Here is a 45,038-nt window from a genome sequence, read left to right as displayed (position 1 = left end):
GGTACGCCGAGGGCCGGCCCGCCCGGACGCCGGGGGCGAGCCGTCGCAGGTCGTCCAGGGCATGACGGCGTTCAGGCCGCTTCGGCGGGCATCGCGTAGGTCGCGCCGGCCCGTTTCCGGACCTCGTCCACCACCGGTGAGCTGGTGAACGCCGCCGACACCGCGCTCAGCCAGGCCGTCTCCGCGCCGATGCTGGGTACCGAGGAGGTGCGCACGGCGGGCGCCTGCGGCCAACTGTGCCCGGACCTCCGGGCCACCAGCGCGGCGGCGACCTCGGCGGCCGCCATGGTCGGCCCGTCCTCGGCGGCGGCGTGCCGGCAGGCCGACTCGCGCACCCAGTCCGCCAGTTCGGGTGGCACATGCTGGCGCAGGGCCAGCAGTCCGTCCCGGATCTCGATCAGCTTGCGGTACAGCGCGAACTCCGCGCCGCACCGGGCAGTCGGCGGCAGCGCGATCCTGGGTAGCGCGGCCACCAACGCCGACCACAGCGGCGTCACCGCGCGGACGTCGCGCCGGGCCGTCAGCCACCGCAGCGGCCGCTCCACCATGCCCTGCCAGGTGGTCACCACCGCGCCCGCGACCCACAACACCATTGCCACCAGCCCGATCATCCGGCTGGCCGGCAGGAAGTTGTCGCCGGGCAGGCCGGTCACCGACACCCAGAGCGTGGGAAGGCCGGAGTACAGGCCCCACACCACGGTCACCGCCGAGGCCGTCACGATCACCTGCAGTCCGGTGCGGAAGCTGCCGCGCGGGCACTGCCGGGCATGCCGGGTGAGCACCCGCATGAACATCATGAGGCAGCCGACCGCGTATCCGACCAGCACCACCTGGTACCCGACGGTGCCGAACCGCCAGTCGAACCCGGGAGTGTCCGACTGATCGACATGCAGCACCATGTCGACGAAGCACACCGCCATCAGCACCCAGCACAGCACCAGCGGCCACGACCGGGTGCGCGGTACGGGGGTCTGGGTGGCGCGGGCCAGCCGCATCAGGAAGTGCACGGCCAGCACCTGCAACGCGTTGCTCACCAGCCGGCACACCAGGGTCGCCGTAGGCGCCCCATGGGCGGACAGCAATCGCACGGTCGGTTCGGCCGAGACCGTCAGCGCTGCCGCCATGCTCAGGAAGAACCCCAGCAGGTATCGCATCCCGGGGCTCAACGGGACGCGCCGCGCGGCGGCCAGCTTGCCTGCGCTGATCAGCACCAGCATCCCGGCCGCGAAATAGCTGATCACCTCAGTCACCGGGGCCGAACGCCGAGTGCAGGCGTTCCAGCTCACTGCTCACCGGTTCGGCGGGCACCCCGCGGCGGGCCTTGTGCATGATCAGCGAAGCGACCATCTCCGCCTCCTGCTCCTGCCGTTCGGCGTAGGTCGTGCGGCCCAGCACCCGCCGTACGAGTTCGACCGGAAGGTTCGGCATGAGCACCGAGGAGACCGTCTCGTCCAGCCCGCCGGAGCCCGCGTGGCCGCACAGGAGATGGCCCAGCTCGTGCATCAGGATGTGCTCCTGGTGCAGGGGGCTGGTGTCGGCGGTGTAGAAGACGTAGTCGGTCCGGTCGGTTGCCGCGAGCACGCCGCACGGCCTGCCGGGCTGTGCCGCCAGCGGGATCAGCTCGATGGGCCGACCTCTTCTGGCGGCGAGTCCGGCGACGAGCGTGGCGACGTCAAAGGGATCCGGTATATCCACAGTGGACACGATCTGTGCGCAGTGTCGCCAGAGCGCATTTCGCCGGTACCGCAACCTCACTCCCCCGGTTTGCGACCGGGCGCCTCCCGGGCGCCGCCCCGCTGCGCCTCGCGGCGCTCAATGGCATCGATGATGTCGGCGACCGTGCCGAGGCCCTCCTCGGAGAGGTTGACCGCACGCAGCGCCACATCACGCACCGCGCTGTTGCGCAACGCACCGAGCAGCTCCAACTCCTTGGCGATCACCGCGCCCTGTTCGTCGTCGAAGAAGTAGGCGGGTGGCACCTGGAAGAAGGCGGCGAGGGCTTCCAGGTGCCGCTTGGTCGGGTTGTCCCTGCGGCCGGTGCGGAGCTGCCAGAGGTAGGTCGCGGAGAAGGTCTCACCGGTGCTCTCCCGGCAGGCCTTGGCCACCTCCTCGTGGCTGTGCTGCTCGCCGTTGGGGCGACGGACCACCTGGAACAGGTGGTCGATCCGGTCGCTGAGCGTGCCGGCCACCGGTGCGCGGTCCTGCTCGTCGGTCATCTGCGCCTCTGGAGGATAGGCGGCGACATCAACTGATATGAATGATAAATAGGAGATCATTCATATCAGTTGACATCGCCGTGGTGCGTGACTAGCTTGTGTCTTGATCATATTAGCTGAGATGAATGAGAAGGGGGGGGTGGATGAAGAAGATGCTGGGTGCCGCCGTACTGGCCGCCGCCGCGATCGCCCCCGCGGCGGGACCGGCGTCGGCGGAGACCGGCTCGTTCACCGCGACCGCCATGGACACGAGCCAGGCCAGCGCGGTGAGCAGAGCGGTGAACTATGCCTACGGCAAGGCGGCCGTGGCCGGATTCCTGAGCTCGCAGTGCTACGTGAGCGGCTTCAGTGCGAGGGCCAGCGACATTCCGGGCAGCTGGTTCGGCACCGCGACGGTGTACTGCCGGCGCTGAACCCTGGTACCGCAACCACACGACAAGAGGGGTCTACAGGAATGCGTTCGATCGTTGCTCGCGGTTTCGTCGCCGCGATGATCACCGGCTTCACCGTCCTCGCTCCGGTCGCGGCGTTCGCCGCTCCGGCCGCGACGGGACAGGCGAGCGTGCTCGAGGAGCGCGGCTTCAACGGCATGGCCCTCGAGAACAGCCCCAAGGAGGCCAAGCGCGAGGCGGAGAAGGACGCCCGCCGTCAGGCGCTGATCTCGGGCTTCAGCAATGAGCAGTGCGTGCTGCTGTTCGCCGACTCGTCCCGGCTCGGGCCGGGCTACTACTGGGGCAGTGCCTCCATTCGCTGTACCCGCTGATACCGGCGGTCACGGTTGATACCGGCGGTCGCGCCCGTGCCGCGCCGCTGACCACCGTCAATCGCCCGGAGGAGGTCCCCGGCCTGCCTCCGGGCGATTGCCCTGTCCGCTGACGGACGGACCGGCGCTTTCAGAACGCGGTGTCGAAGGCCGAGGTCAGGGCCTGGCGCATGAGGGTGGGGAGGTCCTGTCGTCCGTCACCTTCAGCCCAGCGGAGAAGGGCGACATGGGTGGCGGCCAGGCACGCGGCGGCCGTGCTGCGGACACGGAATTCCAGGTCGGGATCGGTGCCGCCGGCGCAGAGGGTGTCGACGACGGCGATCTCGGTGGCGTACTGGCTGTCCAGGTGGCGGGCTTGCAGGGCGGGCGTGGAGATCATCAGGCGGAGGCGGGCGAGCAGGAGGTCCCGGTCGGAGTCGACGGCCGCCGCGGCGGTCTGCACCAGTGCCCGGCCGATCCGCTGACGCAGTGGCTCCTCCTGCTGCTGTGCCGCGAGCGTCGCCGCGGTCTCCCGGTCGTACTCGTCGTAGAGCACCAGGTCTTCTTTTGTCGCGAAGTGCCGGTAGAGGGTCATCACGGACACCCCGGCCACCTGTGCGACGTCGTTGATCGTGGTCGCGTCGTAGCCCCGGGCCATGAACAGGCGGACCGCGTGTGCCTGTAGCGCGCGCCGGGTCTCTGCCCGGCGCCGCTCCCGCAGGCTTGTTGATTCCTCTGCCATCCGGTACAAACTATCACGATGGTAGTTATTAACATGTTTGCGAGGCGCGCAATGGGATTGCTGGCAGACAAGACGGCACTGGTGACCGGGGCCTCACGCGGTATCGGGCGGGCGGTCGCCGAACGTCTCGCCGCCGACGGGGCCCTGGTCGCCGTCCACTACGGAAAGGACGCGGCGGCGGCGCAGGAGACGGTCGAGCGGATCGAGCGGGCCGACGGGCGCGCATTCCCGATCGGCGCGGACCTGGAGGCCGAGGGGGCCGTCGACGCGCTGTTCGCCGAGCTGGAGGCCGGCCTGGCCGGACGGCGCCTGGACATCCTGGTCAACAACGCCGCGGCCGCCCCGGCCGGTCCGATCGAGACCGACACGGCCGAGCGGTTCGACCGGCTCTTCGCGGTGAACGTCAAGGCGCCCTACTTCATCATCCAGCGCGCGCTCCCGCTGCTGGCCGACGGCGGACGCATCGTCAGCGTGTCCTCGGCCGTCACCCGGATCGCCAACCCCGCGCAGACCTCCTTCGCCATGACCAAGGGCGCGGTGGAGACCATGAGCCGCACCCTCGCCCTGGCGCTGGGCGAGCGCGGCATCACCGTGAACGTCGTCGCACCGGGCGCGACCATGACCGAGGCGAACACGTCGCTGTTCCCCCCGGAGGCGGCGGCGTTCCTCGCCGGGCAGGCGGCGCTGGGTCGAGTCGGCCGGGCCGAGGACGTGGCCGACGTGGTGGCCCTCCTCGCCTCCGACGATGCCCGCTGGGTGACCGGGCAGGTGCTGGACGCCAGCGGCGGGCTCCACCTCGGGGCTCGGGTGGCGCTCGCCGCGCCGCCGGCGTAGCGGCCGCCCTTGACGTCGCCGGACACCACCGGGCGTGGTCCCTCCCTGTCGAGCTTGGAGCCGTCCCGGGCGGCGGCGGTATGTTCCGCGCGGCGGGCCGGTCCCGGAGACCGCCAGATGTAGCGCTTTGACACCTCCCATGGCTAACCGCTATCTATTGGCTAACCGTTAGGGGGTGACATGCAGGACGCGGTGCTGGCGATGCTCGCCAAGGAGCCGTCGCACGGGTACCACTTGCACGCCCGGCTGCGGCGCAGCCTTGGCCCGCTGGGCGAGTCGATGAACCGCGGTCAGATCTATGTGACGTTGGCCCGATTGGAGCGAGCGGGGCTCGTTGTCTGTGAGCGGGCCGACGGCCTGCCCGAGCGGCCGGAGCGCAAGGTCTATGCGCTGACGCCGGCCGGGCAGCAGCGGGTGGCCGCCTGGCTGGCCGAGGTGGGCTGGCCGAAACCGGACCTGGCGGAGTTTCATCTCAAGCTCGCCGCTGCCGCCGCGGCCCGGCTGGCCGACCCGGTGGAGCTGGTGGCGGCGCAGCGCCGTGAGTTGCTGCGCCGCTTGCGTGAGGTGCAGCAGGCGGCGCTGGCCGAGCCGGCGGGGTCGGGCGCCGGCCTGCTGCTGGAAGGGGTGGCGCTGCGGTTGCAGGCGGACCTGCGCTGGCTGGACGCCTGTGAGCGGGCCTGGTCCAAGGTCGATGACGAAGTCGAGGGTGGATGAACGTGTCAAGTGCCGCGGTCCGGGCCTGCGGCCTGATGAAGACGCATGGTCAGGGGCAGAGCCGGGTCCGCGCGGTGGACGAGGTCGACCTGGAGGTGCCGCAGGGACAGATGCTGGCGGTGATGGGACCCAGCGGCTGCGGGAAATCCACTCTGCTGCACCTGCTGGGCGGCCTGGAGCGGCCTACCGATGGAGAGGTGTGGGTGGCCGGGCGGCGCATCGACACGCTGAGCGAGCGGGCTCTGGCGCGCATGCGGCGCCGGTCGGTGGGGTTCGTCTTCCAGGCCTTCCATCTGGTGGAGGAGCTGTCGGCGGCCGAGAACGTGGAGCTTCCCGCGCTGCTGGCCGGACGCTCGCGCCGCCAGGCCAGGCGCCGCGCGAGTCTGCTGCTGGACCAGGTCGGGCTCACCGACCGCGCCCGGCACCTGCCGTCGCGACTGTCGGGCGGTCAACGTCAGCGGGTCGCCATCGCCCGCGCGCTGGCCAACGACCCGCTGGTCGTCCTGGCCGACGAACCGACCGGCAACCTCGACACCGCGGCGACCCTCGATGTGCTGAGGATCTTCGAGGAGCTGCGTTCGGCGGGGCAGACCTTCGTGATCGTCACGCATGACGAGCGGGTGGCGGCCACGGCGGATCGGCTGGTCTCGATGCGCGACGGGATGTTCGTCGACGACACCCGGCTGGCCGGCTCCCGCGCGGGCGGGCTCGGCGGGCTGATCGGGCTGGAGGGCTGAACGTCATGGGCTCCATCGTGCTCGTCGTGCGCCTGGTGCTGGCTGACGTGCGCCGGCACAAGGTCCAGGCCGCGATGCTCCTGCTCGCGGTGACCGTGGCCACCGCCACCCTGGCGCTGGGCCTGTCCCTGCGCGGCGTGAGCGACGCGCTGTACGAGCAGACCCGCGCGGCCACCGCCGGGCCGGACGTGGTGGCACTGTCCGGCAACACGGGCCCCGCCGTGACCTCGACCCTGGCCTCGCTGGTGGACGCTCCCGAAGTGGTCGCCCATCATGGCCCCTATCGCGTCGTCTACGCCGACCTCACCAGTCGCGATTCCACCTCGTCCCCAGTGGTGGTGCACGGCTTCCCCGAGACGCCCGGCGCGGTCAACCGGCCGCTCGTGACCTCGGGTCATTGGGTACGCTCCGGCGGCACGGTCCTCGAACGCGGCTTCGCCGCCGCGCTGGGCGTCGGCTTCGGCGACCACGTCACCATCGCCGGCCGGTCGTACTCCGTCGTCGGGATCGCCGTCACCGCGGCCACCTCCATCTACCCCTGGGCGGCGCAGATCGGCCCGTACGGTGGCCCCAGCGACTACAGCGGCCTGGCCTGGATGACCCGGTCAGATGCCCGGGCCCTGGCGTCGTCCCACGATCTCCCGGTGACCATGGCCCTGGACCTCAAGCTGCGCGACCCCGCCGGGGCCGAGGCCTTCCTGGACGCCCACCGCATCGCCACCCTCAGGGCGAACTTCCATACCTGGCGGTTCACCGCCCAACAGGACATGGTCATCCTCAGGAACAGTCAGCCGATCCTGGTCGTCGGTAGCTGGCTGCTCAGCTTCCTGGCCATCACCGGAGTGGCGGCGCTGGCCGCGGGACGCGCCGTCGAGCAGACACGCCGGGCCGGGCTGCTCAAGGCCGTCGGCGCCACCCCGGGTCTGATCGCCGCCGTCCTGCTCACCGAATACCTGGCGCTGGCGCTGGTCGGCGACGCGCTGGGGCTGGTGATCGCCCGCCTGACCGTGCCCGCCGTCGCCAGCCCCACCGCCAGCCGGATCGGTGCCGCCGGGCTGGCCGGCGGCACCGTTGCCACGGCGACCGTCCTCGCCGTGGCGGTGGCGGTGCTGTCCACGCTGAGTCCCACGCTGCGGGCCATGCGTACGGCGACCGTCACGGCGCTGACCGTCACCGCGCATCAGCCCCGTCACCGCCCCTGGCTCACCGCGCTGTCCGCGCTGCTGCCCACGCCGCTGCTGCTCGGGCTGCGGCTGACCGCCCGCAGGCCGGGCCGTGCCGTGCTGCAGGCGTGCTCCACCGCCACCACGGTGATCGCGATCGTCGCCTTGCTGACTCTCCACGCCCAGCCGGAGAGGGGCTACGGCCTGGACGGCTCCTCCGTCCTGCCCAACCTGCGGGGCGTTCACGACCGTCGGCTGATGGTGGCGGTCACCGTCCTGGTGATCGCACTCGCCGTCGTGAACATCCTCACGTTCACCTGGACCACTGCCATAGAGGCCCGGGCGAGCATGGCCATCGCACGCACCCTTGGCGCCACCCCGGGACAGATCTCCGCGGGGCTGTCCGTTGCCCAGCTCCTGCCCGCGCTGCCCGGCGCCGTCATCGGCGTCCCTCTGGGCGCCGGCCTGCTCTCGCTCTTCGCCGCCAGGAATTCGGTGGAACCTCCCTCCTCCTGGCTGCTCGGCGCCGCGCTCGCGACTCTCCTGGCGACGGCGGCACTCACCGCCCTGCCCGCACGCCTGGCGGCCCGCCGGCCCGTGGCACAGACCCTCAGCGCCGAAACAGCGTGATCGGCCTTCTCCGACGTCAACGCCCCCGCCGCTGGAACAGCAGGGATGGCGTGCCGTTCGCGGAGGGTTTCCGAGATCTCGTGGATGCCATGGCGGGACAGCAGAAACTGCTGATGTTGCGATGGGAGGTGGGTATTAAGGCTGGAATGTGCGAGGGGTATGGTGAGGGTCTGTCGGGGATGGTGGCGGTCGCTGTGATCAAGTCCACCAACGTCGTCGTGGAGATATCCGGTCACGAACGTGTGGCCGGTCACTTGTGAGGAGCCCTCTTTGGTGTTCAGACGTCTTTCCCGGTGGACGATCGCCCTGCCCGTCGCACTCGCGCTGGCGGGTCTGTCCGGGTGCGGGGCCGGCGGATCAGCCACGACCTCGGCGTCGGCTTCCGCGGCCGGTGGCGGGGCCAAGGAGGTGACGGTGTTCGCGGCGGCGTCGCTGACCGGCACGTTCACCGAATTCGGCAAGACCTTCGAAGCCGCGCATCCAGGCACGACGGTGAAGTTCAACTTCGGCTCCAGTGCCACGCTGGCCCAGCAGATCACCCAGGGCGCGCCGGCGGACGTGTTCGCCGCCGCCAGCCCGGCCACCATGAAGACCGTGACGGACGCGTCGCTGGCGAGCGCGCCGACCACGTTCGTGCGCAACAAGCTGCAGATCGCCGTGCCCGCCGACAACCCGGCCAAGGTGGACGAGATCAGAGACCTCACCGATCCGAAGGTGAAGGTGGCGCTCTGCGCCGAGCAGGTGCCGTGCGGCGCCGCGGCGGTCAAGGCGCTGGACGCGGCCGGGTTGAAGATCACCCCCGTCACGCTGGAGCAGGACGTCAAGGCCACCCTCACCAAGGTCGAGCTGGGCGAGGTGGACGCGGCGCTGGTCTACCGGACCGACGTGATCGCCTCGGCCGGCAAGGTGCAGGGCATCGCGTTCCCCGAGGCGGACAAGGCCATCAACGACTACCCGATCGCCACGCTGACCAAGGCACCCGCTGGTGACCTGGCCAGGCAGTTCGTCGACCTGGTGCTGTCACAGCAGGGCAAGGACGCGCTGACCAAGGCCGGCTTCGAGGCTCCCTGACCCGTATGGTCACTCCCGCGCGCCGATCCGGCGGCCCCGCCCGGCGGAGCCGCCGGACGCGCGACGTCCTTCGGGAAGCGTCCGGGCCGTCTGCCGTGGCGCCGTACCGCTCGCGGCCGGACGGCCGCCCCCGAGAGACCCACGCCTCCCCCGCATGAACGAGCTCTCGCCGGCCGGCCACCACGACCGCAACGCCATCTGTCTCGGCGGCCCCTGCCACGGCCTGCTCACCCACGTCGACCAGGACATCGGCATCCTTACCGTCCCCGTCCCGCGCCACTCGCCCGACCAGCCTGAGATGCACGCCCGCTATCGCATCACCCGGGAGCGGGTCCGCTACTGCGGCCAGGCCGAGCCGTACGTCGCCCTGCACTGGGTCGACCCGCCATGAGGCGGCTCGGCGGCGCGCGCCGTGATCTCGTCTGAGAGCCCGCGGCCGACCAGGGCCCTCCATCCGTCCGGAAACCTACGTCCAGGGAGTAGGGGCGGCTGTCGTGCCACGGCCTTTCGGGCAAGCCCACTTCCGGGACTACTGGTTGCGGATCAGGTCCAGCAGCGCCGCGTGGGTCTCCTGGTCGGCCGCCACGACGAGCCCGCCTGTGCCGGCGTGCGGCGGCCGGCCGTCGAGGCCGGTCACCACGCATCCGGCAGCCCGGCACAACGCGATCCCGGCGGCGAAGTGCACGCTGTCATGCTGTCGGCCGTCGGTGACGTAGGCGGCTCGCCGACCGGCGGCGACCCAGGCCACGGCCAGGGTGGTGGAGACGACGCGCGGGCGGAACCGCTCGGCGAACCCCGGCTCGGCGAGCAGGGCGGCAGCGCGGAAAGCGGGCGAGTTCGGGAACGGCGGGTCGAGGTTGACGTCCACCAGCCGTGAATCGGGCGACGGTCGGAGCGGCCCGTCCAGGCCGTCGCGGCGGACGTAGGCGTGGACGCCGTCGGTCCAGAACACCTCCTCGGTGAACGGGTCGGCCGAGGCCGCCACCATGATGTCCGATCCCACACGCAGGGCGACGTTCACCGCGACCAGCATGCTGTGCGCGGCGTAGTTCAGCGTTCCGCACAGAGGGTCGACCAGCCACACGCGCTCCGCCCCCGCCGGACCCGTACGCCCGCTCTCCTCGCCGATCACGGCATCGCCGGGCCGGGCGGCGCCGATCGCGTCAAGGATGGCCTTCTCCGCTTCCACGTCGGCGACCGTGGCGAAGTCACCACCGGATTTCTCCAGGCGCGCCAACGATGTGCCGAACATGGTGCGCACGACGGCTGCTCCCGCCTGCGCTGCCGTACAGGCCAGCTCGACATCTGTGATCAGCATGGGTCGCAGGATAGACCAGGCGAGATCGGCCGCCACATGACGCCGGACCGGTTGCCGGCCATGAGGGCCCGGCGGCGGATCCGCGCAGCGCTGTCAGCCGGGCAGCGCTGTCAGCCGGTCGGTGGCCTCGTGGGGTGTCAGGTCGGCGCCCCGTCGGTAGGCGGTGTCGTAGTCGGTACGGCCGAGCCGCTCCGCGATCATCTCCGCGAGGGAGCGCAGTTCGGTGTCGCCGTGGTCGAAGGTGCCGCGGATGGCCCGGCTCAGGCCGAGCGCGGTGGCCGCGCCGGCCGGGTCGTCCTCCAGGAACAGCAGCCGGGCCAGGAGCTGGGCGGCCCAAGGAGTGTCCATGCGTGCCTGCGCCGCCTGCACGGCACGGGGCAGCAGCTCGCGCGCGGGTGCGGCGTCCCCGGCGGTGAGGAGGTTCGCCGCCCTGGCGGGTACCAGCAGGTCCTCAATCATCTCCGCCGTAAGGCACAGCCGGCGGGCGAGTTTCTCCATCCGGTCGAGCTCCTGGTCGGCCCGTTCGATCTCGCCGGAGCGGCGGTACAGCTCGGCCAGGCTGCCCAGGACCTCGATCTCCAGCACGGGCTGACCGCGCTCCCAGGCCACTCGTCCGGCGGTTTCGATGTCGTGCCGGGCGCCGGTCAGGTCGCCGGCGCGCATGCGTTCGGTGGCGAGCCCGAGCCGGGTCGAGACCTCGTCCTGCGAGCCGAGGTCGGTGGCGATCGCGATGCTGTGCTCGTAGGCGGCGATCGCCTCGTCGTGCTCGCCGCCGATGGCGTGGATCTGCGCCAGGCCGTACAGCGTCTTCGCCGTCCACCAGCGGTCGCCCGCCTCCTCGAACACGTGCAGCGCCGCTGCCATCGCGGTCGCGGAGCTTTCCCGGTCGCCCCGTCCGCGGTACCGCATGGCCTCGATCATGAAGGTGCAGGCGATCGCCCAGCGGTCCGAGCCGCTGCGTACCCGGGTGATCTCCTGGTCGACCAGTTCGTCCAGTCCGACTGCCGCCGCCACCATCAGCGCTGTCGTCAGCAGCATCGGATAACGCCGCAGCGCGCCCGTGTGCGCGCAGTCGTCGATGAGCGCGCGCAGCCGCTCGGGGTCGGTGACCGGCCCGCCCTCGCCGGCTACCAGGTGGATCGCGGTGAAGGCGGCCCGGGCGTCGGCGGGCAGCGCGTCGCCGAACTCGGCGACCTTGGCGACGTAGGCATCGGCCCGAGCGTCGTAGCGGAGCATGACCCAGTACCAGTACAGCGGGCCGAGGAGGCGGGCCGCCGCATCGGCGTCGCCGGTGTCGACGGCCGTTTGCAGGGCGAACATCAGGTTGTCGTACTCGGCCTGGAACAGCCGCAGCGACTCCACCTGCCTGTCCGAGCGCAGCAGCGGCTCGTGTTCCTCGGCCAGGTCGGCGAAGTGCCGCACGAGCCTGCGCAGGACGGCTCCGGCCTCCCCCGCGAGGCGGAGCTTGTCCGCCGAATGGGCTCGGATGGTCTCCAGCATCCGGTAGCCGTCGCCGGCCCGCTCCACGATGGACTTGTCGACCAGGGAGTCCAGCAGATAGACGACCTCGCCAGCGGGGAGCGCCTCGTCCGAACAGACCGCCTCGATCGCGGCGATCCCGGTTCTCGCCAGAAAGATCGACATTCGGCGGGCCAGCGTCCGTTCTTGGTCGGTGAGGAGGTCCCAGCTCCATTCGATGACCGCACGGAGTGTCCGCTGTCGCGGCTGGGCGGCCCGGTTACCGGTGCTGAGCAGCCGGAAGCGGTCATCCAGCCGCCGGGCGAGCTGGTCGGCGCTCATGGTCCGCAGCCGCGCCGCGGCCAGCTCCAGGGCCAGCGGCAGTCCGTCCAGCCGGCGCACGATGTCCACGGTCGTGGCCGCGGTCGGCGCGTCCAGCGTGAAGCCGGGCTGTACGGCTGCCGCGCGATCGAGGAACAGCCGCACCGCGGCCGACTCGCCGGCCCGAGCGGGATCCGCGTGCGCCGGCGGCAGTCCGAGCGGGCCCAGACGGCACAGCGTCTCACCCATGACTTCCAGCGGTTCCCGGCTCGTGGCCAGGATGGTCAGGTACGGCTGGCGCTCCAGCAGCTGCCCGGCGAACTCCGCGACGGGGCCGGAGATCTGTTCGCAGTTGTCAAGCACCAGCAGACCTTCGTCACCGGCGAGCAGATTGGCCACCCGCTCCAGCGGGGTGCCGGACGGCCGGGCATCGGCGACACCGAGCGTGCCCAGCACCGCTTCGGGCAGCCCGTCCGCCGTGGTCACCCCGGCCAGGGGGACGAACCAGACCCGGCCACGCCGATGGGCTCGATGCCGGCTCACCGCCTCCACGGCCAGCCGGGTCTTCCCCACGCCCCCAGGGCCGACAACGGTGACCAGCCGAGAGGTCTCCAGCGACCCGGCCAGCGATCCCAGCTCCACAGCCCGGCCGACGAAGCTGGTCAACTGGGCCGGCAGGCGTCCCGGCACCGCCTCCGGCCGGGCCTGTTCCGCCCCGGGGATCTCCAGCTCGCCCCGCAGCACGGCCAGGTGCGTTCTGCGCAGTTCCTCGGACGGGTCGACGCCCAGTTCCTCGGCGAGCGTGCCGCGGACCTGTTCGAACACGGCCAGCGCATCGGACTGGCGGCCTGCCGCGTGCAAGGCCCGCATGCGCAATCCGGCCAGCCGTTCGCGCAGCGGGTGGCCGGCGGCCACCGCCGCCATGTCGGCCAGGATCTCGTCGTGGCGGCCCAGCCGCAGCTCCGCCTCGAACCGGTCCTCAATCGCCGCGACGCGCAGCTCCTCCAGCCGCGCGCCGGCCGTACCGGCGAAGGGGGCGTCGCGCACGTCGGCCAGCGCGTCTCCCCGCCACAGCGCCAGCGCCTCGTCCAGCAGCGAGTCCGCTCGCTGCGCGGCGCCCGCGGCCAGTTCGCGACCGCCCCGCTCCGCCTTCTCCTCGAACCGGTGGGCGTCGACGTCCTCGGCGCGTATGTGCAGGCGGTATCCGCCGGCCGCCCTCTCCACGGCCCCGGCCCCGCCCAGAGCCCTGCGCAGCCGATGCACCAGCCCGTGCAGCGCGTTGACGGTGCCCCCGCGCGGATGCTCCCCCCACAGGCCGTCGACGAGTGCGTCGACCGACACCGTCTCGCCCTCGGCCAGTGCCAGCCGGGCCAGCAGCGCGCGGACCATGACGCCGCCGACATCGATCGGCGCGCCATCGTCGGCATAGGCCCGGACCGGTCCCAGCACCTCAATCCGCATGCCCAAAGGCTATGAGCACAAAGACGCGCGCGTGCCGCTGAAAGTGGCGCCATGCCGGCTGGAAGAGCGTTCCAAGAGGCATGTAAGCGCCGATGGACACCGTGGAGGACGTACGGAAGAAACGTACGGAAGAAACGTCCGAAAGGCAGTGCAATGGCAGCGCACGAGAAAATGCAGCAGGTGCTCGACTGGGCGGTGGACGAGGTCGGCGTCCCCGGCATCGTCGCCGACGTCAAGGACGGGGACCGGACCTGGTCCGGCACCGCCGGCGTGGCCGACATCCAGACCGGTGCCCCACGCCTGCCGGGGGAACACCTGCACACCGGCAGCAGCGGCAAGGCCTTCACCGCCGCCGTACTTCTGGCCCTGGAGGCCGAGGGCAGGCTGAGCATCGACGACGCGGTGAACAAGTGGCTGCCCGGCGTGCTGAACGTCAACGGCTACGACGGCGACAAGATCACCATCAGGCACCTGCTCAGCAACACCAGTGGTCTGTTCTCCACCGGCCTGGCAGCGGAGGTGGCCCACCGATACGCCACCCGCTCCGGGTTCCTCCAGCATCGCTTCGACGGATTCACCACCGAGGAACTGCTGAGGGTGGCGGTCTCCCAGCCGCCGGTCGGTGAGCCCGGCGAACGCTTCGAGTACTCCAACGGCGGCTTCCACCTCGCCGGGGCGATCATCGAGGAGGTCACCGGAAGCAGCTACGCCGAAGAGGTCGAGCGCAGGGTCATCCAGCCCCTCGGCCTGACCCACACCCGCGTGCGCTCCGCCCAGGACACCGGATACCCCGATCCGCACCCGCGAGCGTACTCCAACCTGTTCTTCAAGGACGGCGTCGACCCGGCGACGGCCACCCCTGAGAACTGGGAATCGCTGATGGAGGATCCCGGCCTCCCGTCCCTGGACGTCACCGAGTTCAACTCCTCCCTGGCCTGGTCGGCCGGCGACGTCGTCTCCACCACCGGCGACATGATCCGCTTCGTCAACGCGATGGCCGGCGGCAGCCTGCTGCCGCCCGCCCAGCACCGGCAGATGTGGACCACGGTCTCCACCGAAGGCAGCTACTGGATGCCGCACACCCGCTACGGCCTCGGCCTGTTCGAGTTCGACCAGCGGGCGACGGGCGGCCGGACGCTGCGCGGCGTCGGCGGCAGCCTCTGGGGATCCTGGTTCTTCGCGGTCGGCACCCCTGACGGCCGGCACGCCATCGCCGTCCACACCAACACCGAATGGAAGACCTGGGACCTCATGTTCAAGATCATCAACGCGGAGTTCGGCGTCTCCATCGCCGCGTAAGCGCGCGGCCCGCCACCGAGAGCCGGCGGACTCCGGCTCGACCCCGGTCTGACGGCGATCGCCCCGGCTGTGCGTCTCTGCGCGCACAGCCGGGGTCGCGGGATGTCAGATGTGATCTGACGTCGCCGGGCTGAGGGGAACTCCCCCGGCCCCAGGCGCCGATTCATGTCGAGCTCGAAACGTCCGTAGCCGCCGTGGTGGAGCCGGTGGCGTGCCAGGGCGGGCCCGGCCGTCAGGGGCGCCGGGCTCGGCGCAGCTCCTGCACGCCGGTGACGATGCCGAAGGCGATCAACCCGGCGAGGTAGGCGATGACGCCGAAGACCAGGCTGTTGCCGTCGACGTGGTCCCACTGGGTGATCAGCAGCACACCGACGCCCACGCCGAGCACCGGCTGCAACGGCAGCAGCGTCACGGCCAGCAGGAGGCGGTGCCTCGCCAGGAAGGTGCGGCCCCGGACGGCGATGATCCGGGCGGTGACGGCCACCGCTGCGGCGGTGAAGAGGACGGCGAGCATCAAGGGGAAGTCCATGCTCAGCTCCGTCTCGCCAGCAGGCGCAGCACCAGCGCGATCGCGCCGCCCGCGGCCAGGCCGGTCAGGATCGTGGGCCAGAACGGCAGGCCGTCCGTCCCGGGAACGGGGATGTCCGGCCACTGCCGGGAGTCAAGCTCCGCGGCGATCAGGAAGACCACCGCGGCGGCGAGGGTCGTGATGATCTGCGCCGCGAAGGCCAGGCCCCAGGGCCGCTCGCCGGCCGGGTCGGGCTCCTGGACCCGTGTCACGGCCTGCGGACCGGGCGGCGCCTCCTCGCCGACGATGAGCCGGACCAGCCCGCTCGCGTCCGGCCGGTGGTGCGGCTCCTTGGCCAGGCACGCGCCCAGCAGGCCGCGTAACTCCGGTGGGACGCCGGTCAGGTCGGGCTCGTGGTTGAGGATGCGGTTGAACACCGCCGGCATGCTGTCCTGGCCGAACGCCGGCCGCCCGGTCGCGGCGAACACCATGGTGACCGCCCAGGAGAACACGTCCGACTCCGGCCCCACGGTCGCGCCGCGCAGCTGCTCGGGCGACATGTACGGCGGCGTGCCGACCACGGCGCTGGACTGCATGGTCGTGCCCTCCAACGCGCGGGAGATACCGAAGTCGATGACGCGCGGCCCGTCCGGCCCGAGCAGCACGTTGCTCGGCTTGAAGTCGCGGTGCACGATCCCGGCCTCGTGGATGGCCTTCAGCGCCGCCGCGGTGGCGAGCATCAGGCGCCGCGTGCCGCCGGCGGCACGCGGCCCCTCGCGGGTGATCAGCTGCTGGAGCGATTCGCCGGGGATGTACTCGCTGACGATATAGGGCTGGTTGCCCTGGACGTCGGCGTCCAGGATCTGGGCGGTGCCGAACGGCCCGACCCGGCGGGCCGCCTCCACCTCGTGCAGGAAGCGGCGGCGGTTGCCGGCGTCGTGGGCCAGCCTGGCGTGCAGGAGCTTGATCGCCACCCGGCCGCCCGACGGGTCGACACCGAGGTAGACCGCGCCCTGCCCGCCTTCACCCAGCAGCCTCTCCAGACGGTAGGGGCCGACATGGGAGGGTTCGACGATCATGCACCTTCTTATATCAGGCGGGGGCAGAGTGGGCCCGGGGGAAGACTGCCGGCAGCGTGTGAGCTCAGCGTCATGCGCGCCGGCGGGGATGAAGACCACGGCGGCGTGGACGGGCGCTCCTGTCAGGGCATCAGCAGGTCGTCCAGTTCGGCCGCGAAGAGCAGGGCGGGGTCGAATCCCATCCCGGTGAAATGGCCGGAGAGCTCCAGGGACAGGACGCCGTGGAGCCGTGTCCAGAAGCTCAGGGCCTGGCGGAGGACCGCGGGCGGGGCGGGGTGGCCGGCCGCCCAATCCCGGTGGTGTTCCAGGTGGATGTCGAACGGCGTGGCGGGGCGTTCCCGGGGCGACGTCGAGCCGGCGTCGAGCAGGATCATCATGATCTCGGATGAGATGGCCGTGATGTCGTCGGGCGCGTGGTAGCCGGGGACGGGGGTGCCGTAGATGAGGAGATACCGCTGGGGGTCCTCCAGGGCCCAGCCGCGCACGGCGTGTGCCAGTACGGCAAGGTCGGCACCTGCGACGGAGGCCGAGCGGAGGGTGTCGGCGAGGCTTCGGTACGCGTCCCGGACGAGTTCGGTGATCAGCTCGTCGCGGTTGGCGTAGTAGCGGTAGAGCGCTGGTCCGCTCATGCCCATCTGCTTGGCGATCGCGTTGAGGGAGAGCGCGGACGTCCCCGTCGCGGCGATCTGCTCCCACGCGTGTTCCTTGATCTCTGCGCGTACCTGAGTGCGGTAGCGCTCGCGCGGGGTCTTCGCGTCCGTCTCCGCCATGCCCTGCCGCCTTCCCCGCCCGTGAAGCTACAGCCTAAAAAGATAGTTAGAGGCTATCACGAAGCTTATTGACACTCCCCTTCTCGTTTAGTTATAACTTCTAACGAACACATGAGCCTCTATCTCATCGTGGTCGCGCGGTGCGGGTCCGCAGCCATGGGCCCAGCCAGACGAAGGGAACGCCATGACCACCACGTCCAAGCCACTCATCCGCGCGGGCCGGAGTACGCCGCCGGCGGTGACCGTCGCCTCCTGGGCGGTCCCCGTCATGGTTCTCGGCCAGTTCGCCCTGCTGGCGATCGTTCCGGTCGCGATCGCGCTGGTCGTCGCTCTCCGCCACGCCCGCGACCGGACGGTCCGCTGGGCGGCCACGCTTCTCGCCCTCACGTACGCGATCCCGCTCGTCGTATGGCTGACGCGGCCCGACGGCGCGCCAAGCCTGTCCAAGGACATGCATCCCGCCTCCGTGGGGCTGATCGTCGCCGCGTCCGCCGCACTCATCGTGACCATCCTTCGAGCCCCCCGGCGCTGACGGAGCTGGAGCGAGCACCCGCCGTCGGCGAGTTTCTCGCGGTCTCGGCCGGCGAGCTCGCGTACCGCCTCGCTCCGGACCGGACCGCGCGCCCCCGCGCTCACCCTCCGCGTCGGCGCCCCGTCCCGAACATCCGATCCCGATCCCAGAACGAGAGGAACACCATGTTCAGCAACGGCCCCGCGAACTCGCCCGCTCGGCAGTCCCGCCCCCGGACCCGCGTACGCGCCGCCGCGCTCACGATCGCGCTCGCCGTCGCCGGCGTCCTCGCGAGCAGCGTCCCGGCCGCCCAGGCTGCCCCTGCTCCGTCCCAGACCTCCCCCCTCGGGGGCAGGTCCCAGTGCCGCGGTGAAGGCGTCGACACCACCGCCCGTATCCGCTACCGGTCCGACATCGTGATCAAGGCGCCGCTGAGCACCATCTTCAAGCTGCAGACCGACGTGGAACGCTGGCCCACCTGGCAGGCCCCCGTCCTCACCATGGAACTCCTCGACCCCGGCCTTCTCCGCAAGGGTTCGCGGTTCCGGTGGACCACCCCGGCGCCCCCCACCCCCACGACCCCCGCCACCACCATGCACATCACCTCCACCATCCGGCAGCTCCAGCGCGACGCCTGCATCCTGTGGAGCGGACCCGCGATCGGAGAAGGGGTGCGCATCGACGAGGGCGTGCACCTGTGGACCTTCACCAAGGTCAAGGGCGGTGTGCGCGTGCACACCGAGGAAACCTGGACCGGCGCCCAGGTCGAAGCGGACGTTCCCACCGCCACCAAGATCCTCGGCGCGGGCCTCGAAGCGTGGCTGCGCGACCTGAAGACCGCCGCCGAGGCCCGCACCGACGGCAAGCCGTGAGACCCCCGCCGGCATAGGACCCCGGTCAGCGGAGACCACGCCCGAAGCGGTCGTCACCCCGTCCTCCTCAGCCCGTGCGTGAGGAGGACGGGGATCTGTACGGTCCAACCAACCCCGTCCCCGGAAGGGTGAGACGTTCGACCAGCCCTGGCCCCGGAAGGGTGAGACGGGCGCCGTCTCGCCGAAACCGCCGGACGGACCGGAGACGGCGAGGTCGAGGAGCGTCATCGCGTCGTGGTCCGGACTGCCGGGCGGCGCCATGTAGACGATGAGGCGCTGGCCTTGTGCGCGGTTCAGGGACAGCCCCTCGTGCGAGAGCGTCATCGTGCCGACCTCCGGGTGCCGGAGCGTCTTCTCGCCGTCGCCGATCGTGTGCACCTCGTACCGCTCCCAGAGCCGGTTGAAGTCGGGGCTTTTGACGATCAGCTCACCTACGAGTGAGGCGAGATCCGGGGCGTCCGGATCGGTGCCGGCGATCGCCCGCAACTGGGCGACGCACCCCTTGGCCTTCTGTTCCCAGTCCGCCCACAGCTCGCGGGCAGCCGGGTGCAGGAAGGTGTACCGGACGGTGTTCCGCTGCCGCTCCGGCCAGTCGGCGATGCCGTGGAGCAGCCGCAGCCCGCCGGGATTGGCCGCCAGCAGGTCGTTGGTGCGGCTCACGACGTAGGCCGGGTTGGGCCGGAGCGTCTCCAGAAGCTGCGTGACGGTCGGACGGACCCGGCGCGACGGCAGGGGACGGGGCTCGGGCGCACGTCGCGCCGCCCGCGCCGCCAGCTCGCGCAGGAAGCCGCGCTCTTCCTCGTCGAGGCGGAGCGCGTCGGCCAGCGCCTCGACCACGGAGGGACTCGGACGGGTCTCCTTGCCGCGTTCCAGACGTATGTAGTAGTCGATGCTCACACCGGCCAGCGCCGCCAGCTCCTCCCGGCGCAGACCCGGCGTACGGCGCGTTCCGGTCCCGGCGGGCAGCCCGACGTCTGCCGGGCGTACGCCGCCACGGCGAGCCTGCAGAAACTTCCCGAACTCGGTCATGTCGTCATTTTGCCAGCGGGTGACCACGGATCCGGCCCGGAGCCTGGCCCTGTCACACCCCCCTATGGCGCACCCCGGAAGATCACGGCCTGCCCCGCCCCCACGGGCCTCGCCAGCCTGGACGGATGACCCCTCTTGCACCGGTCCGCGCGTCACAGGATGCCCGGCGACGCACGGCCGCACCGAAGCTGATCCTGGCGACCACGTTCATGGGCATCTTCCTGCTCAACCTCGACGCCATGGCGATGAACGTGGCGCTGCCCGGGATCGGGCGGGCCTTCGGCGGCAGCACGGCGGGACTGCAATGGATCGTGGACGCCTACACGCTGATGTTCGCCGCGCTCCTGCTCTCCGCGGGCACGCTCTCCGACCGTATCGGGGCGAGCCGCGCGTTCGGCGCCGGCGTCGCGGTCTTCACGGTCGCCTCGGCGGCCTGCGCACTGGCGCCGGGGCTGGGCGAGCTGATCGCCGCCCGCCTGATCCAGGGGAGCGCGGCGGCGATCATGCTGCCCTCCTCGCTGGCCCTCGTCCGGCGGGCCTTCCCGGACGCGGCCGAACGGGCACGGGCCATCGCGCTGTGGACCGCCGGCGGAGCCGTCGCGGTTGCCGCCGGCCCGGTGGTCGGCGGGGTGCTGTCCAGCACCCTGAGCTGGCGGGCGATCTTCGTCGTCAACCTGCCCGTCGGCGCCGCCGTCCTCGCGCTGTTGACCCGCGTGGAGCGCTCGCCGCGCCGTGCCACGCCGCTCGATCCGTACGGCCAGCTCACGGCGGTCGTCGCGCTCGCGGCACTCACCTTCGCGGTGATCGACGGAGGGGAGAACGGCTTCGGCGAGCCCGTGGTGCTGGGCTGCCTGGGGCTCGCCGCGGTGGCGACGGCCGCGTTCGTCATGATCGAGGCGCGTACCGCCGCGCCGATGGTCCCGCTCGACCTCTTCCGTTCGCGCACGGTGACGGTTTCGGTCGCGATCGGGTCCGTCGTCAATGCCGCGTTCTACGGGCTGGTGTTCGCGCTGAGCCTGTTCTTCCAGGACGTTCTGAACCTGTCCGTCATGGCCGCGGGGCTGATGTTCCTGCCGATGATGGCCGTGATCGCCGGAGCCAACCTGGCCTCGGCCAGGGCCGCGGCACGCTTCGGGCCGCGGATGCCGATCGCCGTGGGGCAGGCGATCTGCGTGCTGGCGATGTTCTGCCTGCTCTGGATGGACGAGGGGACCAGCAGACCGGTGATCGCGGTGATGCTCGTCCCGGTCGGCCTCGGCGTGGGTTCCGTCGTACCTTCCCTGACCGCCGTCCTGCTGAACGACATCGCCGCGGACCGGGCCGGAATGGCCGCCGGGATCCTGAACTCCTTCCGGCAGACGGGCGGCGCGCTCGCCGTGGCCGTCCTCGGAGCCTTGGTCGCGGACCGGGGTGAGTTCATCGTGGGTCTGCGGGTCGCCCTGTGCGTCGCGGTTGTGATGCTGGTAGCCACCACGGCCGCGGCCCTCATGCTGCCGCGCGACCGTAGCTGACGGCTGTCCGCAGGTTCCTCGACGAGATGGGGGCGCGCCGGTCGGCCGGGAAGACCGGTCCGGCGGAGTGGCCCCGGCAGTCGAGAGCTGCGGCCTGGGTGTCTGCCGCCTCGGCAGGCTCGGTGTGATTGATGATCCGCATTCCGTGTCACATCTCCCGCCTCGCCGTCTTTCCTGCGGGGTGCACTCCGGTCATCGCGAGGGTGAGCAGCCGGTCGGCCTGGGCCTGGCCGTCGGGTTCCTGCTCGACGGCCAGGCAGATGACATTGACGAGTTTGAGCAGGTCGGTGATTGAGACGTCGGGTCGTGCGGCGTCCGCGCGGCAGGCGCGGGCCAGCAGGTCCGCTCCGGCGTTGGTGATCATCGTGTGGCAGGTGGCGCCCAGCGTGGGATCGCCGCCGTGGGCTCCCAGCATCAGCGAGGCGGCCAGGCCCCGGTTGGACACGGCATGCCGGGCGACGGCTCCCAGCCAGGTGGTCAGCGCGTGTCCGGGATCGGGGTCGGCGGCCAGGTCGGCGGCGGTGGCGCACAGGGCCTCGACCTTGTCGCGGAAGACGGCCTCCAGCAGGCGCTGCCGGGAGGGGAAGTGCCGGTGCAGCGTGGCCGAGCCGACGCCGTCGAGGACCTCGGCTATCCGGCCCTGTGGTTTCCCGAGACGACCGGCCGCGAGGCGATGGCCCAGGCCGCCGTGCTGCTGTCGGCCACCCGGCGGACGGTCATCGCCACCGGCACCGCCAGCATCTACGCCCGCGACGCGATCAGTGCCGCGGCCGCGCAGCGCACCCTTGTCGAGGCGTTCCCCGAACGGTTCCTGCTCGGCCTCGGCGTCAGCCACCCCGCCCTGGTCACCGACGTGCGCGGCCACCGTTTCGGCCCGCCGGTGGCGACCATGCGCGCCTATCTGGACGCGATGGACACCGCCCCGTTCGGCCCGTCGATCCCCGCAGCGCCTCGGGTCCTGGCCGCGCTGGGCCCGAAGATGCTCCGGCTCGCCGCCGAACGCGCGTGGGGCGCCCACCCGCTGGGCATGCCGATCGAGCACACCCGCCAGGCCAGAAGCCTGCTCGGGCCGCACGCGCTGCTGGCGGTCACCCAGCTCGTCGTCCTGGACCCGTCCCGCGCCCGCGGGACCGAGCTGGCCCGTGCCCACGCGGCCGCCGCCCTGCCCAACCGGCTCGCGCTACTGCGCGACCTGGGATTCGACGACGCCGGATCCCTCGACGACCGGCTGGTCGACGCCCTGGTTGCCACCGGCGGGCCCGAAGACGTCGCCCGGCGGGTTGAGCAGCAGCTCGACGCCGGCGCGGATCACGTCAGCCTGCACGTGCTGACGGCCACACCGGATGAGCCGCCACTGCGTCAATGGCAGGAGCTTGCCGCGCGGCTGCTGTGCCGGCGGAGACAGGCGGGTCAGGTGTGCGGCTCAGATCATCCGCCGCAGGGCGGTCTCCACGGCGTCGATGAGCGCATCACCTTCGGTACCGGGGTGGCGGGCAAGGCCGAGTTCGACGTCCGGCAGAGCAGGCAACGCGGCGGCGTCGTGGCAGGCCATGGCCGGCTCGAGGTTGGCGGGCAGGAGCGCCGCGACTCCGAGCCCGGCCCGTAGCGCGGCGAGCACTCCGGCGAGACTGTTGCTTTCGAACGCCACCCGCCAGCGGCGCCCTGTGCCTTCCATCGCCTCCAGCACCGACGTCCGCCAGGCGCACGTGTTCGAGAACAGCACCACCGGCAGCGGATCGGCGTCGGTGGCGACACCCTGCCCGACCGCCCAGACCAGCGGCAGGCGCACTGTCCAGCGCGGCGGCCAGGGAAGATCCGGGACCTCGTCGAGCACGAGTTGGACACGGCCCGTGTCGCAGGCCTCCCGCGTCGCCGCGTTGGAAAGGCTGAGCACCTCCAGCGTCGCGTCGGGGTGCAGCCGTGCGAGGTCGGCGAGTGCCTGATGAAGGCGGGAAGCGGCGAGATCTTCGAGGAGTCCCACCCCGCAATGCCCGGTGAGCGCACGTCCTGTTTCGGTGAGTGCCTGTGCCGACAGCGCGAGAATGCGCTCGGCGTAGGGCAGTAGTTCCTCGCCCACCCGGGTCGGCGAGACGCCGGACGGCGCCCGGTGCAGCAGCGGACTGCCGACGGCCCTCTCGAGCTTGCGCAACTGCTGGCTGAGCGCGGGCTGGGTGCGGCCGAGCGCCGCCGCCGCACGGCTGATGCTGCCCGCTCGCACGGCGGTGACGAACGACCGCAGCAGTGCGGTCTCGAGATCACGTGCCATAAGCATTCATTATGCCTGGTCCAATAGATTGACGACTTCCTATGGCATTCCTAGTGATTTACCGTCAAAACGGTGATCAAGTTTCGACAGGTGCTCGCGGTGCCGGGGATGACGCCACTGCTGGGCATTTCGCTGCTCGCCCGTACCGCGATCACCGCGGACGCGATGGTGTTGACGATGTACGTCGTCGTCGCCCTCGACATGAGTTACGCGGCGGCGGGAGCCGTGGTGGCGGCGCTCACCGCCGGTGTCGCGCTGGGCGGGCCGCTGCTGGGCCGGATGATCGACCGGCGGGGCCTGCGTACCGTGCTGCTGGCCACGGTTGTGCCGCAGCTCGTGTTCTGGCTGTCCGTTCCTGCGCTGCCGTACGTGATCTTGCTGGGCGCCTCCTTCGCCGCCGGTCTGCTGATGGTGCCGGTCCAATCGGTCACCAGGCAGGCGATCGCCGCGATGACGACGGCGGGGCAGCGGCGGGCGGCGTTCGCGCTGGATTCGGTGGCGGGCGAGCTGTCGTACATGGTGGGGCCGGCGGTGGTGATCCTGTGTGCGGCGAAGGTGTCCCCCGGCGTGGTGGCATGGGGAGTGGGCGCCGCGATCGTCGCCGGCGGGGCGGGGATCGCCCTGCTCGACCCGCCGCTGCGGGCCGAGGACGAGGCGGACGGCGAGGCAGCGGGCCGGCCCCGGCGCCGGGAGTGGCTGGGCGCGCGCATGGTCGCTGTCCTGGCGATGGGGTTCGGCGTCGCGATGCTGCTCAGCGGCGTCGACCTGGCCGTCGTCGCCACTCTTCAAGAAGCCGGCCAGGTCTCCTGGGCGGCCGTGGTCGTCGCCGTGTTCGGGGTGATGTCCGTCGTGGGCGGTCTGGTGTACGGAGCGCTGCCCCGGCCGATGCCCACCTGGCTGCTGCTCGGCCTGCTCGGGCTGGTGACGATTCCGGCCGGACTCGCCCATGACTGGCCTTGGCTGTGTGTGGCCGTCATCGGTGCCGGGCTGCTCACCGCACCGACCCTTTCCACGGTCTCCGACGCGGTGAGCCGGCTGACGCCGGCCGGTGTGCGCGGTGAGGCGACCGGCCTGCAGTCCTCGGCGGCGAGCGCGGGGTTCGCGCTCGGCTCCCCGGTCGTGGGAATGGCGATCGACGTGTCCACGCCGGCGGGCGGCTTCGCGGCGGCCGGCCTGGCCGGCCTGCTCGCCGCACTGACGGGATACCTGCTCTCGCGCCGGTCACCCGCCGCCGTGCCGTCCCCGATCGCCTGAGTGGACAGGCCGTGCCCATCCACCAGGCGATGCATCACCGATTGAGGGTTCACCATGATGAGAGCGGAGAGTTGCGGGGAAAAGTTTACACTGAATGTTCAACGATACCGTTTAAGGCATGGATATCAAGGACACAGCCCGTCCGCTCGACGGGGCGGGCGTCTCGGCGTTCCTCCGGTCGCTGCCCGCCAGGCCCCTGCTGCTCGGCCTGGGCGAGGCCAGGCACTTCGTGGGAGAGCTGGGCGAGTTGCGCAACGAGATCTTCCGTCATCTGGTCGAGCACGAGGGCTACCGGTCGTTCGCCATCGAGAGCGACTGTCTCATGGGCCTCGTGGTGGACGACTACATCACGACGGGCGCGGGCACGCTCGATGACGTCATGGAACGCGGCTTCAGCCACGGCTTCGGCGCCTCACCGGCCAACCGTGAGCTCGTGGGCTGGATGCGGGCGTACAACGAGGAGCATGACGAAAAGCTCCGGTTCTTCGGCTTCGACGGCCCTCTGGAGTATTGGGCGGCGAGCCCGCGCCAGGCGCTCACCGCCCTCTACGCCCTCCTCGACGGCCCCCTCCCCCACACTGTGGTGACCAGGGAAACCCTCGACACGCTGCTGGGCCCGGACGACCGGTGGGCGGACGAGGCCACGGCCATGGATCCGTCCCGGTCGATCGGCCAGTCCGCCGACGCCCAGCGGCTGCGGGTGATCGCCGACGACCTGGTGGCGCTGTTGGACACGCAGGCGCCGCAGCTGAGCGCGGAGGACAGGGAGCGGGCGGCACTGTACGGGCGCACCGCCACCGGCCTGCTCCGCTACCACCACTGGATGGCCGACGCGTCCCCGGCGCGGTGGACCCGGCTGTCGGCCCTGCGGGACGCGATGATGGCCGCCAACCTGCGTGCCGTCGCCGAGCACGGCCCGGCCTTGGTCTTCGCCAGCAACCTCCACCTGCAGCGGAACAAGACCTTGATGGCGTTCGGCGACCAGCGGCTGGAGTGGTGGAGCGCGGGGGCGATCACCGCGACCCACCTGGGCGACCGGTACGCCTTCCTGGCCTCGGCCTTCGGCACGGCCGACGACGACACCCCTCCCCCGGACACCGTCGAGGGCATCCTGTCCACGCTCCCGTGGGAGCACTCTCTCATCGACGCCCGCCGCCTGGCCGGGGCCGTCACGGAGCCCGCCCCGCGCGTCTCCCACGATTTCGCCTATTTCCCGCTGGACCCGGCCCAGCTCGACATGATCGACGGCGTCGTCTTCCTCAAGCAGGCTGTCAGGCTGGGCTGACGCACACGCGCGTCAGCAACGCCGAGCCCCCTCCGCATCTCACGCCGAGGGGGCTCCTCGCTTTCAAGGCACTCGGGGTCACCAGCGAGAGCATCGCGTCCTCACCCGCCTCCTCCAGGCGGGCGGCCATCTGCCGCCCTCGTTCAAGGTGTCGCCTCAGCGGAGGTCGGCGAGGTCGACGGCGTGAGCCGTCGCGCGATAGCCGATGTCGTTGAGGTGCAGGTGGTCACCCGAGTCGTAGGCGGGGTTGAGCTGGTCCCCGTCGGATGGTGCGGCCAGGGTGCGGTCGAGATCGACCACCGCGTCGTACTCGCCCGAGGTGCGGATCCAGGTGTTGACCTCATCCCGCTTGGTCTCGCTGCGCTCGCTGTAATACCGCGATCCCTTCATCGGCGGCAGGGTGGCGCCGATGACCCGCAGCCCCTTGGCGCGGGCCTGCCGGATCAGGTCGCGGTGCCCGGCGATGATCTGCTGGGCGGAGACGTCGGTGGGTGGCGCGCCGATCGGGGAGGGGGCCTCGCTCATGCCGATGTCGTTGATGCCCTCCAGAATGATGACCGTGCCCACGCCGGGCTGGCCGAGGACGTCGCGCCGGAAGCGGGAGGTGCCCTTGTCGCCGAGCCAGACGGAGTCGACCGTCACCCGATTTCCGCTGATGCCCTGGTTGAGTACGGCGCGAGGCCGACCGGTGGCGGCCAGGCGCTCGGCCAGTTCGTCGGGGTAGCGGTTGTCGGAGTCCGCGCTGGAGCCGTAGCCGTCGGTGAGGGAATCGCCGAAGGCGACCACGCCCTGGCGTCGCGCGCCGCCGATGACATCGACTCCGCTCAGGTAGTACCAGGACTGGGAGGTCTCGGTGAACGCCGTGCCGCCGATGTCTGCCCGGTGGTCGCCGGCGGACCGGTAGCTGGTCGCCGTGGCCTGAGCGTGATAGGTCGCCGGACCGGTCGGTTCAGCGAGGTAGAGCGTGACCGTGACCGAGTCCAGGGCGTCCAGCGGCAGCGGTACCGCATCGCTGGTGATCTCGGCGCCGGCCGGTACGGTGAAGGTCCGCGCCCGGTTGACGGTGAGATGCCGGAGCGACCCGCGCCGGACGGCGGCGCCACCCGCGGTGCGGGCGACGGTGGCCCCGGCAACCTTCAACGGGGCGGTGCCGTAGATGTTGGACAGGCGGATCCGGGCCGCCACGCCACCGGCACTGACCCGGACCACCTGGCGGATCGTCTGACGGGCGAAGCCCTGCTCCGACCAGTTCGGGGTGTAGTTCACGCCCGGTCGCTGCGGTGAGGCGGCCCAGGTCGCGCCCCAACCGCCGGGTGCGCCGGCGGCAGAGGCCGCCATGGACGCCACTGACGACACGGACGACGCGGACGCCGCCCCGGAGGCGGCCGCCACCGCGGTGAGCACGAGGGCCAAGGCGGACGCCAGTCGCCGGGGTTGGACATGCATGGGTGTCTCCTAACTGTTGCCCGCGCGCGGAGTACGTGCGCGGCCGTTCAGGATGGATGGGGGGCTCACCGCCACGGGTCATCTCCACGAGGAGGCATCGCGGATCGCGGCGTGGTCTCGGGGAGGCGGCGAGGCCGCCGTCATTCAGCGGTGCCGGGCTTCCTGAGCCGGTCGCCGACGGTGACGAGCAGGACGATGAGGAGGAACGCGACGAACGCGGTGATGGTCCGCAAGAAGTGGAACGCCTCCCACCGTTGCAGGATCGTCGCGTGATCGGCTGGGGCCGAGGTGACGGCCCACTGCTTGATCTGGCCGTTGATGGGAACGTTGCCGAACCGGGTGACCAGGAACGAGGTCACGGCCAGGACGGCCGCGCCCGCGGCCAGGAGCCGTGGGACGGCGTGTGTCATGACGGCGAGCACGAGTGAACTGGCTATCGCCATGGCCATCAACGTCTGCATGACGACACCGTTCACCTGCATCAGCGCCGTGTGGAACGTCAGGCGCACATCGAGGGGCACGATCCGGAACGCGTAGGCGACGTTCACGGCCCCATAGCCGAATGCGCCGGAGAGCAGGCCCGTGGACAGCAGCGCGAACGCTTTGACGGGTCGGACGAGCACGTTGAGATCTCCTGTGAGAGCGAAGAGGACAGGCGCGCCCGGTGGCCGGGGCGGCGAAAGTCGGGCGGTGCTCGCGGGCCACGACGACGTGGCTTCCGCGGAGGGGTCATCCGGGTTTCCTCATGGAGAGATCGTCGTCGTGACGGGCACCCGCGGTCGTCGTTCGTGGGGAGTGCATCCGGCTACCACGCCGGGAGTAGGTACCGGGTTCCCGCCTGGCATGGAAGAGGGAGGTCCGGACCGGCCCTGCTGTGCGTGGATGAGGTATGAGACCCGGTGAAGTCCGATACCGCCTGACCAGGGCGCTGTCGCGTCCGCCCGAGAAGGTCTTGAACACCTCCGTCGGCAAGACGGCGCGGCGGGCCGTCTCGGGGTGACCGGAGACGCTGTGCACGGGCAGGAGGCGGTGGTCGTAGCCGATGATGAGGGCCTGCCCGGCACCGGGCGTCCGGTCTACAGGCTCAAGCCCGACTCCAGGTGCGCCAGTGCCTTGTCGATCTCGGCCGGACCGTCCAGGCCGGAATTCTGTGCCCACTGCGCCCAGACCATGGCCACCACGCCGAAGGCGGCGCCGACTGCGTTCCGGATCCGTGGGTCGTCCCCGGCGCATCCGGCCCTGTCCGCCAGGATGGCGCAGACCTCGCTGATCAGGCCCGGACTTCTACGCAGGTTGGCGACCAGCAGCTCGGGCACGGTAGCCGCGAACACTTCCCGCGCGTGCCCTGCGGCGATCTCCTCGGCGGACAGGGCGGCGAATGCCGCACGGAACGCGCCGCGTAGCACGGTGACCGGGGCACCTGGCGGCTGGGAGGCCAGTGCCTCGATGAGAGGCGGGAAGCGGTCGAGTGTGACCAGGTCCTCCTTCATCGGGAAGTAGCGGAAGAAGGTGGCCGGGGAGACCTCGGCCGCTTCGGCTATCTGCTCGACGGTGGTGGCGTTGTAGCCACGCTCGTGGAAGAGCCTGAACGCTTCGCGCAGGATCGTTTCCCTGGTCCTGGCCTTTTTGCGCTCGCGTAGTCCGATCTCAGCCACGTAGGAATCCTACTGCACACACAAATGATGGTTTACTCTCATAAAAGAGTCGACTCTCACATTCGTGGGATCGGGGAATCGGAGGTGCCCGTCATGGGCCATGACATCAACGGCCTGCACCACGTCGGCCACATCGTGCAGGACATGGACCAGGCGATGGAGCGGTACCGGCGGCTCGGCTTCACCGTGGCCGCCCCCGCCTATCCCGTCATGTCAACCACACCGGGAGGCCCTGTGGAGCCGTTCGGAGTGGCCAACGCCCACGTGCACTTCCCGCGCGGTTTCGTCGAACTGGTGGCCGTCATCGGTGACACCGGCCGCATGCCCGGCGACGCGCGCCCGATCCCGTTGCAGGTACCCGACGACAAGGTGCCGGGGTTGAGGGCCGCCATCCGCGCCACCGCAGCCAACATCACGTCCTTTCTGCAGCGCTTCCAGGGCGTGCACATCATGATCGCCGACACGCCCGACATCGACCGCGTGGCCGCGCGGCTGACGGCCGATGGCGTCAGCCACGGTGGCGTGCACGACATCCAGCGGCCCGTCGAGACCGCCACGGGGACCAGGATGGAGCCCGCTCGCTACCTGGAGGTCTCCGATCCCGATCTGTCACCAGGACGCGTGCCGGAAGGCAGGATCGGGTTCGCCGAGAGCACACCGGTCGAGGCGCCCCAGGACCAGCGGCACACCGACCATCCCAACGGCGCGACCGGGCTGATCGAATGCGTGCTGTGCGTGGCCGACACGGCGCTGCCCGAGTTGGAGCGCCGCTACGGAAGCTACTTCGGCCGGGCGCGACATGGTCGGGTAACGCGTTTCGACCGGGCGAACGTCACCGTCGTGGCCGCATCGGCGCTCGCCGACCTGCTGCCCGGTGAGCATCCGGCGGTCCTGCCCGCGTTTGTCGCGTACGCGGTAGCCGTACGCGACCTCTCCGCCACTGAGAAGCTCCTGCGCAGCAACGGCATCCCGGTCACCCGGACCGGCCCCGAGGAGATGTCCGTGCCCACCAGCGCCGCGCTGGGTGTCGCGATCATCTTCCGCCAGGACGGCTGAGGCCACCGACTCACGCTGTGGACCCTCGTCCGAAGACCCTCGCCAGGTACGGGGCGGGCAGCACGGCTCCGCTTCCGGTTCACCTGTCGGAGCCGCGTCGGACGGCGACGACGGTGGCAGTGACCCGGTCGTTGGAGGCGGAGGTGGCCGGATCCGCGGCCCTGTCCCTGGGCGGCTACGCCATCACCGCCTCCGCGCCCGCCCAGAGCCTTCGGCCGCTCGGCGAAGTCCCCGGCTTGCCCATTACCGCCAGTTGAGCCGGCAGGGAGCGCGGCGATGCCCGGAAGGAACTCTGACGGAAGCTGTCGCACCGTCGCCCACCGGCGACTCCTACCCGGGTTCCTCAGGGAGAGCCGGCCGTCACGTCGTTGACCGGGCTACGGGCGCTTTGCCCGGTCAGGACCCGTACTGCCTCTTCTGCGGCGATATGTCGCACTGCTGTGACGGCCTGCTCGGAGTAGTAGGCGGCGTGGGGGGTGACGATCACGTTGGGCAGCGTGAACAGGGGGTTGCGGGGGCGCCAGTCGCGCTGTTTGGCGGGCTCCTCCTCAAGGTCGTCCAGTGCCGCGCCGGCGATCCATCCCTCGGTGAGTGCCTGGTGGATCGCCGCATCCTCCACGATCGGGCCGCGAGCGGTGTTGACGAGGATGGCGGTCGGCTTCATCCTGCGGAGCGTCGTACGGTCGAAGGTGTGATGTGTCCCGGGGGTGAGCGGCGCCTGGATCACGAGGTAGTCGGCGCCTTCCACGAGTTGGTCGAAGGACACCGGCCGCACCTGGCGCGACCGGATCTCGGACTCGTCGAGGAACGGGTCGTGCGCCCAGACCTCGACGCCGAACGCCCTGGCACGTTCGGCGACGAGCTGTGCGATGGCGCCGAAGGAGAACAGCCCGAAGACCCGTCCCCGCAGCCGCCAGATCGGCTCCCCGCTCTGCCACCGCCATACGCCCTGCCGGGTCGCCTGGTCGTATGCGCAGATCTTGCGGGCGGCGGCAAGCCAGAGCGCGACGGCGTGGTCGGCGACCTCCTCGGCGCACCAGTCGTTCGGCGCGTTCGTGACCTGGATGCCCCGCCGGGTCGCGGCGTCGACGTCGACGATGTCCACGCCCGTGCCGTAGCGAGCGATCACCCGGCAACGGGTGAACGCGTCGATGGCGCGGGACCCGACCCGGGCGTACTGGGTCAGCACGCCATCGACGTCCCGGCCCTTTTCGATCACCTCGTCCTCGCTCTTGCACTGTGCGGCGAGGAGCTCGAATCCGGCGCCCTCGACGATCGCACGTTCGATGTCCACGTCGCCGAAGTCGGAGTCGGCAATCATGATGGTGCCTCTGGCGTCAGTGCGAGTCACGGGGAATCCCCTTGGTGTGTACGAGATCCTGGTAGGCCAGGGCGAGCTCCAAGCAGCCTCCGCTGTCCAGCTGCCCGACCGTGGCGCGATAGATCTCCTGCCACGGTGTCTGGTTGTCCAATACCGGCGGTGTGTAGTGGGCCCACCGCGCGGCGATCTCCTCATCCGGCAGCAGGACGTCGACGCGCGCGTTGTCCAGGTCGACACGGATGCGGTCGCCGGTGCGCAGGATGGCGAGATTGCCGCCGGCCGCGGCCTCCGGGCTGGCGTTGAGGATGGACGGTGCGTCCGAGGTGCCGCTCTGGCGGCCGTCACCGAGCGTGGGCAACGTGGTGACGCCCCGCCGGAGCAGCTCGGCGGGGATCTCCATGTTCACGACCTCGGCCGATCCCGGATAGCCGATCGGCCCGGTGTAGCGGATGACGAGGATGCAGTCCTCGTCTATGCCCAGTTCGGGATCTTGGATACGGGCGTGGTAGTCCTCGGGCCCGTCGAAGACGACGGCGCGATAGTCGGACACCGCGCGGAGGTCGTCGGTGAGGACCGAGGTCTTCATGACCGCGGAGCCGAACAGGTTGCCCGTCATGATGAGAAGTCCGCCGCGCGCGGCGAAAGGCTCGTCGAAGGGACGGATGACCGTCGGGTCGCCGGGCGGGGCGTCGGCCAGGTCCTCGGCCACGGTACGGCCGGAGACGGTCACGGCGTCGCCGTGCAGGCGCCCCGCAGCCAGCAACGACCGCATGACGGCGGGCACTCCGCCGGCGCGGTAGAAGTCCTCGCCGAGGAACTCACCGGCGGGGGCGACGTTCGCCAGCACCGGGATGTCGGCTCCGACGCGTTGCCAGTCCTGGATGGACAGTGGCACCCCGACGTGTCGCGCGATGGCGTTGATGTGGATGGGCACGTTGGTGGAGGCGGCGATGGCCGAGGCGACCACGATCGCGTTCTCGAAGGCCCGCAAGGTCATGATCTTGCGCGGGGTGAGGTCCTCGCGTACGAGATCCACCGCTCGACGGCCTGTGTCGTAGGCCATCTGCGCTCGCCGGCGGTAGGGGGCCGGGATCGCCGCACAGTCCGGCAGGGACATGCCCAGGGCCTCGGCCAGGCTGTTCATCGACAGCGCGGTGCCCATCGTGTTGCAGTGACCGATGCTGGGCGCGGAAGCGGCCACGCGCGCCATGAATTCGTCGTAGTCGATCTCCCCGGTGGCGAGCAGCCGCTTGGACTGCCAGATCACCAGCCCTGAGCCCGACGCGGCCATCCGCCGGCCCTTGTGATAGCCGTTGAGCATCGGCCCTCCGGACAGGACGATCGCCGGGATGTTCACCGTGGCCGCTGCGGCCAGGCACGCGGGCGTGGTCTTGTCACAGCCTGTCGTCAGAACGACTCCGTCGAGGGGATATCCGTAGAGCACCTCGACCAGCCCGAGGTAGGCGAGGTTGCGATCCAGCGCGGCAGTCGGGCGTTTACCGGTCTCCTGCAGCGGATGGACGGGAAACTCGAGCGGTATGCCACCGCCGTCGCGGATCCCGTCCCTGACCCGGTCGGCCAGGGCGAGGTGGTGGCGGTTGCAGGGAACGAGGTCGCTACCCGTCTGGGCGATGCCGATGATCGGCCGGCCGGACTGGAGTTCGGCCGGGGTCAGCCCGAAGTTGAGAAAGCGTTCGAGATACAGAGCCGTCATCTCCGGATTGCCCGCGTTGTCCCACCAGGCCTGGCTGCGCAGGCCGCCCGTGGCGCGCTCCGTCGACGACATCAGCTGCCCCTCACCGGAGTAGGCCCGTCTGATCCGGCCGGGTATTCGACAAGCGGCACCAGGTCCCTGGACCAGGCCGACATGACCGGGGCGAGGACCCGCCAGGCCTCCTCGGCCTCGTCGCCGCGGATGGACAGGGCGGCGTTCCCGTGCAGTACGTCCAGCAGCAGCTGGCCGTAGGCAGGCAGCTCGGGGGGCGCCGGCTGCGCGGCGAGGGTGAGCGGGGCGAGGTTGTGGGCACCGGTGCCGATGCCGGTCAGCGCCAGGGTCATGCTCTCCGGCTCCAGCCCGAAGCGCAGCACGTTGGGCACGGCTTCCTCGTTGAAGCCGAAGGGCAGGTGCGGTACGGGCCGGAAGCGTACTGCGACCTCTTTGCGGTCATGGCCGAGCGCCTTGCCGGTGCGGAGCCGGAAGGTCGTGCCGGACCAGCGCCAGCTTTCGAGTTCCAGCTCCACCTCGGCGAAGGTCTCGGTACGGCGCCGCGGGTCCACGCTCTCCTCCTCGGCATAGGCGGGAACGTCACGATCTCCGATGCGGCCTGCCAGATAGCGGGCACGGCGGGTGCGGCGTACGACGTCGTCGTCGGTGAGCGGGCGTACCGAGCGCAGCACGTCGATCTTCCGGTCACGCAGGTCGCGCTCGCCGAGGCTGAGCGGTGGCTCCATGGCCACCAGGCACAGCACCTGGAGCAGGTGGTTCTGCACCATGTCCTTGAGCGCCCCGACGCCGTCGTAGTAGCCGGCCCTGCCCTCCAGGGCAAGTGTCTCGTTCCAGACGATCTCCACCTCGGCGATGTGCGCGCTGTTCCAGATGGGCTCCAGGACCCGGTTGGCCAGCCTGCTGCCGAGCACGTTCTGAACGGTCGTCATGGCCAGGAAGTGGTCGACGCGGAACACCGCCTGCTCGGGCACGACCCCCGTCAGCAGCCGGTTCAGCTCCACCGCGCTGTCGAGGTCTTCGCCGAACGGCTTCTCCAGCACGATCCGGCTGCCCGGCGGCAGGTCCGCGGCGCCGAGGGCGGCGACTGTGCCGGGGAAGATCCCCGGCGGGAGGGCGAGGTAGACGGCGACGGGCCCGTCACCGGCGACGAGCGAGGCGATGTCAGCGGCGTCGGTGGCGTCCGCCTGCCGGTACCGGGCGGAGTCGGCGATCGCCTTCCTGACCTCGCCGGGCTCCGTCGCGGCGTGCCGGTCGAGCTGGGCGGACGCCCAGCGGCGGAACTCCTCGACGGCCCAGTTCTGCCGGTCGGCACACGTCAGCTCGAACCGGTCGGCGAGGTCTCCGGCCGTGCGCAGGGCGGCCAGGGCCGGCAGCAGATAGCGGGCGTTGAGGTCGCCGGTGGCACCGAGGATGATGAGCCGGTTGATCATGCCGTGGTACCTGCTTTCGCTCGTGCAAGGTTGACGCCGCTGGCGATGATCCCGATGTGGCTGAACGCCTGCGGGAAGTTGCCCATGAACGCCCCCGTGGACGGGTCGATCTGCTCGGGCATCAGCCCGACCGGGTTGGCGCGGGCGCACAGCGACGTGTACAGCTCCTCGGCCCGGTCCTGGTGGCCCTGCAGGATCAGGTTGTCGACCAGCCAGAAGCTGCACAGCACGAAGGCGCCCTCGTCGCCGGGCAGGCCGTCGGGCGAGTGCTCGTGCAGGTAGCGGTAGAGCAGGCCGTCACCGGCCGACAGGCGTCCGGCGATGGCCGCGGTGGTGGCGGCCATGCGCGGATGGTCGGCCGGTACGACCTTGCGCAGCGGCAGCGCGAGCAGGCTGGCGTCCAGGCCGCCGCCGCCGTCGAGGTGTTCGCTCAGGCACTGCTCGTCCTCGTTCCAGGCCTGGTCCAGGATGAGCCGGCGGAGCTTCTCGGCGGTGGCGCGCCAGGTGGCGATCGGCCCGGACAGGCCGAGCCGCTCGCCGATGGCCGCGGCCCGGTCCAGGGCCACCTGGCACATCCCGGTCGAGTAGGTGAAGACCCGGCCTTCGCTGCGTACCTCCCAGATGCCCTGATCCGGCTGCCGCCACGTGTGCGCGGCGGCCTCGGCCAGCTCCGCCAGACCGGACCACAGCGCGGGCTGGGGGTCGCGGCCGGGGAGCAGCCACTGGTCGGCGCAGTCCAGCACCTCGCCGTAGACGTCGTGCTGGCGCTGGTCGGCGGCGCCGTTGCCCCATCGCACCGGCGCCGAACGCCGGTAGCCCTCCAGGTCGGCGTCGTGGACCTCTTCCGGTACGGGGCGGCCGTCAAGGGTGTACATGATGCGTGGATGGCGGCTCTGCTCGAAGGCGTCGAGGACCCAGCCGAGGAAGGCGTCGGCCTCCTCCTCGAAGCCGACGCGGCGCAGCGCGAACACGGCGTAGGCGGCGTCGCGGATCCAGGTGTAGCGGTAGTCCCAGTTGCGCACCCCGCCGATGGGTGCGGGCAAGGAGGACGTGGGCGCCGCGACCAGTGAGCCGTTGCCCCAGTCGTCGCACAGCTTCAGCGTGATCACCGAGCGTCGGACCAGCGCTTCCTGCGGGCCGCGGTAGCTGCACTTGCGCATCCAGTGCCGCCAGGCCTCGGCGGTCTGCCGCAGCATCGCCTCGGGGTCGAACCGGTGATGGCGGTGGACGCGGCCCCAGGACAGCACCAGATCGAGGCGGTCGCCCTCCTGAAGGTCGTGCGCGGTGCGCAGGCCGGTCAACGGACGGTTGGAACGCAGATGCAGCCGCAGGTCGGGCCGCCGAGAGACGCGCACCTCCAGACCGTCGTACAGGGTCCGCGCCTGCCCGCCGCCACGCGGCTCCAGCTCCGCCCGCAGCCGCACGGTCCCGGCCCGCACGACCGCCGACCGGACCAGCTCGCCCCGGCCGCCGCCCGCGTCGTCGCTGAGGTCGGCGCCCGCACGCAGGGCCAGCGCGTCGGTGATCCGGACCAGGCCGGTCGGGCCGCGCAGCTCGGTCACCAGCACCGCGGTGTCCGGTTCGTAGAACTGCCGGGCCTCGCGCAGGTCGTCCACGGTCAACGTGAAGTGGCCGCCGCGCTCATGGTCCAGCAGGCCGCACAGCAGCGGGTCGCTGTCGAAGCGGGGCAGGCACAGCCACGGGATCGAACCGTCGACGCCGACCAGCGCCGCCGTCGTGCCGTCGCCGATGAGGCCCAGGTCCTCCAGCGCCAGATAGCCCTCCTGGCGGCGCACCGGGCGGAAGGGTGGATCGAGATCGAGCATGCCTGGCCTTCTCCTCCGTGCCGACGCGCACCGTCGGAGAGGGGGGCGCTCCTGTCAGGCGGACGTCGCCGCTGTCCGTTACCGAACGATGATCAGCTTCCGTCACGAGAAGGTGATCAGCACTTTCACCATGTCGTCGAGCTTCTTGTCCGAGACCTCGAAGGCCCGCTCCATCTCGTCAAAGCGGAACGTGTGGGTGGTCATGTGCGTGGGGTCGAGCCGCTTGCTCTCCAGGACGCGCAGCAGCCGTTCCATGCGCAGCCTGCCGCCCGGGCACAGGCCGGTCGTGATCGTCTTGTCGGCCATCCCGACGCCCCACTCGATACGGGGAATGCGCACGAACTCGCCTTCTCCGTAATAGCCGGTGTTGGACACCGTCCCGCCCGGTTTAGTGATCTTTATGGCGGTCTGGAAGGTGAGGTCCGCGCCGAGGGCTTCGATGGCGGTGTCCACGCCCTGCCCCTGGGTCAGGTCGAGGATGCGCTCGACGACGTCCTCGGTGGTGAAGTCGACGATCTCGTCGGCGCCGTAGTCGCGAGCGAGCTTCTGCCGGCTGGGCACCGATTCGACGCCGATGACCAGGCCGGCGCCGCGCAGCTTGGCGCCCGCGGTGGCCATGAGGCCCACCGGGCCCTGGGCGAGCACGGCGACCGTCCCGCCGATGGGGATGTTGCCGTTCTCCGCGCCCATGAACCCGGTCGAGAGCATGTCGGCGCAGTAGACAGCCATCTCGTCGGGGACGCCGTCGGGGATCTTCGCCAGGTTGGCGTCGGCCTCGTTCACGTGGAAATACTCGGCAAAGACCCCATCCTTGGAATTGGCGAACTTGAACCCTCCGAGCGGTCCGCCGGACTGTGACGGATGGCCGTTTTGAGAGGCGAGATCGCCCCAGTCGGGGGTGATGGCGCCCACCAGGACCCGGTCGCCCGGCCGGAAGGCCGTCACCTCGCCGCCCACCTCGTGCACCACGCCGACGCCCTCGTGGCCGAGTGTCAAGTTCTCCCGCGGCCCGATGCCGCCATTGACGGTGTGGGAGTCCGACGTGCAGATCAGGGCGGTGGTCGTCCGTACGACGGCATCCAGCGGACCTGGTCGCGGGACGGGTTTGTCCATCAAGCCGACCTGTCCGATCTCCTTCATCACGAACGCTCGCATCGTGCCCCCCGAATGGTCCCCCGTGTCCGGCTTCGCCGGGAACGCCCCCAAATATGCCCAGGTCTACCCTGTCGATCTCGGCGTTTAACCTGGGCCCTTTCCCTGTGGACTGTCGCGGATCGGGCCCGCAGCCGGGTCCGCGGCGGTCCCGCGGCGGCGACTTGGCACGCCGTAGCGGCCTTCAAGCGCACCTGGAGGCCGCTACTACGTCCGTGACGCTCCAGGCCGCCCGACTCGCGCTGCCCGGCCACCTCGGACGTCCCCGGCGGCACCCTCGGTGGGCTGAGGCAGCGCCACGGAGGTGGCCCGTCCCAAGGACGCCTCCCGGAGAAGCGGCCAACTTGGGCAAATGGCGCTTTTTCTCCTTTGTGTGCCATGCCGTCCGGATCGAGAGATCGTCATATGGCGCGTTCCCGCACAGCCGCAGCGTTGCGGACGAGGACGTGTCCCCCGAGAGGTCAGCCGCCCGGACCAGCCGGGCTCGGAGCCCGGCTGGACCCGGCGCGCAGTTCCGCCGCCACCGCCCGCTCCCGCAGCTGGGCGGCCTCGGCGCGCAGCGTCTCCAGCTGCTCACGCAGGTCGGAGAGTCTCATCTGCTCCATGGCCAGCTGCATCCGCGCCTCGTCCCGCTCGGCCTGCGCCTCGCTCGCCTTCACCGCGGCGAGATCTTGCGCTTCGGAGATCTTCCTGGCCGTGCGCCTGTCCGCCTCGGCCAGCCGCCGCGCCGTACGCCTGTCGGCTTCGGCGGCCTGTTTCTCCGCCCGGACCGCCTGGGCCCGGGCCTCGGCCGCCTCGGCCACCGCCTCACCGCGCGCCCGAGTCTCGGCGTCGGCCCGGGCCATCGCCCGGTCCCGTTCGGCCTCGGCCGCCTGGGCCCGGGCGGCCGAGGCCGCGGCGGCCCGTTCGGCCTCGGCCCGCGCCTCCTCGGCGGCGCCGGCCGCCCTCTGGGCCTGGTCCCGCTCCGCGCGTGCCTGCTCGGCCTGCCGCCGCTCCCCCGCGGCCTGCGCCCGGGCCTGCTCCGCTCCCGCCTCGGCCGCCTCCACCCGCTCGGCCATCTCCCGCACCGCCGCGTCCCTGGCCATCTCGGCCCGCTCGGCCCTCCGCCTGGCCTCATGCTCGGCGTTCCTGGCCAGGCGCTCCGTGGCGGCCGCTTCGTGCAAGGCGGCCAGCGCCTGTTCCCTGGCGGTCTCGGCGTCGGCCAGCGCGGTGTCCCGTTCGGCGTTGGCCTCCTCCACCTGCCGTGCCATCGCGTCACGCTCCCGGCGCGCGTGTCCGGTGGCCTCGCGCGCCAGCCGTACCTGCTCGAACGCCTGCTCCCGCTCGGTGCGGGCGATGGCGATGCGGGTGTGGGCCTCGGCCTGCACGGCGCTCACCTTCGCCTCGACCCCGGCAGGGCTCAGCTCCTCGGCCAGCACCTGCGCCAGCGGCGCGATCGCCGCCGCCATCCCTCGCTCCATGCGCTCGTAGAACTCCTCGGCCCGGACCAGCGCCCCCTCCAGCCCCGGCGTCGCGCGCTTGATCTCCCGCTCCCGCTTGGCCGCCGCCTGGCAGTTCCCCTGCGGGCAGTACGCCCGCGGGCGCCCCCGCCCCGGACGCTGCTCGATCGGCGCCCCACAGTGCTTACACGGCGTCACCGCGCCCCGCTCTTCCACACCCCGCCAGGGTAGCATTTCCGATTTTCCAGAAATTTAAATTCAATAATTGAGATCCGTTGTGTCGAGGCTGTTTGCACGGACTTCCCTGGACTGACGTTCCCACAGTTCACGGCTTTGGGCAGGGCACTGCGGCCGTCGGTGCCCGGTCTCGGTCCGACACGACCTCCAAGAGGATGCCCGAGCGGTCTTCAGGGCGGTGATGCGCCCGGTCAGGTTGGTCTCCAGAGCGGATGGGATGCGTCAGTTCGCCGACCCGGGGTTTCGTCATTTTCTGTCAGCGAAAATCGTCACCGGGATGTCAGGGGCGGCCATGCGCTGATCGACTGGTCCGACCTCAGGTCGATGATTCCAGTACGCGGTCGCTGGGCAACCCGACGGGACGAACTCGGCCTCAAGGGCGCAGAGCGGACTACGGATAGCCCTGGAGCATCTGACCCGGATATGGCCAGAGGCCGATCGCCGCCACCTGCGATCACTCTGGGCCGTCACCAGGTTCAGCTCAGCCTCCTGAGGCTCACCGGTGAACGTTGACTGGGCATGGTGCAGCGTCTCTGCGCCGACTATGCGTCACCAGGATGCGGCCCTTCGACTCTCCTGCCCCTGGCCGCCAGCGCCTGAGCATGGGTGGGGTCATGTCCGCGTGATGGACGCGAGGAGCGCCAGCTTGTCGGCACTGTCGGTGCCGGGGTCCGGGTGGAGGACGACTAGCGTCTGCCCTGTCGCGCCGCTGACGCCCAGTCTCTCCCGGTTCAGCCACAGGCCACCGACCTGGGGGTGGTCGATGTGTTTGGGTGTGCCTTCGCATGTGTTCACGTCGTGGCGGGCCCAGAGCCTGCTGAAGCGAGGGCTGGCGAGGGAGAGCTCGCCGACCAGTCCGATGAATCGGGGGTCGTCCGTGTCGGTGCCGACGGACTCGCGGAAGCCGGCGACCATGCCCTGCGCGGCGTCCTCCCAGTCCGGGTAGAGGGCCTGCTCGGCGGGGTCGAGGAACACGTCCCGCAGGCGGTTGCCTCCCGCCGCGAGTCGCGGCGACAGAGCGGTTGCCAGCGTGTTGGCGGCGAGGACGTCGAAGTAGCGGCCCTCCACGTACGCGGGGAGCGGAAGCGTGATGACGAGCTTGGCGACGCCTGGAGGGACGGTCTCCTTCCGGGGCCGCCGCCGTCGCCGCTGGGATTTTCCCGCCCCGAGGCGTAGCAGGTAAGCCGTTGCGCCGTCGTCGAGCTGCAGCACGCGGGCGAGGGACTCGAGGACCTGCGCGGAGGGGTTGCGGTCGCGGCCCTGCTCCAGGCGCAGGTAGTAGTCGGCGCTGATGCCGGCGAGCATCGCGACCTCCTCCCGGCGCAGGCCCGACACGCGCCGTACGCCCACGGAGAGGATGCCGGCCTGTTCAGGAGTGACGAGCTCCCGGCGGGCGCGTACGTAATCGCCCAGGAGGTTGAATTCGTCGCTCACGTCCCCACTGTAATTCGCGCACCTTCATGCGTGCCTGGTCCTGTCACCCCCAGGATCGCGGGGGCTCTGGCTCCGTCAGCGGGTGAGCGGAAACCTCGCTTCCGGGACGAACAGCGGCGAAATCGGCCGGTGGCCCCTTCCACGAGCGAGGAGCTACACCATGTCAACATATTTGCTGGTACACGGGGCCTGGCACAGCGGGCAATGCTGGGAGCGGGTGGTCCCGTTGCTGGCATCGACCGGGCATCGGGTGGTCGCGCCGTCGCTGACCGGCCACGGCGACAAGGCGCATCTGCTCGGCCCCGAGGTAGGGCTGGACACGCACGTCGACGACATCGTCAGGCTGATCACCGAGGAGGGCCTCACCGACGTGATCCTGGTGGGCCACAGCTACGCCGGGCTGGTCATCTCGTCGGCCGCCAACCGAATCCCGGATCGGATCGCCCATCTGGTCTATCTCGACGCGATGGTCCCGGAGGATGGCGAGAGCGCGGTGGATGTGCATCCCGTGACCCAGGCCCTCATCGACCGCGCCGCGGAGTCCGAGATCGGCTGGCGGATCCCGCCGATGCCTGAGTTGCCGCCGCCCCTGGGCCTGTTCGGGGTCACCGACCCGACGGACGTGGCGTGGCTGCGGGCGATGTTGTCGGATCAGTCGGTGCTCTGCTTCCGGCAACCGGTCCGGCTGGACAACCCGGTCGTGCGCACGATTCCGCGGACGCACATTCACTGCGTCGCCGACGTACCGGAGGGCATCAAGCGGCGGCCCGTCCCAGCGATACAGCCCAACGGCAGCCCGGCACAGGTATGGGAACTGGAGACGGGCCACGACTGCATGATCACCATGTCGGCCGAGCTCACCGAACTGCTGCTCAAGCTCGGCTGACCCGCCCACCCGAGCGCGCGGCCCGCTTCCGGTGGCCCTGCGGCTCGGTAGCGGGCCACCGAAGTGACAGTTTGGTCGAAGGTCGGTTTTGCCTGCCTGTTGGGAGAGACGGGCGAAGAAGTTTTGAGACAGAGGTGCTCGGGTGACTCGCTGCTGTAGGGGCAGTCCGGGTCGGCCACATCGTGGGCGAAGAACCACAGGTATCGAGGGCTGGGCCGATCTTGGCGTGCATGCGCCCTGCGCAGACGGGGCAGGTCAGCTGAGCTCGGGGCCGGACGCGGTGGATGTCGCTCCAGTTCAGTCCCCGGCCGCCGAGGTCATCGTGGGTGGCGGAGAATACCCCGCACCCCACGCCGACACATCGCGGGCCCCGTAGGAGACCACGTTGCGACCAGCCCCTCAAAGACGACCCGAGCGGCCAGACAGGCATACCAGGAGGATTCGCCATAGATGGGGTGTCGGTAAGACTCGTGTCGAGCGAGATCTCCGCAATGGTGCCGCGGCTCAGTCGTCCGCCGACAGCCCGAAACGGCGCAACCGCTCCGCCTCCTCTCCCTGGCCCTGCCTTTCCAGCAGCTCGACCAACCGCTCGGCGGCGTTCCACTGGCCGGCGTCGACACGGGCGCGCAGAACCTCGATGGCTTCATCCGCCTGGCCCTCCCAGACCAGATACTCGACCAGCCGCAAGGCGGCAAGCTCGTCGCCGGCGTCGGCGCGTGCACATACCTCCTCCGTCTGGCCCTGCCTGAGCAGCAGATCGACCAGCCGCTCGTCGACGGCCTCGTCGCCGGCGTCGGCCTGGGCGCGCAGGATCTCGATGGCTTCTCCCACGCGGCCCTGTCCGAGAAGCAGGTCGATCAGCCGCATGGCGGCAAACCAGTGGCCGGCTTCAGCGCGGGCGCGCAACTCCTCCACGCGGCCGTGCCAGGCCAGCAGTTGGACCAGCCGCTTGGCGGCGCTCTCATCGCCGGTGTCGGCGCGGGCGCGTACTTCCTCCTCCACCTGATCCTGCACGATCAGCAGCTCGGCCAGCCGCTTGGCGGCGTATCCGTTGTCACTTCGGGCGCGCAGGATCTCGATGGCCTCCTCCATCCGGCCCATTCTTTCCAGCAGATTGGCCAGCCCAATGTCGGTGTACCCGGCAGCCTCAGCGCGGGCACGCAGAACCTCGATAGCCTCTTCCGCTTGGCCCTGGTGTTCCAGCAGCTCGGCCAGCCGCTTGGCGGCGTATCCGTTGCCAGCAATGTGGGGGCGTAGGAACTCGACGGCCTCCTCCATCCGACCGAACCCGACCAGGTCTTCGGTCAGAAAGACGAAGGCGGTCTTGTTGCCGGCGTCGATGCCGGCGCGCAACTCCTCTTCACTTGTCCGTCCCTTCGCCAGGTTGGCCAGCCGCTTGGCGGCGGTCTCATCGCCGGCATCGGCACGGGCACGCACCTCCCCCATCCGCTCCTGCCAGACCAGCAGCGCGACCAGCCAGCCCGAGGCGATCTCGTCGCCGGCGTCGGTCGCATGCCGGAGCAGGGGTTCGGCATACCGGTACAGCAGCCGACTCTGCGCGGCTGCGCCGGTGCGGCCCTGGTCGCCGGGGTCGGTCAGATGATCGGACAGGGCCTGCCAGGTGCTGGCCGGCACCTTGAGCATGCGGCGCAGCCCTCCGGCGTGCTGCCGCAGGTAGTCGGCGACCAGATACCCGTCTGCGCGGCCCATGGTGCCCGGGGCTGCCACGGGGGCCAGGGCGGCGGCCGCGCCGTTGAGCTCCTGCGTGGCATAGGCCAGGGCGGCCTCGAACCAGTTGGGCGGCGCGCCGGCGCGCTGGCGAGCATCGCAGTAGCCGGGCGCGGCGTCCCGCAGCAGGTCGGCAGTCAGCGGGGAGCGCACGCCCACTCGGGTAGCGTCGACGGCGGCGTTCAGCACCGCGGCGGCGTAGGGGTCGGCGCCGCGCCAGCGGTCGACCAGCTGCGGGGCGGCGGCGATGACCTGGGTGAGACCGTAGTCGGTCGATTTCAGTGCCAGTGCGATCCGCCGGTCGCCTGCTCGGGCGGCGGTTTGGGCGCGTTCACGCTCGGCGGCGCTGAACCGGGCCTCCAGGTGCACCACATCGGCCAGCCCCAGCAGTTCCCGCTCGGCGGCGTGCGGGTCGGGCTGTCCAGACTTGGGCAATTCGGTATAGGCGGCGTACCGGTCGGGCCAGAGCGTGGCCACCAGCACCGCCCCGGCACCCAGCAGGGTACGGACGGTGCCGGCGTTCAGCCCGGCCGGGCCGCCCAGGTAGCGCTGCAGCTCGTCCAGCCACACCACCAACCGCGCCGGAGCTGTCGCCGCGGCCTGGCGGACGTGCTCGGCATCGGACGGGTGCAGCAGCCACCACTGCGGCACCACCTCACGGACCGCCTCATAGGCGCAGCGGGTCTTGCCGACCGAAGAAGAGCCGACCAGGACCACCAGCCCGCCTCGCTCGGCGGCCCGGCCGACCAGAGCGCACATCCCGCGCGGACCGGCGTCGACGTCCCGCTCGACGTAGACCGGCAGGTCGTCGGTCGCGCCGGGGGTGTCGATCGCGGCGTGCACTCCCAACCTGCGCGGATCGGACCGCTCCACCCGTACCACGCCGGCCAGCTCCGGCGGCACCTCGCTCAGCGCGCGTTCCCGCGCCGCCCGCCAGGCGGCCCGCTGCTCACGCGGCACGTCGCAGGCTCGCAGGAACAGCTCGAACGTCTCCACCGTTGATCGGCCGGTACTGAGCAGACCGTTGAGCGTGCTCTTCGGCAGCCGGTCGCCCGGCCCGACCGCCCTGTCCAGGGCCTCGTAGGAGCGCCACGCCCGCAGCACCTGCAGCGCTGCGACCAGTTCGGCCAGGGTGTGCACGGCCGCCGGATCCACCTGGCCTCCGCCAGGCGCGCCGCCGGGTGGCTGCGGAGACTGTGCGGGCATCGTCGCGGCTCCGTTCTCCCATCGCGTCCCCGGTCCTCCGGGGACGCGCGCTCATCCGGCATCCCCGGCATCCCCGGCCTCGTCGGTCTCGGCGGTCTCGGCGGTCTCGGCGGTGTTCGGCCAGGCGCTCGAACGCCGCCGAACCCCCGCGCGATCCGCCACCGGCCGGGCCGCCCTTACCGCTGATCAGCATGCCCGCACCCGGATCAGAGCGCAGCGGATTGTTCGGATTGGTGCGCATCTGCGGCCGAACCCCGCACCCGCACGCTGCCATGGCTCCAGCAGTACGCGACGCCGGCCGGCCCGCGCCCATCCCCTCGCCCCGACCTTCCCGCCGGCCGCTGACGTACGGCCATATCCCGGCCGGTGACCGCACTGAGTGCGGCCTCGACACCACCGACCCGGCCGAACTCTGGCAGCCCATCCCCGCGGATATCACCGTCCCGACCTGCCCGCCCTGCAAAGGCGACGAGGAGCTGACCCTGCTGTGACTCACCCCGACCCCGCCGTCGCCTGGCTGGAGCAGCAGGCTGCCCGGCACGCCGAGACCCTCGCTGACCCGGCCCTGGCCATGCAGGTGCCGAACGCGCCCGCCTATCTCCGCTACGAGCAGACGGCGGAGACGACCCGATGATCCGCCGCCTCCGTGCCCTCTGGGACGACCTCCGCGAACTCGGCGACCCGTTCGCCATTGACTTCGACGAC

41 protein-coding genes and 2 pseudogenes are annotated in these 45,038 nt (G+C 70.9%); 20 read left to right on the top strand and 23 right to left on the bottom strand.

All coding sequences use genetic code 11. From position 1 onward, the window contains the following. Positions 1-71: 71 nt before the first annotated feature. From ACWDS7_RS12655 to ACWDS7_RS12645, 3 genes are read right to left on the bottom strand one after another with little or no spacing between them, the layout of a single operon-like run. On the bottom strand, positions 72-1,241 hold the full coding sequence (locus ACWDS7_RS12655) for an MAB_1171c family putative transporter (protein ID WP_451929374.1): 1,170 nt from the start codon (positions 1,239-1,241) through the stop codon (positions 72-74). A gap of 1 nt (position 1,242) precedes the next feature. Then, the gene (locus ACWDS7_RS12650) at positions 1,243-1,695 is read right to left on the bottom strand and encodes an ImmA/IrrE family metallo-endopeptidase (RefSeq protein ID WP_306871555.1); all 453 of its coding nucleotides are present in this window, start codon (positions 1,693-1,695) and stop codon (positions 1,243-1,245) included. A 56-nt stretch (positions 1,696-1,751) separates the two neighbouring features. Continuing rightward, positions 1,752-2,216: an XRE family transcriptional regulator gene (locus ACWDS7_RS12645; RefSeq protein ID WP_451929373.1), complete on the bottom strand. Its 465-nt coding sequence runs from the start codon at positions 2,214-2,216 to the stop codon at positions 1,752-1,754. 143 nt (positions 2,217-2,359) lie between these two features. Between ACWDS7_RS12645 and ACWDS7_RS12640 the strand changes: the two genes are divergently transcribed. After that, positions 2,360-2,629 (top strand): hypothetical protein, encoded by a 270-nt coding sequence (locus ACWDS7_RS12640; RefSeq protein WP_451929372.1) that lies wholly within the window; start codon positions 2,360-2,362, stop codon positions 2,627-2,629. Positions 2,630-2,670: 41 nt separating this feature from the next. Continuing rightward, the gene (locus tag ACWDS7_RS12635; protein WP_306871563.1) at positions 2,671-2,979 is read left to right on the top strand and encodes a hypothetical protein; all 309 of its coding nucleotides are present in this window, start codon (positions 2,671-2,673) and stop codon (positions 2,977-2,979) included. A gap of 130 nt (positions 2,980-3,109) precedes the next feature. On the opposite strand, the gene ACWDS7_RS12630 is transcribed toward ACWDS7_RS12635, so the two are convergent. Then, entirely contained in the window at positions 3,110-3,700 is a 591-nt protein-coding gene (locus tag ACWDS7_RS12630) for a TetR/AcrR family transcriptional regulator (protein WP_451929371.1), read from the bottom strand. 51 nt (positions 3,701-3,751) lie between these two features. Here ACWDS7_RS12630 and ACWDS7_RS12625 point away from each other — a divergent pair, with 51 nt between their 5' ends. The 7 genes from ACWDS7_RS12625 to ACWDS7_RS12595 all read left to right on the top strand — a co-directional run bounded on the left by ACWDS7_RS12625 (position 3,752) and on the right by ACWDS7_RS12595 (position 9,240). Continuing rightward, positions 3,752-4,534, top strand: coding sequence for an SDR family oxidoreductase (locus tag ACWDS7_RS12625; RefSeq protein ID WP_451929370.1), 783 nt, complete (start codon positions 3,752-3,754; stop codon positions 4,532-4,534). Between the two features lie 180 nt (positions 4,535-4,714). Continuing rightward, on the top strand, positions 4,715-5,248 hold the full coding sequence (locus tag ACWDS7_RS12620; protein WP_451929369.1) for a PadR family transcriptional regulator: 534 nt from the start codon (positions 4,715-4,717) through the stop codon (positions 5,246-5,248). Then, positions 5,245-5,985, top strand: a complete 741-nt coding sequence (locus ACWDS7_RS12615; protein ID WP_451929368.1) for an ABC transporter ATP-binding protein — start codon at positions 5,245-5,247, stop codon at positions 5,983-5,985. Before ACWDS7_RS12620 ends, ACWDS7_RS12615 begins: the two co-directional genes overlap by 4 nt. 5 nt (positions 5,986-5,990) lie before the next feature. After that, entirely contained in the window at positions 5,991-7,778 is a 1,788-nt protein-coding gene (locus ACWDS7_RS12610; protein ID WP_451929367.1) for an ABC transporter permease, read from the top strand. 50 nt (positions 7,779-7,828) lie between these two features. Beyond that, the gene (locus ACWDS7_RS12605; protein ID WP_451929366.1) at positions 7,829-8,038 is read left to right on the top strand and encodes a hypothetical protein; all 210 of its coding nucleotides are present in this window, start codon (positions 7,829-7,831) and stop codon (positions 8,036-8,038) included. Between the two features lie 13 nt (positions 8,039-8,051). Continuing rightward, positions 8,052-8,849: a molybdate ABC transporter substrate-binding protein gene (modA, locus tag ACWDS7_RS12600; protein WP_451929365.1), complete on the top strand. Its 798-nt coding sequence runs from the start codon at positions 8,052-8,054 to the stop codon at positions 8,847-8,849. A gap of 154 nt (positions 8,850-9,003) precedes the next feature. After that, a complete protein-coding gene (locus tag ACWDS7_RS12595) occupies positions 9,004-9,240 on the top strand; it encodes a hypothetical protein (protein ID WP_451929364.1) in 237 nt (78 codons plus the stop codon). 138 nt (positions 9,241-9,378) lie between these two features. Here ACWDS7_RS12595 and ACWDS7_RS12590 read toward each other — a convergent pair whose 3' ends face one another. Together ACWDS7_RS12590 and ACWDS7_RS12585 are read right to left on the bottom strand one after the other, a co-directional pair. After that, a complete protein-coding gene (locus ACWDS7_RS12590; protein ID WP_451929363.1) occupies positions 9,379-10,167 on the bottom strand; it encodes an inositol monophosphatase family protein in 789 nt (262 codons plus the stop codon). 93 nt (positions 10,168-10,260) lie between these two features. Further along, complete coding sequence (locus tag ACWDS7_RS12585; RefSeq protein ID WP_451929362.1) at positions 10,261-13,407, bottom strand: BTAD domain-containing putative transcriptional regulator; 3,147 nt, start codon at positions 13,405-13,407, stop codon at positions 10,261-10,263. Between the two features lie 153 nt (positions 13,408-13,560). Between ACWDS7_RS12585 and ACWDS7_RS12580 the strand changes: the two genes are divergently transcribed. Next, positions 13,561-14,706, top strand: a complete 1,146-nt coding sequence (locus ACWDS7_RS12580) for a serine hydrolase domain-containing protein (RefSeq protein ID WP_451929361.1) — start codon at positions 13,561-13,563, stop codon at positions 14,704-14,706. 232 nt (positions 14,707-14,938) lie between these two features. On the opposite strand, the gene ACWDS7_RS12575 is transcribed toward ACWDS7_RS12580, so the two are convergent. The 3 genes from ACWDS7_RS12575 to ACWDS7_RS12565 all read right to left on the bottom strand — a co-directional run bounded on the left by ACWDS7_RS12575 (position 14,939) and on the right by ACWDS7_RS12565 (position 17,063). Next, positions 14,939-15,235, bottom strand: a complete 297-nt coding sequence (locus ACWDS7_RS12575; protein WP_451929360.1) for a hypothetical protein — start codon at positions 15,233-15,235, stop codon at positions 14,939-14,941. A gap of 2 nt (positions 15,236-15,237) precedes the next feature. Then, positions 15,238-16,293: a serine/threonine-protein kinase gene (locus tag ACWDS7_RS12570; RefSeq protein WP_451929359.1), complete on the bottom strand. Its 1,056-nt coding sequence runs from the start codon at positions 16,291-16,293 to the stop codon at positions 15,238-15,240. 122 nt (positions 16,294-16,415) lie between these two features. After that, positions 16,416-17,063 (bottom strand): TetR/AcrR family transcriptional regulator, encoded by a 648-nt coding sequence (locus ACWDS7_RS12565; protein ID WP_306871592.1) that lies wholly within the window; start codon positions 17,061-17,063, stop codon positions 16,416-16,418. Positions 17,064-17,247: 184 nt separating this feature from the next. Here ACWDS7_RS12565 and ACWDS7_RS12560 point away from each other — a divergent pair, with 184 nt between their 5' ends. After that, entirely contained in the window at positions 17,248-17,595 is a 348-nt protein-coding gene (locus tag ACWDS7_RS12560; RefSeq protein WP_451929358.1) for a hypothetical protein, read from the top strand. Positions 17,596-17,759: 164 nt separating this feature from the next. After that, a complete protein-coding gene (locus tag ACWDS7_RS12555; protein WP_451929357.1) occupies positions 17,760-18,446 on the top strand; it encodes an SRPBCC family protein in 687 nt (228 codons plus the stop codon). A gap of 228 nt (positions 18,447-18,674) precedes the next feature. On the opposite strand, the pseudogene ACWDS7_RS12550 reads toward ACWDS7_RS12555, so the two are convergent. Continuing rightward, positions 18,675-19,475 (bottom strand): annotated as a pseudogene (locus ACWDS7_RS12550) (helix-turn-helix transcriptional regulator); the annotation flags it as partial. 125 nt (positions 19,476-19,600) lie between these two features. Between ACWDS7_RS12550 and ACWDS7_RS12545 the strand changes: the two are divergent. Next, positions 19,601-20,986 (top strand): MFS transporter, encoded by a 1,386-nt coding sequence (locus ACWDS7_RS12545; protein WP_451929356.1) that lies wholly within the window; start codon positions 19,601-19,603, stop codon positions 20,984-20,986. Between the two features lie 148 nt (positions 20,987-21,134). Here ACWDS7_RS12545 and ACWDS7_RS12540 read toward each other — a convergent pair whose 3' ends face one another. Continuing rightward, a complete protein-coding gene (locus ACWDS7_RS12540; RefSeq protein ID WP_451929355.1) occupies positions 21,135-21,431 on the bottom strand; it encodes an SbtR family transcriptional regulator in 297 nt (98 codons plus the stop codon). 3 nt (positions 21,432-21,434) lie between these two features. On the opposite strand from ACWDS7_RS12540, the pseudogene ACWDS7_RS12535 reads away from it, so the two are divergent. Beyond that, positions 21,435-22,358 (top strand): annotated as a pseudogene (locus ACWDS7_RS12535) (TIGR03620 family F420-dependent LLM class oxidoreductase); the annotation flags it as partial. Between the two features lie 51 nt (positions 22,359-22,409). Here ACWDS7_RS12535 and ACWDS7_RS12530 read toward each other — a convergent pair. Next, on the bottom strand, positions 22,410-23,252 hold the full coding sequence (locus ACWDS7_RS12530) for a LysR family transcriptional regulator (protein WP_451929354.1): 843 nt from the start codon (positions 23,250-23,252) through the stop codon (positions 22,410-22,412). A gap of 72 nt (positions 23,253-23,324) precedes the next feature. On the opposite strand from ACWDS7_RS12530, the gene ACWDS7_RS12525 reads away from it, so the two are divergent. Both ACWDS7_RS12525 and ACWDS7_RS12520 read left to right on the top strand, forming a co-directional pair. Continuing rightward, positions 23,325-24,506 (top strand): MFS transporter, encoded by a 1,182-nt coding sequence (locus ACWDS7_RS12525; protein ID WP_451929353.1) that lies wholly within the window; start codon positions 23,325-23,327, stop codon positions 24,504-24,506. A gap of 118 nt (positions 24,507-24,624) precedes the next feature. Next, complete coding sequence (locus ACWDS7_RS12520) at positions 24,625-25,791, top strand: erythromycin esterase family protein (protein WP_451929352.1); 1,167 nt, start codon at positions 24,625-24,627, stop codon at positions 25,789-25,791. A 156-nt stretch (positions 25,792-25,947) separates the two neighbouring features. Here ACWDS7_RS12520 and ACWDS7_RS12515 read toward each other — a convergent pair whose 3' ends face one another. The 3 genes from ACWDS7_RS12515 to ACWDS7_RS12505 all read right to left on the bottom strand — a co-directional run bounded on the left by ACWDS7_RS12515 (position 25,948) and on the right by ACWDS7_RS12505 (position 28,892). After that, a complete protein-coding gene (locus tag ACWDS7_RS12515; protein WP_451929351.1) occupies positions 25,948-27,057 on the bottom strand; it encodes an SGNH/GDSL hydrolase family protein in 1,110 nt (369 codons plus the stop codon). Positions 27,058-27,377: 320 nt separating this feature from the next. Further along, positions 27,378-27,860 (bottom strand): anthrone oxygenase family protein, encoded by a 483-nt coding sequence (locus tag ACWDS7_RS12510; protein WP_451929350.1) that lies wholly within the window; start codon positions 27,858-27,860, stop codon positions 27,378-27,380. A 453-nt stretch (positions 27,861-28,313) separates the two neighbouring features. Beyond that, positions 28,314-28,892, bottom strand: a complete 579-nt coding sequence (locus tag ACWDS7_RS12505) for a TetR family transcriptional regulator (RefSeq protein ID WP_451929349.1) — start codon at positions 28,890-28,892, stop codon at positions 28,314-28,316. A 93-nt stretch (positions 28,893-28,985) separates the two neighbouring features. Here ACWDS7_RS12505 and ACWDS7_RS12500 point away from each other — a divergent pair, with 93 nt between their 5' ends. Next, positions 28,986-29,948, top strand: coding sequence for a VOC family protein (locus ACWDS7_RS12500; RefSeq protein WP_451929348.1), 963 nt, complete (start codon positions 28,986-28,988; stop codon positions 29,946-29,948). Positions 29,949-30,291: 343 nt separating this feature from the next. On the opposite strand, the gene ACWDS7_RS12495 is transcribed toward ACWDS7_RS12500, so the two are convergent. The 7 genes from ACWDS7_RS12495 to ACWDS7_RS12465 form a co-directional block, all read right to left on the bottom strand. Beyond that, entirely contained in the window at positions 30,292-31,299 is a 1,008-nt protein-coding gene (locus ACWDS7_RS12495) for a C-terminal binding protein (protein WP_451929347.1), read from the bottom strand. Beyond that, positions 31,286-33,055: an IlvD/Edd family dehydratase gene (locus tag ACWDS7_RS12490; RefSeq protein ID WP_451929346.1), complete on the bottom strand. Its 1,770-nt coding sequence runs from the start codon at positions 33,053-33,055 to the stop codon at positions 31,286-31,288. Before ACWDS7_RS12490 ends, ACWDS7_RS12495 begins: the two co-directional genes overlap by 14 nt. Then, a complete protein-coding gene (locus tag ACWDS7_RS12485) occupies positions 33,055-34,425 on the bottom strand; it encodes a glucose-6-phosphate dehydrogenase (protein ID WP_451929345.1) in 1,371 nt (456 codons plus the stop codon). Before ACWDS7_RS12485 ends, ACWDS7_RS12490 begins: the two co-directional genes overlap by 1 nt. Then, positions 34,422-36,251: a glycoside hydrolase family 15 protein gene (locus ACWDS7_RS12480; protein ID WP_451929344.1), complete on the bottom strand. Its 1,830-nt coding sequence runs from the start codon at positions 36,249-36,251 to the stop codon at positions 34,422-34,424. Before ACWDS7_RS12480 ends, ACWDS7_RS12485 begins: the two co-directional genes overlap by 4 nt. A 102-nt stretch (positions 36,252-36,353) precedes the next feature. After that, positions 36,354-37,406, bottom strand: a complete 1,053-nt coding sequence (locus ACWDS7_RS12475) for an NAD(P)-dependent alcohol dehydrogenase (protein ID WP_306871638.1) — start codon at positions 37,404-37,406, stop codon at positions 36,354-36,356. A 458-nt stretch (positions 37,407-37,864) separates the two neighbouring features. Continuing rightward, on the bottom strand, positions 37,865-39,058 hold the full coding sequence (locus ACWDS7_RS12470) for a hypothetical protein (RefSeq protein WP_451929343.1): 1,194 nt from the start codon (positions 39,056-39,058) through the stop codon (positions 37,865-37,867). 633 nt (positions 39,059-39,691) lie between these two features. After that, entirely contained in the window at positions 39,692-40,513 is an 822-nt protein-coding gene (locus ACWDS7_RS12465; RefSeq protein ID WP_451929342.1) for a helix-turn-helix domain-containing protein, read from the bottom strand. A gap of 160 nt (positions 40,514-40,673) precedes the next feature. Here ACWDS7_RS12465 and ACWDS7_RS12460 point away from each other — a divergent pair, with 160 nt between their 5' ends. Beyond that, positions 40,674-41,399 (top strand): alpha/beta fold hydrolase, encoded by a 726-nt coding sequence (locus ACWDS7_RS12460; protein ID WP_451929341.1) that lies wholly within the window; start codon positions 40,674-40,676, stop codon positions 41,397-41,399. A gap of 504 nt (positions 41,400-41,903) precedes the next feature. On the opposite strand, the gene ACWDS7_RS12455 is transcribed toward ACWDS7_RS12460, so the two are convergent. Beyond that, positions 41,904-44,333, bottom strand: coding sequence for a tetratricopeptide repeat protein (locus ACWDS7_RS12455; RefSeq protein WP_451929340.1), 2,430 nt, complete (start codon positions 44,331-44,333; stop codon positions 41,904-41,906). Between the two features lie 272 nt (positions 44,334-44,605). On the opposite strand from ACWDS7_RS12455, the gene ACWDS7_RS12450 reads away from it, so the two are divergent. Next, positions 44,606-44,824, top strand: a complete 219-nt coding sequence (locus tag ACWDS7_RS12450) for a hypothetical protein (protein WP_451929339.1) — start codon at positions 44,606-44,608, stop codon at positions 44,822-44,824. Beyond that, positions 44,821-44,967, top strand: a complete 147-nt coding sequence (locus ACWDS7_RS12445; protein WP_451929338.1) for a hypothetical protein — start codon at positions 44,821-44,823, stop codon at positions 44,965-44,967. The genes ACWDS7_RS12450 and ACWDS7_RS12445 overlap by 4 nt, the downstream gene beginning before the upstream one ends. Positions 44,968-45,038: the final 71 nt, after the last annotated feature.

It is taken from the genome of Streptosporangium sp. NPDC003464 (genome assembly GCF_053588315.1).
Note: the sequence above shows the minus strand (reverse complement) of the source record. Positions and strands in the feature narration are given on the sequence as shown.

What these genes read in the sequence shown, in the direction of transcription:
- ACWDS7_RS12645 (WP_451929373.1), bottom strand. Translation starts at nt 2,216, where the DNA reads ATGACCGACGAGCAGGACCGCGCACCGGTGGCCGGCACGCTCAGCGAC.
- ACWDS7_RS12640 (WP_451929372.1), top strand. Translation starts at nt 2,360, where the DNA reads ATGAAGAAGATGCTGGGTGCCGCCGTACTGGCCGCCGCCGCGATCGCC.
- ACWDS7_RS12635 (WP_306871563.1), top strand. Translation starts at nt 2,671, where the DNA reads ATGCGTTCGATCGTTGCTCGCGGTTTCGTCGCCGCGATGATCACCGGC.
- ACWDS7_RS12630 (WP_451929371.1), bottom strand. Translation starts at nt 3,700, where the DNA reads ATGGCAGAGGAATCAACAAGCCTGCGGGAGCGGCGCCGGGCAGAGACC.
- ACWDS7_RS12625 (WP_451929370.1), top strand. Translation starts at nt 3,752, where the DNA reads ATGGGATTGCTGGCAGACAAGACGGCACTGGTGACCGGGGCCTCACGC.
- ACWDS7_RS12620 (WP_451929369.1), top strand. Translation starts at nt 4,715, where the DNA reads ATGCAGGACGCGGTGCTGGCGATGCTCGCCAAGGAGCCGTCGCACGGG.
- ACWDS7_RS12615 (WP_451929368.1), top strand. Translation starts at nt 5,245, where the DNA reads ATGAACGTGTCAAGTGCCGCGGTCCGGGCCTGCGGCCTGATGAAGACG.
- ACWDS7_RS12610 (WP_451929367.1), top strand. Translation starts at nt 5,991, where the DNA reads ATGGGCTCCATCGTGCTCGTCGTGCGCCTGGTGCTGGCTGACGTGCGC.
- ACWDS7_RS12595 (WP_451929364.1), top strand. Translation starts at nt 9,004, where the DNA reads ATGAACGAGCTCTCGCCGGCCGGCCACCACGACCGCAACGCCATCTGT.
- ACWDS7_RS12590 (WP_451929363.1), bottom strand. Translation starts at nt 10,167, where the DNA reads ATGCTGATCACAGATGTCGAGCTGGCCTGTACGGCAGCGCAGGCGGGA.
- ACWDS7_RS12585 (WP_451929362.1), bottom strand. Translation starts at nt 13,407, where the DNA reads ATGCGGATTGAGGTGCTGGGACCGGTCCGGGCCTATGCCGACGATGGC.
- ACWDS7_RS12580 (WP_451929361.1), top strand. Translation starts at nt 13,561, where the DNA reads ATGGCAGCGCACGAGAAAATGCAGCAGGTGCTCGACTGGGCGGTGGAC.
- ACWDS7_RS12575 (WP_451929360.1), bottom strand. Translation starts at nt 15,235, where the DNA reads ATGGACTTCCCCTTGATGCTCGCCGTCCTCTTCACCGCCGCAGCGGTG.
- ACWDS7_RS12570 (WP_451929359.1), bottom strand. Translation starts at nt 16,293, where the DNA reads ATGATCGTCGAACCCTCCCATGTCGGCCCCTACCGTCTGGAGAGGCTG.
- ACWDS7_RS12565 (WP_306871592.1), bottom strand. Translation starts at nt 17,063, where the DNA reads ATGGCGGAGACGGACGCGAAGACCCCGCGCGAGCGCTACCGCACTCAG.
- ACWDS7_RS12560 (WP_451929358.1), top strand. Translation starts at nt 17,248, where the DNA reads ATGACCACCACGTCCAAGCCACTCATCCGCGCGGGCCGGAGTACGCCG.
- ACWDS7_RS12555 (WP_451929357.1), top strand. Translation starts at nt 17,760, where the DNA reads ATGTTCAGCAACGGCCCCGCGAACTCGCCCGCTCGGCAGTCCCGCCCC.
- ACWDS7_RS12545 (WP_451929356.1), top strand. Translation starts at nt 19,601, where the DNA reads ATGACCCCTCTTGCACCGGTCCGCGCGTCACAGGATGCCCGGCGACGC.
- ACWDS7_RS12530 (WP_451929354.1), bottom strand. Translation starts at nt 23,252, where the DNA reads ATGGCACGTGATCTCGAGACCGCACTGCTGCGGTCGTTCGTCACCGCC.
- ACWDS7_RS12520 (WP_451929352.1), top strand. Translation starts at nt 24,625, where the DNA reads ATGGATATCAAGGACACAGCCCGTCCGCTCGACGGGGCGGGCGTCTCG.
- ACWDS7_RS12500 (WP_451929348.1), top strand. Translation starts at nt 28,986, where the DNA reads ATGGGCCATGACATCAACGGCCTGCACCACGTCGGCCACATCGTGCAG.
- ACWDS7_RS12490 (WP_451929346.1), bottom strand. Translation starts at nt 33,055, where the DNA reads ATGTCGTCGACGGAGCGCGCCACGGGCGGCCTGCGCAGCCAGGCCTGG.
- ACWDS7_RS12485 (WP_451929345.1), bottom strand. Translation starts at nt 34,425, where the DNA reads ATGATCAACCGGCTCATCATCCTCGGTGCCACCGGCGACCTCAACGCC.
- ACWDS7_RS12480 (WP_451929344.1), bottom strand. Translation starts at nt 36,251, where the DNA reads ATGCTCGATCTCGATCCACCCTTCCGCCCGGTGCGCCGCCAGGAGGGC.
- ACWDS7_RS12475 (WP_306871638.1), bottom strand. Translation starts at nt 37,406, where the DNA reads ATGCGAGCGTTCGTGATGAAGGAGATCGGACAGGTCGGCTTGATGGAC.
- ACWDS7_RS12460 (WP_451929341.1), top strand. Translation starts at nt 40,674, where the DNA reads ATGTCAACATATTTGCTGGTACACGGGGCCTGGCACAGCGGGCAATGC.
- ACWDS7_RS12455 (WP_451929340.1), bottom strand. Translation starts at nt 44,333, where the DNA reads ATGCCCGCACAGTCTCCGCAGCCACCCGGCGGCGCGCCTGGCGGAGGC.
- ACWDS7_RS12450 (WP_451929339.1), top strand. Translation starts at nt 44,606, where the DNA reads ATGGCTCCAGCAGTACGCGACGCCGGCCGGCCCGCGCCCATCCCCTCG.